At 68.0% G+C, this 49767-nt stretch carries 43 protein-coding genes; 11 read left to right on the top strand and 32 right to left on the bottom strand.

The window, feature by feature from the left end; genetic code table 11:
• A partial coding sequence (lysA, locus tag AC07XP_RS23275) for a diaminopimelate decarboxylase (protein WP_495265996.1) occupies window positions 1-1253 on the top strand: 1253 nt, incomplete at its 5' end.
• A 7-nt stretch (window positions 1254-1260) separates the two neighbouring features.
• On the opposite strand, the gene msrQ is transcribed toward lysA, so the two are convergent.
• The 5 genes from msrQ to AC07XP_RS23300 form a co-directional block, all read right to left on the bottom strand.
• Entirely contained in the window at window positions 1261-1914 is a 654-nt protein-coding gene (msrQ, locus tag AC07XP_RS23280; protein ID WP_495266019.1) for a protein-methionine-sulfoxide reductase heme-binding subunit MsrQ, read from the bottom strand.
• A 31-nt stretch (window positions 1915-1945) separates the two neighbouring features.
• The gene (msrP, locus tag AC07XP_RS23285; protein ID WP_159274009.1) at window positions 1946-2959 is read right to left on the bottom strand and encodes a protein-methionine-sulfoxide reductase catalytic subunit MsrP; all 1014 of its coding nucleotides are present in this window, start codon (window positions 2957-2959) and stop codon (window positions 1946-1948) included.
• Between the two features lie 116 nt (window positions 2960-3075).
• On the bottom strand, window positions 3076-4395 hold the full coding sequence (gene ccsB / locus AC07XP_RS23290; RefSeq protein ID WP_095743751.1) for a c-type cytochrome biogenesis protein CcsB: 1320 nt from the start codon (window positions 4393-4395) through the stop codon (window positions 3076-3078).
• Complete coding sequence (locus tag AC07XP_RS23295) at window positions 4392-6572, bottom strand: cytochrome c biogenesis protein ResB (RefSeq protein WP_495265997.1); 2181 nt, start codon at window positions 6570-6572, stop codon at window positions 4392-4394. The genes ccsB and AC07XP_RS23295 overlap by 4 nt, the downstream gene beginning before the upstream one ends.
• Window positions 6573-6693: 121 nt before the next feature.
• Complete coding sequence (locus AC07XP_RS23300) at window positions 6694-7365, bottom strand: c-type cytochrome (protein ID WP_495265998.1); 672 nt, start codon at window positions 7363-7365, stop codon at window positions 6694-6696.
• Between the two features lie 71 nt (window positions 7366-7436).
• On the opposite strand from AC07XP_RS23300, the gene yihA reads away from it, so the two are divergent.
• Window positions 7437-8174, top strand: coding sequence for a ribosome biogenesis GTP-binding protein YihA/YsxC (yihA, locus tag AC07XP_RS23305; protein WP_307584259.1), 738 nt, complete (start codon window positions 7437-7439; stop codon window positions 8172-8174).
• A 90-nt stretch (window positions 8175-8264) separates the two neighbouring features.
• Window positions 8265-9176 (top strand): alpha/beta fold hydrolase, encoded by a 912-nt coding sequence (locus AC07XP_RS23310; RefSeq protein WP_495265999.1) that lies wholly within the window; start codon window positions 8265-8267, stop codon window positions 9174-9176.
• Between the two features lie 95 nt (window positions 9177-9271).
• Here AC07XP_RS23310 and AC07XP_RS23315 read toward each other — a convergent pair whose 3' ends face one another.
• Both AC07XP_RS23315 and AC07XP_RS23320 read right to left on the bottom strand, forming a co-directional pair.
• A complete protein-coding gene (locus AC07XP_RS23315) occupies window positions 9272-10156 on the bottom strand; it encodes an LpxL/LpxP family acyltransferase (protein WP_495266000.1) in 885 nt (294 codons plus the stop codon).
• Window positions 10153-11052: a lysophospholipid acyltransferase family protein gene (locus AC07XP_RS23320; protein WP_495266001.1), complete on the bottom strand. Its 900-nt coding sequence runs from the start codon at window positions 11050-11052 to the stop codon at window positions 10153-10155. Before AC07XP_RS23320 ends, AC07XP_RS23315 begins: the two co-directional genes overlap by 4 nt.
• Window positions 11053-11284: 232 nt before the next feature.
• Between AC07XP_RS23320 and metK the strand changes: the two genes are divergently transcribed.
• Window positions 11285-12469, top strand: a complete 1185-nt coding sequence (gene metK / locus AC07XP_RS23325; protein WP_495266002.1) for a methionine adenosyltransferase — start codon at window positions 11285-11287, stop codon at window positions 12467-12469.
• Window positions 12470-12544: 75 nt separating this feature from the next.
• Here the strand turns inward: metK and AC07XP_RS23330 are convergent, their stop codons facing one another.
• The 4 genes from AC07XP_RS23330 to AC07XP_RS23345 are packed head-to-tail and all read right to left on the bottom strand — an operon-like array spanning window position 12545 to window position 18247.
• On the bottom strand, window positions 12545-14671 hold the full coding sequence (locus tag AC07XP_RS23330) for a TonB-dependent receptor domain-containing protein (RefSeq protein WP_495266003.1): 2127 nt from the start codon (window positions 14669-14671) through the stop codon (window positions 12545-12547).
• Between the two features lie 37 nt (window positions 14672-14708).
• Window positions 14709-14921, bottom strand: a complete 213-nt coding sequence (locus AC07XP_RS23335; RefSeq protein ID WP_070059960.1) for a hypothetical protein — start codon at window positions 14919-14921, stop codon at window positions 14709-14711.
• Window positions 14918-16120, bottom strand: coding sequence for a PepSY-associated TM helix domain-containing protein (locus AC07XP_RS23340; RefSeq protein WP_495266004.1), 1203 nt, complete (start codon window positions 16118-16120; stop codon window positions 14918-14920). Before AC07XP_RS23340 ends, AC07XP_RS23335 begins: the two co-directional genes overlap by 4 nt.
• A 30-nt stretch (window positions 16121-16150) precedes the next feature.
• Window positions 16151-18247: a TonB-dependent siderophore receptor gene (locus AC07XP_RS23345; protein WP_487847984.1), complete on the bottom strand. Its 2097-nt coding sequence runs from the start codon at window positions 18245-18247 to the stop codon at window positions 16151-16153.
• Between the two features lie 174 nt (window positions 18248-18421).
• Between AC07XP_RS23345 and AC07XP_RS23350 the strand changes: the two genes are divergently transcribed.
• Together AC07XP_RS23350 and AC07XP_RS23355 are read left to right on the top strand one after the other, a co-directional pair.
• Entirely contained in the window at window positions 18422-20014 is a 1593-nt protein-coding gene (locus tag AC07XP_RS23350; RefSeq protein WP_495266005.1) for a phospholipase D family protein, read from the top strand.
• 271 nt (window positions 20015-20285) lie between these two features.
• Entirely contained in the window at window positions 20286-22466 is a 2181-nt protein-coding gene (locus AC07XP_RS23355; protein WP_495266006.1) for a TonB-dependent receptor, read from the top strand.
• Window positions 22467-22473: 7 nt separating this feature from the next.
• Here the strand turns inward: AC07XP_RS23355 and AC07XP_RS23360 are convergent, their stop codons facing one another.
• Genes AC07XP_RS23360 through AC07XP_RS23380 form a run of 5 tightly spaced genes read right to left on the bottom strand, consistent with a single transcriptional unit; the run spans window position 22474 to window position 26538 of the window.
• On the bottom strand, window positions 22474-23163 hold the full coding sequence (locus AC07XP_RS23360; protein WP_095948311.1) for an amino acid ABC transporter permease: 690 nt from the start codon (window positions 23161-23163) through the stop codon (window positions 22474-22476).
• Window positions 23163-23900, bottom strand: coding sequence for an amino acid ABC transporter permease (locus AC07XP_RS23365; protein WP_495266007.1), 738 nt, complete (start codon window positions 23898-23900; stop codon window positions 23163-23165). The genes AC07XP_RS23360 and AC07XP_RS23365 overlap by 1 nt, the downstream gene beginning before the upstream one ends.
• A gap of 55 nt (window positions 23901-23955) precedes the next feature.
• The gene (locus AC07XP_RS23370) at window positions 23956-24882 is read right to left on the bottom strand and encodes a transporter substrate-binding domain-containing protein (RefSeq protein WP_495266008.1); all 927 of its coding nucleotides are present in this window, start codon (window positions 24880-24882) and stop codon (window positions 23956-23958) included.
• Window positions 24883-24904: 22 nt separating this feature from the next.
• The gene (locus tag AC07XP_RS23375; RefSeq protein WP_139700981.1) at window positions 24905-26077 is read right to left on the bottom strand and encodes a trans-sulfuration enzyme family protein; all 1173 of its coding nucleotides are present in this window, start codon (window positions 26075-26077) and stop codon (window positions 24905-24907) included.
• 8 nt (window positions 26078-26085) lie between these two features.
• The gene (locus AC07XP_RS23380; RefSeq protein ID WP_495266009.1) at window positions 26086-26538 is read right to left on the bottom strand and encodes a hypothetical protein; all 453 of its coding nucleotides are present in this window, start codon (window positions 26536-26538) and stop codon (window positions 26086-26088) included.
• Window positions 26539-26635: 97 nt separating this feature from the next.
• Here AC07XP_RS23380 and AC07XP_RS23385 point away from each other — a divergent pair, with 97 nt between their 5' ends.
• The gene (locus AC07XP_RS23385; protein WP_447741337.1) at window positions 26636-27571 is read left to right on the top strand and encodes a LysR substrate-binding domain-containing protein; all 936 of its coding nucleotides are present in this window, start codon (window positions 26636-26638) and stop codon (window positions 27569-27571) included.
• Here the strand turns inward: AC07XP_RS23385 and AC07XP_RS23390 are convergent.
• On the bottom strand, window positions 27552-29774 hold the full coding sequence (locus AC07XP_RS23390) for a copper-transporting P-type ATPase (protein ID WP_495266010.1): 2223 nt from the start codon (window positions 29772-29774) through the stop codon (window positions 27552-27554). The genes AC07XP_RS23385 and AC07XP_RS23390 overlap by 20 nt on opposite strands.
• A 155-nt stretch (window positions 29775-29929) precedes the next feature.
• Entirely contained in the window at window positions 29930-30427 is a 498-nt protein-coding gene (locus tag AC07XP_RS23395; protein WP_495266011.1) for a cupredoxin domain-containing protein, read from the bottom strand.
• Between the two features lie 377 nt (window positions 30428-30804).
• Between AC07XP_RS23395 and AC07XP_RS23400 the strand changes: the two genes are divergently transcribed.
• Together AC07XP_RS23400 and groL are read left to right on the top strand one after the other, a co-directional pair.
• Window positions 30805-31095: a co-chaperone GroES gene (locus AC07XP_RS23400; RefSeq protein WP_056572926.1), complete on the top strand. Its 291-nt coding sequence runs from the start codon at window positions 30805-30807 to the stop codon at window positions 31093-31095.
• A gap of 55 nt (window positions 31096-31150) precedes the next feature.
• Entirely contained in the window at window positions 31151-32806 is a 1656-nt protein-coding gene (groL, locus tag AC07XP_RS23405; protein WP_042579049.1) for a chaperonin GroEL, read from the top strand.
• Window positions 32807-32877: 71 nt separating this feature from the next.
• On the opposite strand, the gene xylB is transcribed toward groL, so the two are convergent.
• The 11 genes from xylB to AC07XP_RS23460 all read right to left on the bottom strand — a co-directional run bounded on the left by xylB (window position 32878) and on the right by AC07XP_RS23460 (window position 44265).
• On the bottom strand, window positions 32878-34344 hold the full coding sequence (xylB, locus tag AC07XP_RS23410) for a xylulokinase (RefSeq protein WP_495266012.1): 1467 nt from the start codon (window positions 34342-34344) through the stop codon (window positions 32878-32880).
• A 52-nt stretch (window positions 34345-34396) separates the two neighbouring features.
• On the bottom strand, window positions 34397-35338 hold the full coding sequence (locus AC07XP_RS23415; RefSeq protein WP_070059980.1) for an AraC family transcriptional regulator: 942 nt from the start codon (window positions 35336-35338) through the stop codon (window positions 34397-34399).
• Between the two features lie 15 nt (window positions 35339-35353).
• Window positions 35354-36322 (bottom strand): carbohydrate kinase family protein, encoded by a 969-nt coding sequence (locus AC07XP_RS23420; RefSeq protein WP_495266013.1) that lies wholly within the window; start codon window positions 36320-36322, stop codon window positions 35354-35356.
• Window positions 36323-36345: 23 nt separating this feature from the next.
• A complete protein-coding gene (locus tag AC07XP_RS23425; protein WP_062472677.1) occupies window positions 36346-37017 on the bottom strand; it encodes a transaldolase family protein in 672 nt (223 codons plus the stop codon).
• 26 nt (window positions 37018-37043) lie between these two features.
• Window positions 37044-37832 carry an L-iditol 2-dehydrogenase gene (locus tag AC07XP_RS23430; RefSeq protein WP_062472674.1) on the bottom strand — a complete coding sequence of 263 codons (789 nt, stop codon included), beginning with the start codon at window positions 37830-37832 and terminating at the stop codon, window positions 37044-37046.
• Window positions 37829-39208 carry a D-arabinitol 4-dehydrogenase gene (gene dalD, locus AC07XP_RS23435; RefSeq protein WP_495266020.1) on the bottom strand — a complete coding sequence of 460 codons (1380 nt, stop codon included), beginning with the start codon at window positions 39206-39208 and terminating at the stop codon, window positions 37829-37831. Before dalD ends, AC07XP_RS23430 begins: the two co-directional genes overlap by 4 nt.
• A gap of 90 nt (window positions 39209-39298) precedes the next feature.
• On the bottom strand, window positions 39299-40336 hold the full coding sequence (locus AC07XP_RS23440; RefSeq protein ID WP_062472672.1) for an ABC transporter ATP-binding protein: 1038 nt from the start codon (window positions 40334-40336) through the stop codon (window positions 39299-39301).
• Between the two features lie 18 nt (window positions 40337-40354).
• Window positions 40355-41179, bottom strand: a complete 825-nt coding sequence (locus AC07XP_RS23445; protein ID WP_013539656.1) for a carbohydrate ABC transporter permease — start codon at window positions 41177-41179, stop codon at window positions 40355-40357.
• 10 nt (window positions 41180-41189) lie between these two features.
• Window positions 41190-42047 (bottom strand): carbohydrate ABC transporter permease, encoded by an 858-nt coding sequence (locus AC07XP_RS23450; RefSeq protein ID WP_070059984.1) that lies wholly within the window; start codon window positions 42045-42047, stop codon window positions 41190-41192.
• 58 nt (window positions 42048-42105) lie between these two features.
• Window positions 42106-43416 (bottom strand): ABC transporter substrate-binding protein, encoded by a 1311-nt coding sequence (locus AC07XP_RS23455; RefSeq protein ID WP_062472668.1) that lies wholly within the window; start codon window positions 43414-43416, stop codon window positions 42106-42108.
• 183 nt (window positions 43417-43599) lie between these two features.
• Window positions 43600-44265, bottom strand: coding sequence for a LysR family transcriptional regulator (locus AC07XP_RS23460; protein WP_495266014.1), 666 nt, complete (start codon window positions 44263-44265; stop codon window positions 43600-43602).
• Window positions 44266-44358: 93 nt separating this feature from the next.
• Here AC07XP_RS23460 and AC07XP_RS23465 point away from each other — a divergent pair, with 93 nt between their 5' ends.
• Together AC07XP_RS23465 and AC07XP_RS23470 are read left to right on the top strand one after the other, a co-directional pair.
• Window positions 44359-45339, top strand: a complete 981-nt coding sequence (locus AC07XP_RS23465) for a Bug family tripartite tricarboxylate transporter substrate binding protein (RefSeq protein WP_495266015.1) — start codon at window positions 44359-44361, stop codon at window positions 45337-45339.
• Window positions 45340-45381: 42 nt separating this feature from the next.
• On the top strand, window positions 45382-46446 hold the full coding sequence (locus tag AC07XP_RS23470; protein ID WP_495266016.1) for a 4-hydroxythreonine-4-phosphate dehydrogenase PdxA: 1065 nt from the start codon (window positions 45382-45384) through the stop codon (window positions 46444-46446).
• A gap of 53 nt (window positions 46447-46499) precedes the next feature.
• Here AC07XP_RS23470 and AC07XP_RS23475 read toward each other — a convergent pair whose 3' ends face one another.
• The 3 genes from AC07XP_RS23475 to tal all read right to left on the bottom strand — a co-directional run bounded on the left by AC07XP_RS23475 (window position 46500) and on the right by tal (window position 49518).
• Window positions 46500-46832 carry a DUF805 domain-containing protein gene (locus AC07XP_RS23475; RefSeq protein ID WP_062472662.1) on the bottom strand — a complete coding sequence of 111 codons (333 nt, stop codon included), beginning with the start codon at window positions 46830-46832 and terminating at the stop codon, window positions 46500-46502.
• Window positions 46833-47005: 173 nt separating this feature from the next.
• The gene (pgi, locus tag AC07XP_RS23480; RefSeq protein ID WP_495266017.1) at window positions 47006-48559 is read right to left on the bottom strand and encodes a glucose-6-phosphate isomerase; all 1554 of its coding nucleotides are present in this window, start codon (window positions 48557-48559) and stop codon (window positions 47006-47008) included.
• A gap of 2 nt (window positions 48560-48561) precedes the next feature.
• Window positions 48562-49518, bottom strand: a complete 957-nt coding sequence (tal, locus tag AC07XP_RS23485; protein WP_495266018.1) for a transaldolase — start codon at window positions 49516-49518, stop codon at window positions 48562-48564.
• Window positions 49519-49767 lie beyond the last annotated feature (249 nt).

The following is a 49767-nucleotide window of genomic DNA, read 5'->3' on the forward strand; positions in this document are numbered from 1 at the left end:
GCCACCCCCACATCGCCCACCGCGACGGCGCCCTGCACGTCGAGGGCGTCACGCTCGACGCGCTGGCGCGCACGCACGGCACGCCGCTGTTCGTCTATTCGAAGCAGTGGATGCTCGACGCCCTGGCCGCCTACCAGCGCGGCTTCGAGGGTCGCGACGCGCTCATCTGCTACGCGATGAAGGCCAACTCCTCGCTCGGCGTACTGCGCGTGTTCGCCGAAGCCGGCTGCGGTTTCGACATCGTCTCGGGCGGCGAGCTGTCGCGCGTGCTGGCCGTGGGCGCCGACCCGAAGAAGATCATCTTCTCGGGCGTCGGCAAGACGCGCGCCGAGATGCGCCAGGCCCTGGCGGCCGGCATCGCCTGCTTCAACGTCGAGAGCGAAGCCGAGCTCGACGTGCTCAACGAGGTGGCGCTGGCCGAGAAGGTGCGCGCACCGATCAGCATCCGCATCAATCCGAACGTCGACCCGAAGACGCATCCCTACATTTCCACCGGCCTCAAGGGCAACAAGTTCGGCATCGCGCACGACCGCGCGGTGCAGGCCTACCAGCACGCCGCCCGGCTGCCGGGCCTCGAGGCGGTCGGCATCGACTGCCACATCGGCTCGCAGATCACCGAAGCCTCGCCCTACCTGGACGCCTGCGACCGCGTGCTCGACCTGGTGGAAGCCATCGAGGCCGCCGGCGTGCCGATCCATCACCTGGACTTCGGCGGCGGCCTGGGCATCGACTACAACGGCGAAGTGCCGCCCATGGCCGATGCGCTGTGGCTGCAGCTGCTCGCCAAGCTCGACGCGCGCGGCTTCGGCCAGCGCAAGCTGGTGATCGAACCCGGCCGCTCGCTGGTCGGCAACGCCGGCGTCTGCGTGACCGAGGTGCTCTACACCAAGCCCGGCGAAGACAAGAACTTCTGCATCGTCGACGCGGCCATGAACGACCTGCCGCGCCCCGCGATGTACCAGGCCTTCCAGAAGATCGTGCCGCTGCGCGAGCGCGCCGGCGACGCGCCGACCTACGACGTGGTGGGCCCGGTCTGCGAAAGCGGCGACTGGATCGGCCGCGACCGCGCACTCAACGTGGTGGCCGGCGACCTGCTGGCCGTGCTGTCGGCCGGTGCGTACTGCATGAGCATGGCCAGCAACTACAACACGCGCGGCCGTGCCGCCGAGGTGCTGGTGAGCGGCGCCGCAGCCAAGCTGATCCGCCGCCGCGAGACGATGGAAGACCAGCTGCGCGCCGAGATCGACGGCTGATCCGGTCTCAGCCGGTGCGCAGCGGCTTTTCGCTGCCGCGCACGGCCACTGCGGGCCTGGCCTGGCGCTTGCGCGCGAAATTCCAGACGCGCCACGCCAGCAGCACGCCGATGATCGCGGCATAGACGAACACCTCGGCGAAGTTGTTCTTGCCCGCCCGCATCCAGAAGAAGTGCAGCAGCCCGAGCCCCGCGATCAGGTAGACCAGTTTGTGCAGCAACTGCCAGCGTTTGGCGCCCAGGGCCTTGATCGCGCGGTTGAACGACGTGGCCGCCAGCGGCGTCAGCAGCACGAAGGCCGAGAAGCCCACCAGGATGAACGGCCGCTTGGCGATGTCCTTGGCGATTTCGCCCCACTCGAAACCCATGTCGAACCAGCTGTAGCACAGCAGGTGCAGCACCACGTAGAAGTACGCGAACAGGCCCAGCATGCGGCGCAGCCGCGCCAGCGCGTTGAGCTTGGCGATCACGCGCAGCGGTGTCACCGCCAGCACGATGCACAGGAAGCGCAAGGTCCAGTCGCCCGTCGCGCGGATCAGGAACTCGGCGGGGTTCGCGCCCAACCCGTCGGTGAAGGCGCCGAAGGCCAGCCGCGCGAACGGCAGCAGGCACAGCAGGAAGACGACCGGCTTGGTCGCCGGGTGCATGAGCAGCTTGTTCAGCATGGCGCAACGACCGGGCGGGCGCGCCCGCTCAGTAGTTCTTCTTCAGGTCCATGCCGGCGTAGAGCTGGCCGACCTGCGCCTCGTAGCCGTTGAACATCTCGGTCTTGCGCCGCTTCGCGAACAGGCCGCCGCCGTCGCCGATGCGGCGCTCGGTCGCCTGGCTCCAGCGCGGGTGGTCGACGGTCGGGTTCACGTTCGAATAGAAGCCGTACTCCTGCGCCGCCGCCTTGTTCCAGGCCGTGCTCGGCTCCTTCTCGACGAAGCGGATCTTGACGATCGACTTGGCCGACTTGAAGCCGTACTTCCATGGCACCACGAGCCGCACCGGCGCGCCGTTCTGGTTGGGCAGCACCTCGCCGTACATGCCGAAGGCCAGCAGCGTGAGCGGGTGCATCGCCTCGTCCATGCGCAGGCCCTCGGTGTAGGGCCAGTCGAGCACGCGCGAGCCGACGAAGGGCATGGTCTTCGGGTCGGCCAGCGTCACGAACTCGACGAACTTGGCGTTGCCCTGCGGCTCGACCTTCTTGATGAGCTCGGCCAGCGAGTAGCCGACCCACGGGATCACCATCGACCAGCCCTCGACGCAGCGCAGGCGGTAGATGCGTTCTTCCTGGGCGCTGAGCTTGAGCAGGTCTTCGATGCCGTACTTGCCCGGCTTCTTGACCAGCCCCTCGACCTCCACGGTCCACGGCCGCGTCTTGAGGGTGCCGGCGTTCTTCACCGGATCACCCTTGTCGACGCCGAACTCGTAGTAGTTGTTGTAGCTGCTCGCGTCCTTGTAGTCGGTGAGCTTTTCCATCGTCTGCGCGCCCGGCACGGCCGATTTGGCGCCCGGCAACAGGGCCAGCTTGTGCGGGCCGGTCGCCTGGGCGAAGGCCTCGCGCCCGGCAAAGGTGGCGAGCGCCGCACCCGCGGCACCGCCGGCCATCAGCTTGAGCAGGTCGCGCCGGCCTTCGTAGGCAGCGCGCGGCGTGATCTCGCTCGACAGCGGATGGTTGAAACCGTGGGTGTCGCGACGGTGCGAACGGGAAGGGAACGACATGGCAGGCCTTTCGCGTGAATCGTTGTGCTCAGGGTAGTTCGTGACATGCCCCGGTTTGGTTACGCGCCATGGCGGCGCGTGGTTTCAATTCTTCGCAAAAGGCGCCAGGCCTGCGCTTACAGCGTGCCGTAGCTGTGCAGCCCGCTCAGGAACATGTTCACGCCCAGGAAGGCGAAGGTGGTCACGGCAAGGCCGGCCAGCGCCCACCAGGCCGCCACGGTGCCGCGCAGGCCCTTCACGAGGCGCATGTGCAGCCAGGCCGCGTAGTTGAGCCAGACGATCAGCGCCCAGGTTTCCTTTGGGTCCCAGCTCCAGTAGCCGCCCCAGGCATCGGCCGCCCACAGGGCGCCGAGCACGGTCGCGATGGTGAAGAAGGCGAAGCCGACGGTGATCGACTTGTACATGACGTCGTCGAGCACCTCGTTGGCCGGCAGGCGCGCCGCGATGCGCTTGCGGCCCAGCAGGATGCCCGCGGCGATCAGCGCCGAGATGCCCGCGTAGATCACCCAGTAGCTGCCGCCGGCTTCCTGCACGCGCTGGCGGAAGGCCACCGGCACGAAGCACAGCGCCACGCCCAGGAGCCAGATCGGCGTGAGCTTGTACCAGCGGGTCTCGCTCGCCTGTTCCTTGATGAGGTACGCAAACGCGACCATCGCCGCGAGCGCGAAGGTGCCGTAGCCGATGAAGTTGGCGGGCACGTGCAGCTTCATCCACCAGCTCTGCAGCGCGGGCACCAGCGGCTGGATCTCGTGCGCCTCGCGCACGATCGTGTACCAGAGCAGGAAGCCCACCGCCGCGCTGACCACCAGCATCACGAAGGCACCCAGCGCGCGCGTGTTGTAGCGCTCTTCGAAGTACAGGTAGAACGCGGCCGTCAGCCAGCAGAACAGCACGAACACTTCGTACAGATTGCTCACCGGAATGTGGCCGATGTCCGGGCCGAGCTGGTGGCTTTCGTACCAGCGCACCATGGTGCCGATCAGCGCCATGGTCACGGCCGCCCACGCCAGGCGTGAGCCGATCAGGTCGAAGGTGTCGGCCTGTTGCTTGCCGGCGGCGAAGCCGATCCAGTAGAACAGCGTGCTCATGAAGAACAGCACGCTCATCCAGAGGATGGCCGACTGGCTCGACAGGAAATACTTGAGCCAGAACACCGAGTCGGCGCGCGCCAGGTCGCCCTGGTAGGAACTGATGGCCAGCAGCGAGGCCGCGGCCACCACCAGCGTCAGCACCCGCAGCGGGCGCCAGAACCAGCAGATGCCGATGACCGAAATCAGCGCGGCCACCAGGATCGGCTTTTCGTAGCTGTCCATCGAGCCGGCGTGGCGCATGAAGGCGAACGCGCCGCCGGCCAGCACCAGCGCCGCGAACACCCAGTCGAACAGGTTGCGGCGGGAGAGCCAGCTTTCGTGGAGCGTGAGGGTCGTGGTGTTCATGGTGACGCCGGTTCTTCTTTCTTCAGGGCGAGCAACCTGTGCTTCAGGTGCTCGAATTCGCGATCGCTGTCCAGGGTCTTGCGGTTGACCGAGAACGCCATCGTGGCGACCGTTTCGCGGCCGTCGTTGTCTCCAGAGGCGCCGCCGCCGGGTGTCAGCCACACCCACAGGCGGCGCTCGCGCACGTACAGCATGGCAAAAATACCGACGATCAGCAACAGACACCCCAGATAGACGATGTTCTTGCCAGGGGCGCGCGCCACCTGGAACACGCTGGCCTGCACCTGGGTGAAGTCGGTCATCATCATCGAGACCGGCGCCGGGTAGAAGTGCGCGTCGCTCAGGGCCAGCACGGCCTGCGTCAGGTAGCCCTGCGATTTCTCGTCGTTCGGCAGCGCGGCCAGGCCGGCGCCTTCGCGGCTCAGGTTGAGCACCTCGAACAGCACGTCGTTGAGAATGCGCACCAGCACCGTACCGGCGCGCTCGCGCTCGGCCTCGGGCACGTTGGCTTCCATGAATTCGGCAATCGCCTGCCAGCCGCCCTGCGACGCGGCGTCGGCCTTGGCGCGCTCGGCCCCCGAGAACAGCGCCAGCGCGCGGGCGGCCGACACGCGCAGCTGCTCGGCCATCTCCGGGCGCTTCGGGTCGGTCGCCTTGGCGATGTAGCGCTGGATGGCGCGCTCGCGCGTGGCGGGGTCGCCCAGCGCGGTGCGCATGCGCACGAAGCCGTCCATCGAGCCCTGCTCGTCGGCCGGCACGCGCAGGTAGCGGAACGGCTCCTCGGGCTTCTCGCGCATGCCCAGCAGGAACACCGGCTGGCCGTCGCCGGCGTCGACCGGCACCATGTAGTTCTGGTACTCGCGCGCCTGGCCGGCCGCATCGCGCAGCTTGTAGCCGATGCTGGGGCCGATGTTGCGCAGCACCTTGGGCTTGTTGGTCTTGTTGGCGGCGCCCAGGCGCGACTCGATGCCGTGGCGCAGGTCGACCTTGCGCACGTCGGCGCCGCTGCCCATGGCGCCGCCATCGGCGAAGTTCTCGACGTTGATCACCCGCAGCGCGGCGTACTCGAGCGTGAGCTTGTCCTTGCCGTTGGTGATCTCGGTGCTCGGGCCGCCGATGATGCCCTCGACCTCGAAGGGCTTGGCCGCGGCCGCCATCGGCACCGCCTTGAGCTTCACCGTGGAGCCGCCGTCGTCGAAGCTCGACTGGTAGATCTCCACGCCCTTGTAACTGGCCGGGTGGTTCACCTCGATGCGCGCGGGCACCTGCTCGCCGCTCTCGCGGTCGTGCAGCACCACCTCGCTGGCGAACAGCTTGGGCATGCCGGTCGAGTAGTAGTCGACGATGAACTTCTTCAGCTCGATGGTGAACGGCAGCTCCTGCAGCAGCACGCCGTCGGCCTGGTTCAGGATGGCCACGTTGCCCCGCCCACCCTCGGGCACGAGGATGTTGCCGCGGAAGGTCGGGTTGGCGGTCGACAGGCGGTGCTCGGGCGCCACGTCGGCGATCATGCCGCCGCCCGTGAACACGCTCTTGCCGTTGAACCAGGTCTGGGCGCGTACCACGAGATCGCCGTCGAGCAGGCCGCCGATGCACACCAGCACGATGGCGCTGTGCGCGGCGATGTAGCCCAGCTTGTGGGCACCGCCGGCGCGCGCCGCGACCATCCAGCCGGCCGAGGCCTTGCCGTCGGCGCTGGCGTTGCGCTGCTGCAGCTTGACCTTCCAGCCGCCGCTCACCAGCAGCTGGCCGATGCGGTTGGCCGCCATGTCGGGCGTTTCCGCCAGCCGGTTCTCGGCGCGCTGGCCGAAGGCCTTGAGGCTCTGGGCGCGGATGTCTTCCTTGAAGGTGCGCAGGTCGATCAGGATGCGCGGCGTGTTGCGCGCGACGCACAGCGACGTGCTGATCACCAGGAACAGCAGGATCAGAAGGAACCACCAGGCGCTGTAGACCGAGTCGAGCCGTGCCGTGCGGAACAGCTCGGCCCAGAAGGGCCCGAACTGGTTGATGTAGTTGTTGATCGGCTCATGCTGCTTGAGCACGGTGCCGATGATCGAGGCGATGCAGATGACCGTGAGCAGCGCGATCGCGAAGCGCATCGACGACAGCAGTTCCACCGCGGCGCGAAGCAGCTGCGGGCCGCGATGCACGCGAAGGCCATGGGTGGAGACGGTCATCGGGAGGGAACCAGGAAAGAGGAAAAAAACAAAAGGGCGGGCCATCCTCCTGGATCGGCCCGCCCTTTGTTTGGGATTTTTATCGGCGGTTAGTTCACGCTGGACAGCGCGACGGCGGAAATCAGCGCAGGCCGGCGATGTAGTCGGCGACAGCCTTGATTTCGCGGTCGTTGAGCTTGGCGGCCACGCCGTTCATGGGCGAGCTGTTCAGGCGGACGTTGTCGCGGAAGGCCACGAGCTGGGTCACGGTGTAGTCGGCGTGCTGGCCGCCCAGGCGCGGGTACTGGGCCGGGAGGCCGGCGCCGTTCGGGCTGTGGCAGCCGGCGCAGGCCGGGATCTGGCGATCGCCGATGCCGCCGCGGTAGATCTTCTCGCCGAGGGCGACCGTGTCCTTCTCCTTCGAGAAGCCCGGCTTGATCTTCTTGGAGCCGACGAACCAGGCGATGTTGCGCATGTCTTCTTCGGACAGCGCCGAGGCCAGCGGCTTCATGATGGCGCTCTTGCGCTTGCCGGACTTGAAGTCCTGCAGCTGCTTGAGGATGTATTCGGGGTGTTGTTGCGCCAGCTTGGGGTTGGCTGCGATGGCCGAGTTGCCGTCCGCGTTGTGGCACGAAGCGCAGCTTTGGCTGTTGGCCGGCGTCGCATTGAACAGCGTGTCGCCCTTGGCGGGATCGGGCTTGGCCGGCTTGGCGGCTGCCGCTGCGGGGGCAGCTGCATGCTCACCGGCTGCAAAACTCGCGCTGGCTGCGACGCCCATGAGGGCTGCAAGCAGAATATTGGCAAACAACTTCATATCGGGGGCTTCGAATTTATGGCGCAAAACCCCGCGATTCTACAATGGCGCCCCGTTCCGAAAGCCCATTGATGACCTCCCCGCGCGCCAAGTCCGCCGCTTATCCTCCCCGCGCGGCCCCTGCCGTGGACCCGCAGGTCGCTGAACGCGAGCGCGTGGCCCTCGGTTGGCTGCACACCGCCCACTTCCTGACCAGCGCTCCACAACTCGAGCACCTGCCCCCAGTCGACCTGCCTGAGATCGCTTTTGTCGGCCGATCGAACGCCGGCAAATCGACCGCCATCAACACCCTGACGCAGCAGACGCGCCTGGCCTTCGCCTCGAAGACGCCGGGCCGCACGCAGCACATCAACCTGTTCGGCATCGGCAAGCAGAAGGTCGACGACGCCGTGCTGGCCGACCTGCCCGGCTACGGCTACGCGGCCGTGCCGAAGGAAGCCAAGCTGCGCTGGCAGCGCGTGATGGGGAACTACCTCATGACGCGCGAAAGTCTGCGCGGGGTTGTCCTGATGTGCGATCCGCGCCACGGCATGACCGAGCTCGACGAGATCCTGCTCGACGTGATCCGCCCGCGCGTCGAGCAAGGCCTCAAATTCCTCGTGCTGCTGACCAAGTCCGACAAGCTCACGCGCACCGAAGCCGCCAAGGTGCTGTCGATTACGCGACTGAACGCCGGCGGCGGCGAGGTCAAACTGTTCTCGGCCCTGAAGAAGCAAGGGGTCGGCGAAGCGGCCGAGCTGCTGTGGCGCTGGGTGCACCCCGACGATGCCGCGCCAGCGCCCGCGCCGCCACCGGCCGACGACGCCTGATGCGCTAGAAGACCCGGCTGCATCGAGCGTCCCGCCTGCGAAGTTCACTATCAAAACAATAGCGACAGTCAACCCAAGGAGACACGAAGCATGATCGAGACCTTCCAACGCAGCCTGCCCAACGGCACCACCCTGAGTTGCCGCGCCGCCGGCAAGCCGGGCCAGCCGCTGATGGTGTTCCTGCACGGCTTCCCCGAAGCCGCGTTCATCTGGGACGAACTGCTCGCCTACTTCTCGGACCCGGCCCACGGCGGCTACCGCTGCGTGGCGCCCAACCTGCGTGGCTTCGAGAAGTCCAGCGCGCCCACGGAAGTGGCCGACTACAAGGCCCACCTGCTGATCCAGGACATCCAGCAGCTCGTGGCCACCGAGAGCGCCGACGGCACCATGGCCGCGCTGGTGGCCCACGACTGGGGCGGCGCCTTCGCCTGGGGCTACGCCAACGCCTTTCCGCAGCAGGTCGGCAAGCTGGTCATCATCAATTCGCCGCACCCGGGCACCTTCACGCGCGAGCTGCGCAACAACCCGGCGCAGCAGCAGGCCAGCGCCTACATGCACTTCCTGGCGCGCCCCGACGCCGAAGCCCTGCTCGCGGCCGACGACTTCAAGCGCATGTGGCCCTTCTTCCTGCTGATGAAGGCCGGCCCGGACGGCTTCGGCTGGCTCACCGAGGAAGTGAAGCAGCAGTACCGCGAGGTCTGGAGCGCGGGCCTCACGGGCGCCTGCAACCTGTACCGCGTCACGCCGATGAAGCCGCCACTGCCGGGCCAGTCGATCGACAGCATTCCGGTGCTGCCGCGCGAACGCCTCACGGTGACCATGCCGACCTTCGTGTTCTGGGCACTCGACGACGCCGCGCTGCTGCCGGGCCTGCTCGAAGGGCTGGAAGACTACGTGCCCCAGCTCGAGGTCAAGAAGGTGCCGAACGCCACCCACTGGATCGTGCACGAGCAGCCGCAGCTGGTCGCGCGCGAGATCGAGGGCTTCCTGGCCCGCAATTGAGGCGGCCGCCGCCGGGCCGCCCCAAGGCGGGCCGCGCCTCCCCCTCGGGGGGTGGAGTTACACGCAGCGAAGCGAAGTGAAAAGCCGGGGGGCTTTCAATAGATCGGCGGCTCGCCCTCGGGGCGGGTCTTGAACCGGCGGTGCACCCAGTAGTACTGGGACGGCATCGTGTCGATGTAGCCCTGCAGGCGCTCGTTCATGAGCGCCGTGTCGGCCTCGACGTCGTCGGTCGGGAAGTTCTGCCACGCCGACAGCACCTGGATCTCGTAGCCGCCCGGCGTGAGCTTCGCCACCACCGGCACCACCTTGGCCTTGCCCAGCCGCGCAAAGCGCGACAGCGAGGGCACGGTGGCCGCCTGCACGCCGTAGAAGGGCACGAAGATGGTCTGGTCGCGCCCGAAATCCATGTCGGGCAGCAGGTACAGCAAACCGCCCTTGCGCAGCCCCGAGAGGATGGGCTTGATGCCGTCCACCCGGTTGAGCGCCGCCACGTCGCCGAAGCGCGTGCGGCCTTCGCGGATCCAGGCGTCGACCATCGGGTCGCGCTGGGTCGTGTAGATCGTGGCCGACGGGCGCGCCGTGTGCATGGTGAGCGCGGTGGCCGCGGCGTCGAGGCCGTAGAAGTGCGGCGCGAACAGGATCATCGGCGCCTCGCCCTCGGCGATTTCGCGGATTTCCGGCGCCGCGCCCACGATCGTGAGCCGGCTCTTCACCACCTTCTCGGGCGCATGCCACAGCCAGCTGCGGTCCAGCCATGACTGCGCGACGAAGACGAAGGTCTCGCGCGCGATGGCGCGGCGCTCGGCCTCCGATTTTTCGGGGAAGCACAGGGCCAGGTTCCGGTCGACCACGCGCCGCCGCGGCACGGCGATGGTGTGCAGCAGGCGGCCGAGGACCCTGCTGAAGCCGCGCACCAGCGGCAGGGGCAGCGGGGCCAGCACCCGCATGAAGCCGATACCGAGTCGGGAACTGAGACTCATGACGCAGCCCCTCCGGCGGCGTTGGCCACCACGGCGGGTTCGCCGCGCGGCTCCTTGTAGCGCGCGTAGTCCCAGACGTACTGGCCGGGCAGGCTGTGGATCAGGCGGCCGATGCCGTCGTTCATGGCGGCGGCGGCGTCCTCGATGGAGGCCTCGGGGTCGGTGAGCGCGGTGCCGACGATCGGCTCGAAGCGGATCACGTAGCCCGCGCCGCGCGGCAGGCGCTCGCACACGCTGAGGAAGCAGGCGGCGCCGGTCTGTTGGGCCAAACGGGGAAGCAGGGTCATGGTGTAGGCGGGGCGGCCGAGGAAAGGCGCCCACACGCCCTGCCCCAGCGGCGGCACCTGGTCGGGCAGGATGCCGGTGTAGCCGCCGCTGCGCAGCGTGCGGATCAGGCCGCGCACGCCGGTGTTGTTGGTCGGCAGGGTCTGCAGGCCGGGCCGGTCGCGCGAACCCGCGGCGATCAGGTCGGCCATCCATTTCTTGCGCGCCGGACGGAACAGCGCGGTGATCGGCCCGAAGTCCGCGAGAAAGCGCTCGCCGATGGCCTGGCCGCACATCTCCCAGCTGCCCAGGTGCGGTGCCACGAGGATCACGCCCTTCTTGGCGCGCATCGCGGCCTCGAAGGCCTCGACGCCTTCCCAGCGCACCACGCGCGTCAGCACGCTCTCGCCCTGCGGGCGCAGCCACAGCCAGGGCAGCTCGGACGCCATGTGGCCGGCGGCGGCGATGGCGGGACGGTACTGCGCGGGCGAGAAGCCGGCGCTCTCGGCGTTGGCCTTGAAGCGGCGGCGGTAGTCCGGCGCGCACCACCAGACCAGCCATCCCAGCAAGGCGCCGAGCCGATGCATCAGCGGCATCGGCACGCGGGCAAGCAGGCGGAACAGGGTGATCATTGAACGGGGAGGGGGAGAGAGTCAGGGAGGGTCAAAAGGCGGACGCGCGCGCATGGTATTGCGCGGCTCGAATAGAATGCAAATTGTCGCCGAGTTACGGAACAACTTGCAGGGCGACACCCACAAGCGCGAATGCGATTGTGTCCCGTCGATACGTCGACATCTGCTAAAGCGTTCGCCAGGGCTCCGCAGAGTTGGCAACGCGCCAATTGAACTTCAAGGAGTGACCACAGTGGCGAACGACTTTCTCTTTACCTCCGAATCGGTCTCCGAAGGCCATCCCGACAAGGTCGCGGACCAGATCTCGGACGCGATCCTCGACGCGATCTTCGAACAGGACCCCCGCAGCCGCGTCGCCGCCGAAACGCTGACCAACACCGGCCTCGTGGTGCTTGCCGGCGAGATCACGACCAACGCGCACGTCGACTACATCCAGGTCGCGCGCGACACCATCAAGCGCATCGGCTACGACAACACCGAGTACGGCATCGACTACAAGGGTTGCGCGGTGATGGTCTGCTACGACAAGCAGTCCAACGACATCGCCCAGGGCGTGGACCACGCCTCCGACGACCACCTGAACACCGGCGCCGGCGACCAGGGCCTGATGTTCGGCTACGCCTGCGACGAGACGCCCGAGCTGATGCCCGCGCCGATCTACTACGCGCACCGCCTCGTGGAGCGCCAGGCCCAGCTGCGCAAGGACGGCCGCCTGCCCTTCCTGCGCCCCGACGCCAAGAGCCAGGTCACGATGCGCTACGTGGACGGCAAGCCCCACAGCATCGACACCGTGGTGCTCTCGACGCAGCACAGCCCCGACCAGAGCGAAACCTCGACCAAGATGAAGGCCTCGTTCAACGAGGCCATCATCGAGGAGATCATCAAGCCCGTGCTGCCCAAGGAATGGCTGCAGAACACGCGCTACCTGATCAACCCGACCGGCCGCTTCGTCATCGGCGGCCCGCAGGGCGACTGCGGCCTCACCGGCCGCAAGATCATCGTCGACACCTACGGCGGCGCCTGCCCGCACGGCGGCGGCGCGTTCTCGGGCAAGGACCCGTCCAAGGTCGACCGCTCGGCCGCCTACGCCGCGCGCTACGTGGCCAAGAACATCGTGGCCGCTGGCCTGGCGCGCCAGTGCCAGATCCAGGTGGCGTACGCCATCGGCGTGGCCCAGCCGATGAACATCACGGTCTACACCGAAGGCACCGGCGTGATCCCCGACGAGAAGATCGCCGAGCTCGTGCGCGAGCACTTCGACCTGCGTCCGAAGGGCATCATCCAGATGCTCGACCTGCTGCGCCCGATCTACCAGAAGACCGCCGCCTACGGCCACTTCGGCCGCGAAGAGCCCGAGTTCACCTGGGAAGCCACGACGCAAGCGGCCGCACTGCGCGCCGCAGCCGGCCTCAAGTAAGCACTGCGACTACCGGGCCTCAAGGCCCGCCGTCCCCTCGGGGCGGCGGGCCTTTTCCTTTCATGGCGCGTTCGCTCAGAAGCGGTACGCGCCGCTCAGGCCCACCGTCCAGTTGCGGTCCGGCGCGGGCTCGTAGAAGCGCGCATTGCCTTCGTTGACGATGACCGAGCCCATGTAGCGCCGGTCGAACAGGTTGTCGACGCGCGCGAAGGCGTTGAAGTCCCAGCGCTCCCACTTCTTCAGGTAGCCGGCGTACAGCGCCGCCACGGCGTAGCCGTGCGCGCTCGCGGTGTTCAGGTCGTTGGCCTGGATGCGGCTCAGGGCGCGCATCTCGACGCCGGCGCGCCAGCCTTCGGGCGGCACCCAGCCGAGCGAGGCGAACAGCGACTGCCGCGCAATGCCCGGGATGCGGTTGCCCGCGTTCACGGCGTTGCCGCCCGCACAGGGCGACGGCGAGCAGAACGCATCGCGGTAGGTCGCGTCCAGCCAGGTGTAGGCGACCTGCGTGCGCCAGTGGTCGGCCGTTTCGTGCTGCCAGCCCAGCTCGAAGCCGTTGCGCCGCGTGCGCCCCGCGTTCTGGAAGGTGGCGCGACCGCCGCTGTTGGTGGCGGTGACGATCTCGTCGCGCGTGCGGGTGTGGAACAGCGCCGCCGTCAGCAGGCCGCCGGCCAGCCGCGCCTTCGCGCCCACCTCGAGGCTGTCGTTCACCGACGGCCGCAGCCCGAAGTTGAGCCCGCTGGCACCGCCCGGGCGGTACGACAGCTCGTTGAGCGTCGGCGTCTCGAAGCCCCGGCCGACCGAGCCGTACACCGCGAGATCGGGCGTGGCCTGGTAGCGCAGCGAGGCCACGGGCAGGGTCTTGCTGTAGCTCGCGCTGCCGCTGTCGTCGCGGTTGGCACCACCGATGTAGAGGTCGTGCGAATCGAAGTGCACACGGCTGCGACGCACGCCGGCCTCGAGCGTCCAGCGCTCCGCGAAGCGCCAGGCGGCCTGCGCATAGGGGTCGAGGTTCCAGACCTCGTTGCGCTCGTTGCGGCGCAGGCGCCCCTGCACGCCCAGCAGGGGCGCGGCCACCGGGCCCAGGTAGTTCTCGTAGCCGCGGCGGCGCTCGCGCAGGCTGTCGTAGCCCAGGCCCGCCACGAGGTCGAAGGGCCGGTCGGCCAGCTGCAGTGCGGCGGTCCAGCGCAGGTCGACGCCGCCGTACTGGCGCGTGAGGTCGATCACCCCGCCCGCATGCAGCGGGCTCTGCTGCGCCGACGGCGGGATCGACTGGAACTGCACGGTCTTGCGCTCGCCGCCGTAGACCATGAACTGCAGCGCCTGTTCGGCACTGAGGCGCCGTTCGTAGCGCAGGCCGACCTGCGTCTGCTCGACCGTCTTGCGCGTGTCGTACTGCAGCGCCAGCGGCGCCTTGCGCGGTGCCTGCGCAACCTGCTCGGCCGTCAGGCCCAGCGGGTCTTGCGCCTCGATGCGCACGCTGTTGAACACCAGCGTGAGCTTGTCGCCGTTATCGAGCGCGATACCCAGCTTGCCGTTCGCGATGTTGCGCCGCGCGGCACTCTGCTCGCGCCAGCCGTCGGTGCGAAAGTGGCTCGCGCCGAGCAGGTAGTCGACCGCGCCCTGCGAACCGCTCAGCTGCAGCGACTGGCGCCAGCTGCCGAAGCTGCCGCCGGCCAGCGAGTACGACAGGCGCGGCGCGCCCTCCCCCGAGGCCGTGAACGCCTGCACCACGCCGCCCGACGAATTGCCGTACAGCGCCGAGAACGGCCCGCGCAGCACTTCGACGCGGTCGACCGAGCCGATGTCGATGTTCGAGGTCTGCCCCTGCCCGTCGGGCAAGGTGGCCGGAATGCCGTCGACGTACAGGCGCACGCCGCGCACGCCGAAGGTCGAGCGCGCGCCGAAGCCGCGCACCGACAGCTGCAGGTCCTGCGCGTAGTTCATGCGGTTCTGCACCTGCAGGCCGGGCACGGCGCCCAGGCTCTCGGACAGGTTGACCTGCATCCGGCTGTCGCGCATCTCGTCGCCATCGACGCGGTCGACCGAGCCGGGCACGAGAAACGGAGACAGCGTGCCGCGCGGCGTCGAAACGGTGACATCGCGCAGCGTGCCGGCCGGCGACGTGGCGGGTTGCTGGCCGTGCACGGCCAGCGGAGCGCCCAGGATCAGCAGGCGAAGCGGGTAGGAGAGTGCGGCATTCATCGGCACCGATTCTGCGTCGGTGCCCTGCCCCTTTCGCCTAGCGCGAACCCGTGCGCGGCGACCGGCGCCAGCCGTACCAGGCGCACACGAGCACCGGAATGCCCAGGCCCACCCAGGCCACCATGTCGCCGAGGCCGCCATCGCTGAACAGCGCGGTGATGAGGCCGACCGTGGTCATCACGCCGAGCGCGATCGGCCAGCCCCACATGCGCCAGAAGGACTGGTGCGGTGCCTTGTGGTGCGTCGTCATGCCTGCACCTTCATGGCCGGTGCCGGCTCGGGCTGCGGGTCCGACGCCGAGGGCGGCGCGCGCTCCGTGGCGGGCGCCGCGGTCGGGGTCGCCCGGGCCGGCACGGTGTTGCCGCGCTTGAGCCACAGGTACAGCCCGCTGCCCAGCACGATGATGGTCGCGATGTCCAGCAGCGCCCACAGGATCTGCATCGGCATGCCGCCGTAGTCGCCGAAGTGCAGCGGCTGCGACACCAGCAGGCCCGTGAGGTACCACGGCATCTTCGGCGCCGCCGTCACCTCTGCGGTCTTGGCATCGACCAGCACCGGCTGCAGCAGCTTCGAGGTGAAGGGCTCGTTGCCGCGCAGGAAGAAGGTCGTGTGGTGCGGGCTCGAGAACGAGGTGCCCGGGAAGGCGATGAACGACAGCTTCATGCCGGGCGCCTTCTGCATCGCACCTTCCATCGAGCGCTGCAGCGAGCCGCGCTCGGCCACCGGCACCACCGGCTCGTTCTTGTAGGGCGCGAGCAGCGTGCTGAGCTGGTCGTACTGCCAGTACTTGATGATCAGGTCGGCCCACGTGTTGATCATGCCGGTGGAGCCCACCACGAACAGCCACACCAGCGTGACGATGCCCAGCAGGTTGTGCAGGTCGAGCCACTTCAGGCGCGGGCGCTTCTCGCGCCGCACGGTGCCGAAGTCGAGCTTGCGCATGAACGGCGAATACAGCACCACGCCCGAGACGATGGCCACCAGCAGCAGCAGCCCCATGAAGCCCAGGAACAGCTTGCCCGGCAGCCCGGCGAACAGGTCGACGTGCAGCTTGAACATGACGTACATGAAGCCCTGGCTGAACTCCGGCTGCGCCAGCACGACGCCGGTGCGCGCATCGACCGCCACCGACTTGAAGTCTTCGGTGGGCTCGGGCGTGGGCGTGAGCGTGACGAACCACAGGCCGTCGTCGTCCTCGGGCTGCGAGACGAACTGCACCACGCGGTCGGGGTGCTTGGCGCGGCCGATCTCGACCACCTTGTCCAGGCTGATGCGCGGCGTGTTCGCCGGCATCTTCGGCGCCTCGACCTCGGTGCCCAGCAGGTGGCCGATCTCGTGGTGGAAGATCAGCGGCAGGCCGGTGATGCACAGCAGCAGCATGAACACCGTGCAGACAAGGCTGCTCCACTTGTGCACCCAGGCCCAGGTCTTGATCTTTCGGCTGTCCATGTCGTCGTGCGTCGTTGGGTGGTGAAAAGGCTAGAAGCGGTAGGTGGCGCTCGCCACGATGTTGCGGCGTGCACCGTACCAGCAGTCGCCACGCGACAGGCAGGTGCTGAAGTACACCTTGTCCGTCACGTTGTTGATGTTGAGCGCATAGCGCCACTGGGCCGTATCGTAGGCAAACACCAAGTCGGCCAGCGCCACGCCCGGGATGCGCGGGCCGGTGCCGAACTGGGTGTCGCGGAACGAACTCATCACGCGCACGCCGGCGCCGGCCGAGAAGCCGCTCATGCCGGCCACCGAGAACCTGTACTTGGCCCAGAAGCTGGCCTGGTGCTTGGGCAGGCCTTCGATCTGCGCGTCGGCGTCGGTGTAGTTGTAGTGGGCGATCAGGTCGAGGTTGGCGCCCACCGAGCCCTTGGCTTCCAGTTCCACGCCCCGGGTCTTGGTCAGGCCGCGCTGCGAGAACACCTTCGGCTGCTCCTCGACGATCTGGTTCTTCTCGCGCAGGTCGTACACCGCGGCGCTGAAGGCCATGGCGCGGTTCTTCGGCTCGTACTTGACGCCCGCTTCCCACTGCTCGCCGCGCAGCGGCGAGAAGATGCGGCCTTCGCGCGGCGACTGCGGCGTGAACGACTCGCTGTAGCTCAGGTACGGCGACCAGCCCGACGGATGGGCGTACATCACGCCCAGGCGCTTGGTGGTGGCGCTGCTCTTTTGCTCGTCGCTGCCGGCGGCGCTGGACACGGCCCGGTCATGGCGCAGGCCGGCCACGAAGATCCAGTTGTCGAGCTTGATCTGGTCCTGCAGGTACAGGCCGGTCTGGCGCTGGCGGGTGCGCGGACGCGCCACGCGCTCGGGTTCGTCCACGTGGCCGTACACCGGCGCATAGAGGTCGATGGTGTCGGCGGTGGTGCCGCCCCAGACGTTCTCGCGCTGGCGCGCGAAGTCCGCGCCCACGAGCAGCGTGTGCTGGAGCGCGCCGGTCTGGAAGTGGCCCTCGACGTGGTTGTCCAGCGTCTGCGTGCGGTTGCGGGTCAGCTGGCTGTCGAAGTAGCGGGGGAACACGCGCTTGAAGATCGGGTCGGTCGACCAGCTGTCGAAGCCGCTGAACGCACCGCCGTAGTGGTAGCGGTTGTCGTTTTCGTTCTTCGCATAGCGGAAGTTCTGGCGCACGGTCCAGCTGTCGTTGAACTTGTGCTCGAACTGCCAGCCGAAGGTCTGGCGCTCGCTGTTGTAGTAGTCGCCGGCCTCGCCGATGAAGCGGCTGGCGGGCACGCGGCCGTTCGGGTTCGGCAGCAAGGTGCCTTCCCACGGCAGGAACTGCGAGCTGCTGCCGCTCTTGTCTTTTTGCCACAGCCCCTGCAACGTGAGCGAGGTCGCCGCGTTGGGGCGCCAGGTGAGCGAGGGCGCGATCACGCTGCGGTCGTCGGGCACGTTGTCCACCTGCGAGTCGGACTTGCGCTGCAGCGCGATCAACCGGTACGACAGCGAGCCATCGGCATTCAGCGGACCGGTCAGGTCGGCCTGCACCTGCTTGCGGCCGAAGCTGCCGAACTGCACGCCCACCTCGCGCTGGGCCTCCTGCAGCGGCCGCTTGCTGACCATGTTGACCACGCCCGCCGCGGTGCCCGCGCCGAACAGCATGCCCGAGGGGCCGCGCAGCACCTCGAGGCGCTCCAGCGTGTAGGGCTCGGTGCGCGTGGTGCTGGTGTAGTAGCCGTAGGCCTGGCGCAGGCCGTCGAGGTAGATGTCGGGGTAGGCGCCGCGCACGCGGATCGAGTCGGTGCGCGAATCGACACCGTAGGCGTCGGAGCGCACGCCCGCCGCATAGTTGAGGGCGTCCTGCAGGTTGTTGGCGCCCTGGTCGACCATCTGGTCGCGCGTGATCACGGTGACGGACTGCGGCGTTTCCGACAGCGGCGTGTCGGTCTTGGTGGCGGTGACGGCGTTCTTCGCGCGGTAGCCGATCACGGGCGAGGTGGCGGTCTCGGCTTCGGCGTTCGCATCGACGCGCACTTCAGGCAGCGAGCCCGTGCCGCCCGTTTGCGCCAGAACGTGCTGCTGCGCGTAGATCGCCAGACAGCCCACCAGCACCGAAGCGGCCCTGCGCCGCGCCCTCATTCTTGCCATGTTTTTATTGCTCATTGAACACTATTGATAACAATTCGCATTCTATTGTCAAGAAAGTCGCGGTCCACGGGTTTTCCAGCACCCGGGGGCGAAGCGTTGCAAAACCGCCGCGGTCGCCGCCGCGCGCCGGGCTACGATGCCGCCCGCACGCCCTTGCGTGCGCTGACAGGCCCCATGCTCAAGCTCCTCGCCTTGTTGTTTCCTGCGCTGCGCGGCCCGGCGCTGGTGCTGGTCGTGCTGGTGCTCACCGGCTGCGCCGGCCTGCCGCCGCGCCTGCCCGATGGGCCGCCCTCGATCGCCATTCCCGCTTCGGCCGCCACCCCGCTCGGCCACGCCGCCGCCAGCCTCGATTCACCGCCCGACGGGCTGTCGAGCATGCGGCCGCTGATCGAGGCCTCGTTCGCGCTCGATGCGCGGCTGGAACTCATCCGCCGCGCCCGGGCCTCGCTCGACGTGCAGACCTACCAGCTCGGCAACGACAAGACCGGCCGCCTGCTCCTGCGCGAACTGCGCGACGCCGCCCGGCGCGGCGTGCGCGTGCGCCTGCTGCTCGACGACTTCTACACCGCCGGCATGGACCGCCTGCTGCTCGGGCTGGCCGCAGAGCCGAACGCGCAGGTGCGGCTGTTCAACCCCTTCGTGAACGCGCGCGATCACTCGTCGCTGCGCTGGCTCGAGTTCTTCGGCGATTTCCGGCGGCTCAACCACCGCATGCACAACAAGCTGTTCATCGCCGACGGTGCCATGGCCATCGCCGGCGGACGCAACCTCGCGGACGAGTATTTTTTGCGCAGCGAGAGCGCCAACTTCATCGACTTCGAGCTGCTGCTGGCCGGCCCGGTGGTGCCGCAGTCGGCCGGAATCTTCGACACCTACTGGAACAGCGACGTGGTCTACCCGCTGCAGCGCATGGCCGGCACGACGCTCACGCCCGACGAGCTCAAGGCCGCCTTCGACGCCGCGACCTCGCCCGCCTTCGCGCCTCTGCCCGATCCGCTGGCCGCCACCGACCTGCTGGGCGACCTGCCGCTGGGCGCGCAGCTGGACAACATCGGCGAGACGCGCTGGATCCGCGCCGAGGCCGCCGCCACCGCCGACAGCCCGAACAAGGCCCTGGGCACGATGGCGCGCCCGCAGGAGTCGCTGGCGCAGCGCTTCCACGAGATGCTGGGCGCCGCGAAGTCGAACGTGGTGGTGATCTCGCCCTACTTCATTCCCGGCGACGAGGGCATGGAGCGCATCCGCATGGGCCGCGACCACGGCCTGAGCATCACCGTGGTCACCAACTCGCTGGCCGACAGCGACGAGCCGCTGGTGAACATCAACTACAACCGCTACCGCGTCGACATGCTCAAGCTCGGCGTGAACCTGTACGAGGTCAGCACGCAGCAGCTCAAGCGCAGCGGCCAGTTCCGCAGCCTGCTCAAGAAGGCGCGCGGTCGCCTGCACGCCAAGCTGGCGCTGGTCGACCGCCAGTGGGTGCTGCTGGGCTCGATGAACCTCGACCCGCGCTCGGCCCTGCTGAACACCGAGTTCGGCGTGCGCGTGCGCAGCTTCGAGCTCACGCAGGCGCTGCTCTTCGCCTACCAGCTGGACGACATGGAAGGCGTGTACCGCGTCGTGCTCAAGCCCGACGGCCAGAACGTGCAATGGATCGGCACCGGCGACGTGCACAACGAGGTGCTCGACAGCGAGCCCGACTCCAGCATGCTCACGCGCCTGCAGCTGCTGCTGTTCTCGTGGTTCGTGCCGACCGACCAGCTGTGAACGGCGAGCGGGCAGCCCCCCGTCGCATCCTCACCACAAATGCAAACGCCTCGCATTTAGCTCTTTAGAATTCAGCCCGCCGCGTCCAGCGGCCGTCATGGCGTCCCGCCACGGAGATTCTTCCGTCCGCGCTGCGCCATTGCCTCACCCAGACATTTCCAGTTCAAGGCAGGGCACGACAACGCCCTTCGTCTCTCGCGACGAAGGGCGTTGTCGCGTACGGCTGCGCCTGCGCGGCGCCGCCCTCCAAGAACAAGCACAACCGGACAACATGAAGCCCTCCTCCCGCACAGCCACCCGCACCGCCACCCCCTCGCGCCCGCTGTGGCCCCTTTCGCTGCTGGCCGGCGCCGCCCTCGCGTCGCTGTCGGGCGTCGCGCTGGCACAGGCCAGCGCCTCGACCCTGAAGGAAGTCACCGTCAGCGCCGAGGACGACAAGGGCTACGCCCCCGCCGCCGCCAGCACCGCCACCAAGGGCAGCGCGCCGCTGCGCGACGTGCCGCAGGCCGTGAACGTGCTGCCCGAGCAGCTGCTGCGCGACCAAGGCGCCGTGTCGATGCAGGACGCCCTGCGCAATGTGCCGGGCGTGAGCTTCAACCACGGCGACGGCCAGCGCGACCAGGTCGTGATCCGCGGCTTCAGCGGCATCTCCGACTGGTTCGTCGACGGCGTGCGCGATGACGCCCTGTACTTCCGCGACCTCTCGGACACCGAGCGCATCGAGGTGCTCAAGGGCCCGGCCGCCGTGCTCTACGGCCGCGGCTCCTCGGGCGGCCTGATCAACCGCGTGACCAAGAAGCCCGTGTTCGAGCGCCGCTTCGGCGAGGTCTCGCTGGGCCTGGGCAGCCACCACTACACGCGCAGCACGCTCGACCTGAACACGCCCATCGGCGAGAACATGGCCTTCCGCCTGAACGTGGCGGGCGAGCAGTCGGACAGCTACCGCGACCAGCAGTTCACCGACCGCCACAACATCGCGCCCTCGCTGGCGATCAAGTTCAGCCCGCAGACCGACCTGCTGCTGCAGTACACCAACCTGCGCGACCAGCGCCTCACCGACTTCGGCATCCCGGCGCTCAACGGCCGCCCGGTCGACGTGCCCATCGGCGCCTACTACGGCTCGGCGCACGGCAAGCGCGACGACACCGTGACCAGCAAGGTGCAGACCTTCACCGCCACGCTGAACCACCGCTTCAGCGACGCGCTGAGCCTGCGCAACACCACGCGCTATTCGAGCTACCACCTGGACCGCAACAACACGCTGCCCAGCGGCACCACCGACCCGGTGCGCCTGACGGTGGGCCGCACGCGCGGCATCGTCGACCGCGACGAGAGCGGCTGGTTCAACCAGACCGACCTGACCTGGCGCAACGACCTGGGCGGTTTCAAGCAGGAGTGGCTGGTCGGCGCCGAGTTCGGCGTGCAGCGCAAGCGCCTTTTCAGCGTGTCTTCCGCCACAGGAGCGCAGCGCGTGAACCTGTTCAGCCCGGTGGCGGACCCGCTGCCGATCCCGCTGGCCACCTACCTCGCCGACGGCGCGATCCCGAGCAACAGCGAGTTCAAGACCGCGGCCGTGTACTTCCAGGACCAGATCACGCTGGCGCCGCACTGGAAGGCGCTGATCGGCGGGCGCTACGACGTGTTCAAGCAGGACACCAGCTTCGAGCGCAAGCTCGCGCCGCTGGAACGCACCGACCGCAAGTTCAGCCCGCGCGCCGGCGTGGTGTGGCAGCCCGACACGGTGCAGTCGTACTACGTGTCGTACAGCCGCTCGTTCCAGCCCTCGGGCGAGAACTTCGCGCTGTCCACCGGCAACATCGACAACGCACCCGAAATCACCGTCAACAAGGAAATCGGCGCCAAGTTCGACCTGCTCGACGGCGGCCTGAACCTCACGACCGCGCTGTTCAACCTGGAGCGCTCGGGCATCAAGAACACCGACCCGAACAACCCGCGCCGCCAGATCAACGTCGGCACGCAGCGCACCAACGGCCTGGAGCTCGCGCTCAACGGCCGCCTGCCGGGCCGCTGGGACGTGAGTGCGGGCTATGCCTACCTCGACGCGAAGATGACCAAGTCGCTCGCCACCGTGAGCTCGCTGCAGCTGCCCGTGGGCGCCGCGATCCCGGTGCAGGGCAAGACCGCCGCGCTCACGCCGCGCCACTCGGCCTTCGTGTGGGCCATGAAGGACCTCGGCCACGGCTTCAGCGCCGGCGGCGGCCTGAACTACGTCAGCGCGCGCTATGCCTCGCTGAGCAACCTCGTCACGCTGCCCTCGTACCTGACCGCCGACCTCGCGGCCAACTACAAGACCGAGCGCTACGAGATCGCGCTGAACCTGAAGAACATCGCGAACCGCAAGTACTACGTCTCGGCCCACGGCAGCGTGGACAACCTGATCCTGCCGGGACCGGGGCGCGAAGTGCAGCTGACGCTGCGCGCGAAGTTCTGAGAAGGCCTCAGGTCGCCGCCGCCGTGCGGCGCCGCTGCAGCCACGTGACCCACCAGGCGCCCGCCGTGCACAGCACCAGGTAGACGACGGCGACCAGGATGTAGACCTCGACCACGCGCCCGTCGCGTTGTCCCACCTTGCTAGCGGCGCCGAGAAAGTCGTTCAGGCTGATCACGTAGACCAGCGAGGTGTCCTTGAGCAGCGCGATGGTCTGGTTGATGAGCGAGGGCGTCATGTTGCGAAACGCCTGCGGCAGGATCACGTGCCGCATCGCCTGCCCCGGCGACATCCCCAGCGACTGCGCCGCCTGCATCTGGCCGGCGCGCACGCTGCCGATGCCGGCGCGGATGATCTCGCAGTAGTACGCGGACTCCGCGAGCACGAACGCCACGAGCGCGGCGTAGATCGGCCCGACGCCGAGGTTCGGGTCGCCGGTCACGGCGCGCAGCACCACCGGCATCAGGAAGTAGATCCACAGGATCGTGAGGATCAGCGGGATCGAGCGGAACAGGTTCACGTACCCCGCCACGAGCGCCGCCACCGGCCGCGGCGCGAAGATCCGCGTGATCGCCAGCAGGGTTCCCAGGCCGATGCCCGCGGCCATGGAGGCCGCCACCAGCAAGGCGGTCATCTGCAGGCCCTGCAGCAGGTAGGGCCAGGCGCGCTGCAGGGCAACCCAATCGAAGTCGTAGCCCATCACGCGGCGCCCAGCAGCCCGGGCACCCGCACCCGGTGTTCGATGCGGCGCATCAGCACGATCACGCCGTAGGTGATCGCCATGTAGATGAGCGTCGCCACGATGAAGGCCTCGAAGGGATGGGCGCTGAACTCGCTGAGCTGGCGCGTCTGCCCGGTGAGTTCCATGAGCCCGATCGTCAGCGCGACGGCCGAGTTCTTGAACACGTTCAGGAAGTCCGAGGTCAGCGGCGGGATGACGATGCGCAGGGCCTGCGGCAGGATCACGTACCGGTAAGCCGCCACGGTTCCCAGGCCCATCGCCATGGCCGCCTGCTTCTGGCTGCGCGGCACCGACTCGATGCCCGCGCGCACCTGCTCGGCCGCCTTCGCCGCCGTGTAGAGCGTGAGGCCCACCAGCACGGTGAGGAACTGGTTCGCGGTCGGGTTCATCTGCTTGATCGCATGGCCCCAGGCGGTCGGCAACAGCTCGGGCACCACGAAGTACCAGAGAAACAGCTGCACCAGCAGCGGCGTGTTGCGAAAGCAGTGGATGTACACCGCCGACAGCGTGCGCGCCGTCCGGTGGGGCAGCGTCCGGGCCGCGCCGGCGATCAGGCCCAGGCCCAGTGCCAGCGTCCAGGCCAGCAGCGACAGCGCGACCGTCCACAGCAACCCGCGCACGAGCATCAGGCCGTACAGGCCCTCCCCCGTGACCGAGGGTTTGAAGAAGATCAACCAATCCCAGGTGTAGTGCATCGCGAAAGGTGCCGGGGGGCGGTTCGGTTCGTGAAGGGGTGGCCGCGCCCGCGCCTTACAGCGGCTGGTCGCTCGGATGGCGCACGAGCTCCTGCATGTCGGGCGACATCGGGAAGTTGACCGTCACGCTGCCCTTCACCGCGATGGGCTTGAGGAAGTACTTCTCGTACAGCGCGGTGAACTCGCCCGATCGCATCATCCCGGTGATCACGCCGTCCACGAGCTTCTTGAACGCCGCGTCGCCCTTGCGCAGCATGCAGCCATAGGCTTCCTTCTGCTGCGGCACGCCGACCACCTCCCAGTCCGCCGGGTTCCTGGCGCGGGCGATGTTGCTGAAGAGAATGATGTCGTCCTGCGTCGCGGCCACCGCGCGCCCGGTCTCCACGGTCAGGAAGTTCTCGTTGATGTCCTTGGCCAGGATGATCTGGATGCCCCACTTGTTCTTCTCGTTGAGCTGCCGCAGCATGCGCTCCGCCGTGGTGCCCGCGCTGACCACGACGTTCTTGCCGACGAGGTCGGCCCAGTGCTTGATGCCCGAGTTCTTGCGCACCAGCAGCCGTGCGCCCACGACGAAGAAGGTCGTCGAGAACGACACCTGGTTCTGCCGCTCGGCGTTGTTGGTGGTCGAGCTGCACTCCAGGTCGACCGTCTGGTTGGCCACCAGCGGAATGCGCGTCTGCGGCGTGACTTCCAGGGTCTTGACCTCCAGCCAGGCGAGCTGCAGGTCCTTCTTCACCTGGGCGACCACGCGCTGCGAGATTTCCCAGGCGAAGCCGGCCTGCTTGTTGTGGTCGTCCAGGTAGTTGAACGGGATGGAGGCGCCGCGCGTGGCCACGGTGATCGCCCCGGTGTCCTTGATCTTCTTGAGCGTGCCGTCCAGCGGCGATGCGGTCTGCGCGGCAACGCTTGCGCACAGCGCGAGGCCGGCCATGGCGAGGAAGGAACGGGTCGACGCGGCGTGAAGGGTCGGCTTGAAAGTCATCGCGGGCTCCAGGTGTCGGGGGTCAGAGGTCGAAACGCGTGGCGCAGGCGTCCAGCGCGCCCAGCAGCTCGTCGCGCAGGGCCTGGGGGTCGTCCAGGCCGATCGACAGGCGGATGACCGGCCCTTCGACGTCGCAGAAATTGCGCCTGGCGAGTTCCTCCGCCGGATAGAAGGCCGCGATGCTGCGCACGCCGCCCCAGCTGGCGCCGATGGCAAAGCGCTTCAGGCCGGCGAACAGCGCCCGGTAGGCGTCGTAGGGGCAGTCCACGAGCTGCAGCGACATCACGCAACCGGGCTGCGCGAAATCGCGCGCCCACAGCGCATGGTCCGGCGCGCCGGGCAACGCCGGAAAGAGCATCCGGCGCACGAGGCGGTGCGCCGCAAGTTGCCCCGCGATCAGGCGCGCGCTGGTGGCCTGGCGCTCCATGCGCACCTGCATCGTGTCCAGGCCCCGGGCCACCAGGAAGCAGTCCTCCGGGCTCACGGCCAGCCCCATCAGCGACTGCAGGCCGCGCAAGGATCGGTACAGGCCTTCGTCCTGGGTGGTGACGCTGCCCATCAGCACGTCCGAATGCCCACCCATGTACTTGGTGCATGCGTGAACGCACAGGTCGACGCCGTGCGCCAGCGCGGCAAAGCCCAGCGGGCTGGCCCAGGTGTTGTCGATGGCGGTCAGCACGCCACGGGCGCGCGCCACGGCGGTGATCGCCGGCACGTCCTCCACCTCCATCGTCACCGTGCCGGGCGACTCCAGCCAGATGAGCCGCGTGTTCGGGCGCACAAGGCGCTCGATGCCCGCGCCGATGCGCGGCGCATAGAACTCGACCTCGATGCCCAGCGCCTGCAGCCGTTCGACGGCGAAGGACTTGGCCAGGCCGTAGGCGGCATCGGTCATCAAGAGGTGGTCGCCCTTCTGGAGCAGTGCGAGCAGCACGCCGCAGATGGCCGCCTGTCCGGAAGGAAAGACGATGCCGTGCGCGGCGCCGTCCAGCTCGGCGATGCGCGCCTCGAGGGCGCGCTGCGTCGGCGTGCCCGTCGTGCCGTAGCTGAAGCCGTCCGGCAGGCGGGTGCGGCGGTGCACGAAATCGTCGAGCGAATCGAACACGACCGTGGAGGCGCGCCACACCGGCGGCGCCAGGCTGGCGAAGGCGGCGTCCGCAGGGGACGTGCCGGGATGGGAAATGGATGGGTTCACGATGGAAGTCAGTTCGCGGGGGCCGATTCGATGAGCTGCAGCGCATGCTTCATCTGCTCGACGGCCATGGTTTCGAGATCGGTGTAGACCTTCATCTCCACGCCCAGGCGGGAGAAGGTTTCGCGGGCGGTGGCGATCCGGGCCGGGTCCTGGGTCTTGGGGTTGGCCAGTGCCGCCTCGAGGCGCTTGTACTCGCTGGTGAGCAGGGCCGGCTGTTCGCCGAGGGCACGCAGGCCGGCGTTGGTCATCGAACGGATGCGCAGCAGCATCTTCACGTCCGACTGTTCCATCTCGCCCTGCGCCCGCTCCAGCGCCAGCTTGGCGGCCACCGCCTGCGGGCTGTCGGGCTTGCGGGTGGCCGCAAGGGTCTGGAACCTGGCGACGTCGCTGGAAAAGTCGTGCGCCCATGCGGGCGCCGCACACGCCAGGACCGTCACTGCAAGCGCTGTTCGAAGGTTCATCTCGCGTCTTTCGGGAAGTGGCTGAAGACACCAACTCTAGGACGCTGGAGATAATCCGGATCGCGCCCGAAATTCTTTCTCCATAAGCGGTTGTTATATGTTGCTCCGAGAGATCGAGGTGTTCCGTTCCGTGATGTCCGTGGGCTCCGCGAGCAAGGCGGCTGCGCTGCTGGGCGTGACGCAGCCGGCCATCAGCCAGTCGCTGCGCAGGCTCGAGGAAGCCGCGGGCTTTCCCCTGTTCCGCCGGCTGCGCGGCCGCCTGCACCCCACGCCCGAAGCGCAGGCGCTGCTGACCGAGGTCGAGCGCGTCTTCGTGGGCCTGAGCAGCATCGAGCACCGCATGCGCAGCCTCAAGCGCTTCGGCGTCAACACGCTGCGCATGGCGGTGTACCCGGCCTTCGGCCTGAGCTTCGTGCCGCGGGTGCTGTCGCGGCTGGTGGCCGAGCGCGGCGACGCCGACGCCCGTCCGCAGATTTCGCTGCAGGTGCTCAGTTCGCGAGAGGTGCACGAGGCCGTGCTGGGGCGCCAGGTCGACTTCGGGCTGATGGCCGACGAGATGCCGACGACCGGCCTGGAGCACTCCGAATTCGCGCGCTTTCCGGGCGTGGTGGTGATGCATGCCAAACACCGGCTGGCCCGCGCCAGGACCATCCAGCCGCATCAACTCGCCGAAGAGCCCTTCCTCGCGCTCAACCCGGAAGATGCGTCCCGGCGCCGCCTGGAGCGGGCCCTGGCGGACTGCAACGTCGCATTGAGCGTGCTGGTCGAGACCCCGTACGCGGCCAGCGTGTGCGAGATGGCCCTGAGCGGCATGGGCATCGGCGTCGTCAACCCGGTCACCGCGCTGGAGTACGCGCAGCGCGGCCTGGCCGTGCGCCCGCTGTCGCTGGAGGTGTCCTTCGCGGGCATGCTGGTGCTGCCGCCGGGACAGCCGCTGTCCGGCCTGGCGGTGCGCGTGCTCCAGCTCATGCGCATCCAGCTGGCCGAAGACCAGAAGGCCCTGGCGGGCCTTCTCAAGCCTCGCGCCAGGTAGCGCCACGCAGGCGCAAGGCATTGGTGATCACCGAGGCCGAGCTCAGGCTCATCGCCAGCGCCGCGATCATCGGCGACAGCAACCAGCCCGTGAACGGGAACAGCACGCCCGCGGCCAGCGGCACGCCCAGGGCGTTGTAGAGGAAGGCGAAGCCGAGGTTCTGCTTCATGTTGGCGATGGTCTGCTCGGAGATCACGCGCGCCTGCGCAATGCCGCGCAGGTCGCCCTTGACCAGCGTCACCTGGGCGCTGTTCATCGCGACATCGGTGCCGGTGCCCATCGCCACGCCGACGTCGGCCTTGGCGAGCGCAGGCGCGTCGTTGATGCCGTCGCCGGCCATCGCGACGATGCGGCCTTCGCGCTGCAGCCTGTCGACCAGCGCGAGCTTGTCGGCCGGCTTCACTTCGCCGTGCACCTCGTCGATGCCCAGCTTCGCGGCGACGGCGCGGGCCGTGGTCAGCCCGTCGCCGGTGGCCATGATGACGCGCAGCCCCGAGGCCTTGAGCGCGGCCAGCGCCTCCAGCGTGGTGGACTTGATCGGGTCCGACACCGCGAGCAGGCCGGCGGCCTGGCCGTCCACCGCCAGGAACATGACACTCGCGCCCTCGGCCCGCAGGGCCTCGGCCTGCGGCTTGAGGTCGTCGACCCGCACGCGCAGCTGTGCCATGAGCGCCGTGTTGCCCAGCGCCAGCTTCCGGCCGGCCACGGCGCCGCTCACGCCGATGCCGCTGCTGGATTCGAAACCCTCGGGCGTGTCCAGCGCCAGCTGGCGCTCGCGCGCCGCCCGCACGATGGCGTCGGCCAGCGGGTGCTCGCTGCCCTGGTCCAGGCTGGCCGCAAGGCGCAGCACCTCGTCGGCGGTGAAGCCGGGCGCAGGCACCGCGCGCTCGAACTGCGGCCGGCCTTCCGTCAGGGTGCCGGTCTTGTCGACGATGAGCGCATCGACCTTGCGGAAGTTCTCGATCGCCGCGGCATCGCGGAACAGCACGCCCTGCGTGGCCGCCTTGCCGGTGGCCACCATGATCGACATCGGCGTCGCAAGGCCGAGCGCACAGGGGCAGGCAATGATGAGCACCGCCACGGCATTGATGAGGCCGTAGACCCAGCTGGGCTGCGGCCCGAAGAAGCCCCAGGCGAAGAAGGTCAGCACCGCGATGGCGATGACCGCCATGACGAAGTAGCCGGCGACCTGGTCGGCCATCCGCTGCATCGGCGCGCGCGAGCGCTGGGCTTGCGCCACCATCTGCACGATGCTCGCGAGCACGGTCTGCGAGCCGACCTTTTCCGACTGCATGACCAGCGCGCCATTGGTGTTCAGCGTCGCGCCGATGAGCTTGTCGCCCACGCGCTTGGTCACGGGCAGCGGCTCGCCGGTGAGCATCGACTCGTCGACCGCGCTGCCGCCTTCGATCACCACGCCGTCCACCGGCACCTTCTCTCCGGGGCGCACGCGCAGCTTGTCGCCCACGTGCACGTGGCCGATGGGCACGTCTTCCTCGGTGCCGTCGGCGCCGATCCGGCGTGCCGTCTTGGGCGCGAGCCCCAGCAGCGACTTGATGGCCGCGGAGGTTTGCGAGCGCGCCTTGAGCTCGAGGATCTGGCCCAGCAAGGTGAGCGAGATGATCACCGCCGCCGCTTCGAAGTAGACCGACACGCGTCCCATCGACACGAACGACGCGGGGAACACGCCGGGTGCCACCGTGGCCACGACGCTGTAGACAAAGGCAGCGGCCGTGCCCAGGCCGATCAGGGTCCACATGTTCGGACTGCGGTTCGCCACCGACTGCACCGCGCGCACAAAGAATGGCCAGCCGGCCCACAGCACGATCGGCACGCTGAGCACGAGCTCGATCCAGCTTTGCGTGCCCATCTCGAACCACTGCAGGCGGTGGCCGGCCATGGCGAGCACGGTGACGACAACGCTGAGCGGCAGGGTCCAGAAGAAGCGCCGCTTGAAGTCTTTCAGCTCGGGGTCTTCGCCCTCGTCGAGGGTCGGCATCTCGGGCTCCAGCGTCATGCCGCACTTGGGGCAGTTGCCCGGGTGGTCCTGCCGGATCTCCGGGTGCATGGGGCAGGTGTAGACCGTGCCCTCCGCAGCGGGCTGCGCAGGGCCCGCGGGCGCATGCCCGTGCGATGCGTGGTGATCGTGGTGGCCGTGATGACCGTGGGGGTGTCCTGCGCGCCTGGTGGACGTGTCGTTCATTCGCGTTCTCCGACAGGAAAGGGGGAAGCCCTTGAGGGGGAAGCGATCAGTGTCCAGGTTGACACGATGTGAAGGTCAAGCCCTGTCGCGCGATACCCTGGAAGAAAAAGCGCCGGCATGGCGACCGGCGCGTGAAAGACGCGTGCGCAGGACGCTCACTTGCCGGCCTTGCCCACCAGCACCGCGCCCTTCATTCCGGCGTCGTAGTGGCCCGGTTGCAGGCAGCCGAAGTCGACCTTGCCGGCCTGGGTGAACTGCCAGACGATCTCGCCGGTCTTGCCCGCGGCCAGCGTGACCATGTTCGGATCGGCGTGCTCCATCTCGGGGTTCTTCTTCATGGCCTCGTAGTGCGCCAGCAGCGCCTTCTCGGTCCCGAGCACGAGCTCGTGCTTCAGGACACCGGAGTTCTTGACGACGAAGCGCACCGTCTCCCCCTGCTTGACCTTGATGTCCGCCGGCGTGAAGCGCATCGAGTCCGTCATGTCGACCTGGACCGTGCGCGTCACCTTGGCGGCCACGCCAGGCTTGCCGACGGCGGCCTCGGCATCATGGCCGTGGCCGTGGCCACCTGCATGGGTGCCCGAGGCAAAGGCGCCGGCAGCGGCCAGTGCGGCCCCTGCGGCGAAAACGGTGTTGCGGAAGGTGTGTGTCATGGTGTCCTTGGAGGTTGCCGGGATGCCGCGACTCTAGGAAGCCAAGCCCGTCCACCACCGATCACCCGGATTACAAAAAAGCAATCTGCGCGCGCGACCTCCGTGCATCGGCGACATGGGCATGGCCTTATTTTGCCCGGGCAAAATATCTCAAAGCTTCCAGGCCGAAGGCACCTGGCCACCCGGTGTTTCCCCGGAAAAGCACGGCGGTGCCAAACGGCGGCAAGGGCGCCGCCCTTGAAAGGTCATCGAATGCCCTTATGATTAGCACTCGCTGCTGACGAGTGCTAACAGCCCTCCCATCCAGTCGACAGGTCGCCGGTTTCTCCGGCGCCCGACCACAAACAAACCCGTTTCTTACCCTTCCAGGAGATGCAATGAAACTTCGTCCTTTGGCCGATCGCGTGATCGTCAAGCGTGTTGACAGCGAAACCAAGACCGCCTCCGGCATCGTCATCCCCGACGCAGCCGCCGAAAAGCCCGATCAGGGTGAAGTCCTGGCCGTGGGCCCGGGCAAGCGCAACGACAAGGGCGAACTGGCCGCACTGACCGTCAAGGTCGGCGACCGCGTCCTGTTCGGCAAGTACAGCGGCCAGACCGTCAAGGTCGATGGCGACGAACTGCTCGTGATGAAGGAAGACGACCTGTTCGCAGTCGTCGAGAAGTAATTCTTCTCCTCCCTTTCGATCCCATCCAATCCAATCCATTCGGAGTTAATTCATCATGGCAGCAAAAGACGTAGTCTTCGGCGGCGAAGCCCGCGCACGCATGGTCGAGGGTGTCAACATCCTGGCCAACGCAGTCAAAGTGACCCTGGGCCCCAAGGGCCGCAACGTGGTGCTCGAGCGTTCGTTCGGCGCCCCCACCGTGACCAAGGACGGTGTGTCCGTGGCCAAGGAAATCGAACTCAAGGACAAGCTGCAGAACATGGGCGCCCAGCTCGTGAAGGAAGTGGCCTCCAAGACCAGCGACAACGCTGGTGACGGCACCACGACCGCCACGGTCCTGGCCCAAGCCATCGTTCGCGAAGGTTTCAAGCTGGTGGCTGCCGGCATGAACCCGATGGACCTGAAGCGCGGCATCGACAAGGCTGTCACGGCCCTGGTCGCCGAGCTGAAGAAGGCTTCGAAGCCCACCACCACGTCGAAGGAAATCGCGCAAGTCGGCTCCATCTCGGCCAACAGCGACGAAACCATCGGCAAGCTCATCGCTGACGCGATGGACAAGGTCGGCAAGGAAGGCGTGATCACCGTGGAAGACGGCAAGTCGCTGGACAGCGAACTCGACGTCGTCGAAGGCATGCAGTTCGACCGCGGCTACCTGTCGCCCTACTTCATCAACAACCCCGAGAAGCAATCGGCGCTGCTCGACAACCCCTTCGTGCTGCTGTTCGACAAGAAGATCAGCAACATCCGTGACCTGCTGCCCGTGCTGGAGCAAGTCGCCAAGGCTGGCCGTCCGCTGCTGATCATTGCCGAAGAAGTCGAAGGCGAAGCCCTGGCTACCTTGGTCGTGAACACGATCCGCGGCATCCTGAAGGTCGTGGCTGTGAAGGCTCCTGGCTTCGGCGACCGCCGCAAGGCCATGCTGGAAGACATCGCCATCCTGACGGGCGGCAAGGTCATCGCTGAAGAAGTGGGCCTGACGCTCGAAAAGGTGACGCTGGCCGACCTGGGTCAAGCCAAGCGCATCGAAGTGGGCAAGGAAAACACGATCATCATCGACGGCGCTGGCGCTGCTGGTGACATCGAAGCCCGCGTGAAGCAAGTTCGCGTTCAGATCGAAGAAGCGACCAGCGACTACGACCGTGAAAAGCTGCAAGAGCGCGTGGCCAAGCTGGCCGGCGGCGTGGCAGTGATCAAGGTTGGCGCTGCCACCGAAGTCGAAATGAAGGAAAAGAAGGCTCGCGTCGAAGACGCCCTGCACGCCACCCGCGCTGCAGTGGAAGAAGGCGTTGTGGCTGGCGGCGGCGTGGCACTGCTGCGTGCCAAGCAAGCCGTGGGCGAGTCGGTCAAGGGCGACAACGCTGACCAGGAAGCTGGCATCAAGCTGGTGCTGAAGGCCATCGAAGCGCCCCTGCGCGAAATCGTGAACAACGCCGGCGGCGAAGCCTCGGTGGTGGTGAACGCTGTGCTGGCTGGCAAGGGCAACTACGGCTTCAACGCTGCGAACGACACGTACGGCGACATGCTCGAGCTGGGCATCCTGGACCCGACGAAGGTCACCCGCACCGCACTGCAGAACGCCGCTTCGGTGTCCTCGCTGCTGCTGACGACCGAAGCCATGGTTGCTGACGCACCCAAGGACGAGTCCGGCGCTGGCGGCGGTGGCATGCCCGACATGGGTGGCATGGGCGGCATGGGCGGCATGGGCATGTAATGCTCGGCTGAGCTCTGCTCACCAAAGTAAAAAGGGCCGCGAAAGCGGCCCTTTTTCTTTGTGCGGAAGGTTCAGCGGAACTGGTCGCGCAGCGCCATATAGAGCACTTGGAAGCGCGCATGCCGCGTCTTGTGTGCGCCAGCGCCTTCGGATGAAGGCGTCAGCGTCAGCTTCACCGGCGGCAGCGTGCACACCTCGGCCACAGCACCTCCATCGGCCAGCCACGCCAGCCGCGCCGCACCGAGCGCACCGCCCGTTTCGCTGCCCGCGTACAGCGTGAGCGACACCTGGAAGATGTCGGCCAGCAACTGCCCCCACCACACACTGCGCGCACCGCCGCCCACGAGTGCGACTTCGCGCAGCGGCATGTCGGCCGGCAGGCGCAGCGTGTCGAAGCCATCGCGCAGCCCGAAGCTCACGCCCTCGACCACGGCATAGGCGATCTCCGCGGGGCCGTGCGCATGCGTCAGGCCGAACAGCACCCCTTGCGCATTCGGGTTGTTGTGCGGCGAGCGCTCGCCCGACAGGTACGGCAGGAACAGCGGGCATCGCGCCCGGTCCGCCAGTGCGACCGAGGCCGCGGCTTCGAGCAGCGCCGCCTCGTCCGCGAACTTGAAGGTCTTCGCAGCCCAGCTCACCGCGCTGGCGGCCGAGAGCATCACCGACATCTGGTGCCAGCGCCTGGGCAGCGCATGGCAGAAGGCGTGCATCGCCTGCGCGGGGTTCGGCAGGAAGCGGTCGGTCGAGACGAACACCACGCCCGAGGTGCCGAGCGAGACGAAGCCCTGCCCCGGCTCGACGAGCCCCATGCCGACCGCGCTGGCGGCGTTGTCGCCCGCGCCGCCGGCGATCTTCACGCCGTCGCGCAATCCCCAGCGCGCCGCCAGTTCAGGCTTGAGCAGCGCGGAGACTTCACTGCCTTCGACCAGCCGCGGCATGTGAGCGCGCGTGAGCCCCGTGGCAGCGAGCAGTTCGTCGGACCAGTCGCGCGCACCCACGTCGAGCCACAGCGTGCCGGCCGCGTCGGACATCTCGCTGACCGCCTCGCCGCTGAGCATGAAGCGCAGCCAGTCCTTGGGCAGCAGCACGCGCGCCACGCGGGCGAAGACCTCGGGCTCATGCTCGCGCACCCACAGCAGCTTGGGTGCGGTGAAGCCGGGCATCGCGAGGTTGCCCGCGATCTCGCCCAGGCGCGGCACGGCGCGCGTGAGCGCCTCGCACTGCGCACCGCTGCGGCCGTCGTTCCAGAGGATGGCCGGGCGCAGCACCTCGCCTTCCGCGTCGAGCAGCGTGGCGCCGTGCATCTGGCCCGACAGGCCGATGGCGCGTACCTGCGCCAGCGCCTTCGCATGCGTGGTGCGCAGCTCGGCCATGACGGCCTCGAGCGCCTGCCACCACTGGGCGGGCGCCTGCTCGGACCACAGCGGGTGCGGCCGGTCAACCGTGAGCGGCGCGCGTGCCACGCCGACGATGCGGTGATCGTCCGCGAGCAGCAACGCCTTGAGCTCGGACGTGCCGAGGTCGAGTCCCAGATACAAGATGGTCTCCCTGATGGCGCCTTCGGAGCGGGCGCGTTCGCCTTGAAAGAAATCAGCCGAAGCGCGTGTCGGCCTGGCGCCTGAACTCGCTCGGCGTCATGCCCTTGATTTCGAGAAAGCGCCGGTTGAAGTTCGCCACGTTGTTGAAGCCCACCTGGTAGCAGATGTCGGTCACGTAGTGGTCGGTCTGCATCAGCAGGTGGCAGGCGCTGTTGATGCGCACGCGGTTCACGAAGTCGGTGAAGCTGTTCCCCGTCGAGCGGCGGAAGAAGCGGCTGAAGCGGCTCTCGCTCATGCCCAGCTCGGCGGCCACGTCCGACATCGAGATCGAGTCGGTCATGTTGTTGGTGATGCGGTTCACGATGTCGTTGATCTGGTCGACCTGCGCATCGCCGTCGCTGCCCTGCACGCCCTGCATCTGCACGCTCGACAGCAGCCGGTAGTCGGTGCACTGGGCCAGGTCGGCCATGAACTCGCAGAACAGGCCCAGGCGGCGCACGCCGCGCGCGGCCTTGATGGCGTCCCAGTGCGCCAGCGCCTGTTCCGACATGCCGAAGAACTCGATGCCGTGGCGCGCGCGATCGAGCAGCGGCATCACGTCGCGCAGCTCGGGAATCTCGGCCGCCGCGCGCTCGATGGGCTCGTGACGGAACTGGATCACGCGGTCGCGCCCGGCGGCGCCTTCTTCGGGTACGTCGAGCGAGATCCAGTTGTGCGGCAGGCGCGGCCCGCACAGCACGAGGTGGCCGGGCTGGAACGGCCCGATCCAGTCGCCGATGAAGGCCTTGCCCGAGGTCTCGGTGATCAGGTGCAGCTCGTAGTCTTCATGGAAGTGCCATCGCACCAGCGGGCTCGGAAAGCCGTGCGCGAGGCAGCGCACCAGGCCGGTTTCTTCCGGGGCCTCGTAGCCCAGCGACGGGGAGCGTGCGAAGTCGCGCTCCAGCTCGGGTTGGCGTTGACGCGGGATCGCGCGTTTGCGGGTGGTCGTGGTCATGGCGGCACGGATCGATCAGGGCCGGGAAGCGACGGCCTCGTTGTCTTCCTGCGAAAGCGCCGTGCGAACGGCTTCCAGCGTCGGTGGATCGGCGCCCTCGCGGGTGCAGTTCAGGGCCGCGGCGGTGGCGGCAAAGCGCATCACGGCGCGCCAGGCGTCGTCGCCGAGCTCGGCCAGTTGCGCCGGGTGCTCGACGCCATGCGCCAGCAGCGCCACCGACAGCCCGGCGGTGAAGGTGTCGCCCGCGCCGATGGTGTCGACCACCTCGACGCGCGGCGCGGCCACGGTGAGCGGCGCGCTGCCGGTGCGCCACAGCGTGGCGCCTGCACCGCCGCGCGTGACGACCACGGCGCGCGCACCGGCCGTGAGGCATTCGGCCGCGAGCACATCGACCGGCCGCCCGGGAGCGAGCAGCGCGGCGTCTTCGTCGCTGAGCTTGACCAGGTCGGCCATGGCGAACCACTCGGTGACGCGGGCGCGGTAGGCGGCCATGTCCGGGATCAGGCTGGGCCGCACGTTGGGATCGAACACGATCACGCAGCGCCCCGTGTGGGCGGCCACGAGGTCGGCGATGCGCGACGACGCCGGCTCCTGCAGCAGCGAGATCGAGCCGAAGTGCAGGAAGCGGCATTCCGCCGGCAACTGGGGCAGCGGCTCGGGCGCCCAGGTGGCGTCGGCGCTGCCGCGTGTGTAGAAGGCGTAGCGGTTGGTCTGCGGCGTGCGCTCCACGAACGCCAGCGTCGACGGCGCGCCGCTGCGCAGGATGAGCCGGGTGTCGACGCCGTTGCGTTCGAGAAAGGCCATCAGCCGCTCGCCGAACAGGTCGGTCGACAGCTGCGTGAGAAAGCCGGTCGGCTGCCCGAGCCGCGCGCAGGCCACGGCCGTATTGAGCGGCGAGCCGCCCTCATGGCCCAGGAACGCCAGCGAACCTCCTTCGCTGGCGGTGAAATCGATCAGGGCCTCGCCCGTGAGTGCAATGCGCATGGTGCTTGGATTTTCTTCTTCTGTCAGGGCAAGGCGCGGGCGTCGGCCAGGAAACCCGCTTCGGCAGCCAGGGTGGCGGGATGGTCGAGCAGCTCGGCAAAGAGGCGCGGCGGAATGGTGATGGCGCCCACGCCCAGCCCGAGCAGCGCCAGGTACGCCGCGCGCGAACGGATGCTCGCCACCAGCAGCCGCGTGCCCGAAGAAGGCCGTTGCGCCACCAGCGACTGCATCTGCGCGATGAGTGCCAGCCCATCGATGCCGGCGTCTTCGAGCCGGCCGAGGTACGGCGCCGCATAGGCCGCGCCCAGTTGCGCGGCGAAGTGCGCCTGCTCGGGCGCGTACACGGCGGTCCACGTCACAGGCACGCCCTGGGCGATGAGCCGCGCGCCGGCATCCAGGCCCTGGCGCGTGGCGGGAATCTTGATGACGAGCTGGCCGGGGTCGAACTGCGGCAGCAGGACGGCGGCGTCTTCCAGCATGGCGTCGACCTCGCTCGAATACACCTGGGCCTGCACCTGGCGCGCGCCCAGGTCGATGCAACGTTTCAGCAGGCCTGGCACATCGGCACGCCCGACGCCGGCGCGTTGCAGCAGCGTCGGGTTGGTCGTCACGCCATGCACCACCGGGTGCGGCAGGCAGGCCTGCAGCTCGGCCAGGTCGGCGCTGTCGAGGTACAGGTGGAAGTCGTCGTTCATGCAGAAATGCGGAAGGAAGGTAGGGTTCAGCTCATGACATTGCCGCCGTCGACATTGAGGGTCTGCGCCGTGATGTAGCGCGCCTCGTCGCTGGCGAGAAACACCGCCGCCCCGGCAATGTCGCCCGGCACGCCCATGCGCCCGAGCGGCACGGCGAGGCCGACACGCCGCTTCTTCTCGCCCGGCGCCAGCCCCTCGGCCTTGGCGAACAGGCTGTCGACATGGTCCCACATCGGCGTGTCGACCACACCGGGGGCGATGCCGTTGACGCGGATGCCGTGCGGCGCCATGGCCAGCGCGGCGCTCTGCGTGTAGCTGATGACGGCCGCCTTGGTCGCGCAGTAGTGCGACACCAGCGCCTCGCCGCGGCGCCCGGCCTGCGAGGCCATGTTGATGACCGACGCGCCCGGCGTGCCGGCCTCGACCATGTGGCGCAGCACGGCCTGCATCACGAAGAACATGCCCTTCACGTTGACCGCGAAGAGTTTGTCGAACGAGGCCTCGTCGCTGTCGAGCAGCGGCGCGAGGTCGAACACGGCGGCGTTGTTGAACAGCGTGTGGACGGGACCGAAGGCGACCTGCGCCTCGGCCAGCATGTGCGCGATGGCCTGCGTGTCGGTCACGTCGGCCGCGATGTAGGCGAGCGCGTCGGGATGGGCTTGCTGCAGCGCGCGCACGGCCTCGGGCGCGGCGGTCGCGCGGTCGATCACGCTGCAGCGCGCGCCCTCGGCGATGCAGGCCTCCGCGACCGCCAGGCCGATGCCGCCACCAGCACCGGTCAGCAGCACATGGCGGTCCTGCAGGCGGCCGCTCATGGCGCGGCCTTCTCTTCGATGAAGCGGGCCACACGTTCACCGGCACGGCGCACCGCATCGATCAGCCGCGCATCGCCCGCGAGGCTGCCCCACAGCCCGGCATCGGCGCACAGTGCCGCCACGGGGTCGGCCGCGTCGCAGATGGCGTGCGCGGCGGCGTCGTCCATGCTCTGGTCCTGGTAGGCATAGGGCAGCGTGCCCCGGTGCCAGCGCTGCAGGAAGGCCAGGAACAGCGCAGGCAGCATCGCCACGCTGTCGATGCCCTGCCCGGCCGCCAGGCGCTCGCGCACGGTCGGCGCGATGAAGCCCGGGATCTTCGAGAAACCGTCGGCCGCCACGCGCTGGTTGGTGTCGCGGATCGCCGGGTTGCCGAAGCGGTCGAGCACCACGTCGCGATAGGCCGCGAGGTCGATCGGGCTCGGGCTCAGGCACGGAATGACGTCGTCGGTCACGTAGTCGAAGGCCATCCGGCGAATGGCCGCGTCGTGCGTGCCTTCGTGGATGAAGCCCAGCCCCGCCAGCGTGCCGGCCCAGGCGATGCAGCTGTGCGTGGCGTTGAGGATGCGGATCTTGGCCTCTTCATACGGCTGCACCGATTCGACGAGTTCGACGCCCACGCGCCCCCAGTCGGGCCGCCCGGCGATGAAGTCGTCTTCGATCACCCACTGAATGAAGCTCTCGCCCGTGACCGCCGCGCCGTCGTCGCGGCCCGTGGCGGCGCGCACGCGCGCGCGCAGCTCCGGCGGCGGGCGCGGCGTGATGCGGTCGACCATCGCGTTCGGGCAGCGGGTGTTGGCATCGACCCAGGCCTGCAGCGGCGCGTCGCCGACGAGCGCGATGAACTCGAGCAGGCCCGCGCGAAAGCGGTCGCCGTTGTGGCGCAGGTTGTCGCAGTTCAGCAGCGTCACGGGGCCCGCCTGCGCGGCATGCCGTGCCCGCAGGATCGCGCAGACCGCGCCGTAGACCGTCTCGCCGGCCTCGCCGCGCCGCGCGCGTTCGATGTCGGCCGCGAGGTCGGTGAACGACAGGTCGAGCTTGCCCTTGGTGTCGAGGTAGTAGCCGGCCTCGGTCACCGTGAAGGAAACGATGCGCGTGGACGGCGCGGCGCCGCGTGCGATCACCGGGGCCAGCGAGGGCTCGTACGACAGCACCTCGCGGATCGCCTCGATCAGCTCGTAGCGGTACTCGCCGGCCGGCGACACCGTCTCGAGCGTGTAGCGCCCGCCCTGGGCCTGCAACGCTGCGACGACCTCGGCCATGTCGGGCCGGATGTTGGCACCCGACAGCGACCAACGGGTGTCGCCCGCATCGATCAGCCGCTGCAGGTAGACGGCCTGGTGGGCGCGATGGAACGAGCCGAGGCCGAGGTGAAGCACCGTGAATTCCGAAGGCGCCGGTGGGGTGGGCACGAGGCCCGCTGCTGCAAGGGTCACGGGGAAGGTCCGTTGAAAGTAAGGGGCGTCGGATCAGGCGGCGACGGCGCGGCCTTCGCGGCTGAACAGGTGCAACACGGACGGGTCGAGCTCGACCGCCACGTCGTCACCGGCCTGGAGCGGCGTGCGCTCGTTCTGGCGTGCGATGAGCGGCACGCCGCCCACGTCCACGTGGATCAGCGTGTCGGCGCCCAGTGCTTCGATGAGCTCGACGCGGCCCGGCACGCCGGCGGCCGCGCCCTGCTTCGGATGCACGCGCAGGCCTTCGGGACGCACGCCCAGGAAGCCGTCGCTCGGCAGGCGCCCGCCGGTCGCGGCGGAAAAACTCGGAATGGCGCTCGCCGCCACCATGTTCATCGACGGCATGCCGATGAACTGCGCGACGAACTGGTTGGCCGGGCGGTCGTAGAGTTCGAGCGGCGTGCCGACCTGCTCGATGAGCCCGTCCTTGAGCACCACCACGCGGTCAGCCAGCGTCATGGCCTCGACCTGGTCGTGCGTGACGTAGATGGTGGTCGCGCCGAGCGCGCGGTGCAGCTTGTGGATCTCGACGCGCGTGTTGCCGCGCAGCGCTGCATCGAGGTTCGACAGCGGCTCGTCGAAGAGGAACACCTTGGGCGCACGCACGATCGCGCGCCCGATGGCCACGCGCTGGCGCTGGCCGCCCGACAAATCTTTCGGCGTGCGGTCCAGGTACTGCGTGAGGTTCAGCGTCTTGGCCGCGTACTCGACCTTGGTCCTGATCTCGTCCTTGGCCACGCCCGCGAGCTTCAGCGCGAAGGACATGTTGTCGTACACGCTCATGTGCGGGTACAGCGCGTAGCTCTGGAACACCATCGCCAGGTCGCGCTTGCCCGACGGCGTCCAGGTGATGTCCTTGCTGTCGAGCAGCAGGTTGCCGCTGGTGATGGGTTCGAGCCCCGCGATCAGGCGCAGCAGCGTCGACTTGCCGCAGCCCGAAGGCCCGACGAAGACGATGAACTCGCCCTTCTGGATCTGCAGGTCGACGCCCTTGATGATGTGGACGTCGCCAAAGCTCTTCTTGATGTTCTTGAGTTCGAGGTAGGCCATGAGATGTCTCCCTTTTCTTTACTTGACGGCGCCGAAGGTCAGGCCTTGCACCAGTTGCTTCTGGCTGAACCAGCCGAACACGACGATGGGCGCGATGGCCATCAGCGAGGCGGCCGACAACTTGGCCCAGAACAGGCCCTCGGGGCTGGAGTACGAGGCGATGAGCGTGGCCAGCGTGCCGGCCTTGGCGGAGGTGAGGTTCAGCGCCCAGAAGGCCTCGTTCCAGCTCAGCACCAGGCACAGGAGGCCGGTCGATGCGAGCCCGCCGACCGACAGCGGCATCACGACATGGCGGAACTCGGTCCACAGGCTCGCGCCGTCCATGCGCGCGGCTTCGAGGATCTCGTTCGGAATGTCCTTGTAGGCGCTGTAGAGCATCCACACCATGATCGGCAGGTTCGACAGCGTGAACACGATGGTGAGCGCGGTGAGCGAATCCAGCATGCCCGCGGTCTGCGCGAGCACGTAGATCGGCACCAGCGCACCGACGGCCGGCATCATCTTGGTGGAGAGCATCCACATGAGGATGTCGCGCGTCTTCTTCGTGCGAAAGAACGCCATCGAGTAAGCGGCGGGCGCGGCGATCAGCAAGCCCAGGATGGTCGAGCCCAGGCTGGTGATCAGCGAGTTGCGCGCGTACAGCAGGTAGTCGCTGCGGCGCTGCACTTCGCCGAAGTTGTCGAGCGTGGGCTCGAAGATGAACAGCGGCGGCACGTGAATGGCCTGCAGCTCCGTCTTGAAGGCCGTGAGGAACAGCCAGCCGAGCGGGAAGAACAGGAGCAGTGCCACGGCCCACGCACCGACGGTGCGCAGCAGCTGGGGAAGGAAGTTGCTGGGTTGCATGGTCGTTCCTTCAGTCCAGGTTCTTGCCAATGATGCGGATCAGGAACACGGCCACGATGTTGGCCAGCACCACAGCGAACAGCGCACCGGCCGAAGCCACGCCCACGTCGAAGTTCATGAGCGACTGCTTGAAGATCATGTAGGTCATGTTCGTGCTCTCGTTGCCCGGGCCGCCATTGGTGGTGATGGCGATCTCGGCGAACACGCTGAGCAGGAAGATCATCTCGATCATGATCACCACGGCCATCGGGCGGCCCAGGTGCGGAATGGTGAGATAGAAGAAGCGCTGAAACGAACTCGCGCCGTCCATGCGCGCGGCTTCCATCTGTTCGCGGTCGAGCGACTGCAGCGAGGTGATGAAGATCAGGCAGGCGAAGGGCAGCCACTGCCAGGCCACCATGATGATCACGGAGAACAGCGGCACGTCGGTGAGCCAGTCGACCGGCTGCGCGCCGAAGAAGCGCCACACATCGGCCAGGATGCCGTAGATGGGGTTCATCATCATGTGCTTCCACAGCAGCGCATTCACTGCGGGCATGACGAAGAAGGGCGAGATCAGCAGCACGCGCACGATGCCGCGGCCCGGGAAGGGTTCGTTCACCAGGAGCGCGAGCAGCACGCCGAACACCACCGTGATGACGATCACGCTGCCGATGAGCAGCAGCGTGTTCCACGTGGCCGGCCAGAAGTCGGGGTCGGTGACGAAGTAGTGAAAGTTCTCGATGCCCGCGAACGTGCGTTCGCCGGGCTGCATGAGGTTGTAGTTCACGAACGAGAAGTACAACGTCATCAGCAGCGGCACGATCATCCACAGGAAGAGCGTGAGCACGGCGGGCGCCATGAGGGCGCGGGGCAGGAGTCTTTTCATGGTCTGTTCCTCTCAGGCTGCGGCCCTCTCCCTGCGGGGAGAGGGGAAGAAGCGTGGCTTACTTGTAGTAGCCGGCCTTCTTCATTTCGCGCTCGGCCGCGAGCTGCGAGGTCTTCAGCGCCTGGTCGACCGTGACCTTGCCCGACAGTGCCGCGCTCATCTGCTGGCCCACCGCCACGCCGATGGCCTGGAACTCGGGAATGGCCGCGTACTGCACGCCGACGTACGGCGACTTGGGCAAGGTGCTGTCGCTGAGGTTGGCGCTGTCGATGGCCTTCTTCTCGGCGGCGGCGAACTTGGCGACCTTCTGGAACTCGGGGTTCGCGTAGGTCGACTTGCGCGTGCCGGTGGGCACCGTGCCCCAGCCGTGTTCCTTGGCCACGAGGTTGACGTACTCCTTGGAGGTCGCCCACTTCACGAAGGTCTGCGCGGCGGCGCCCTTGGTCGAGCTGGCGGGAATGGCCAGGTTCCAGGTCCACAGCCAGTTGGCGCCCTTGGGCGTCACGGCGACGGGTGCTTGCGCGAAGGCCACCTTGTCGGCCACCTTCGACTGCTTGGGGTCACTGATGAACGAGGCCGCGATGGTCGCGTCCACCCACATGCCGCACTTGCCTTCGTTGAAGAGCGCCAGGTTCTCGTTGAAGCTGTTGGCCGAAGCGCCCGGCGGGCCGTAGGCCTTCATGAGATCGACGTAGAAGCCGATCGCGTCCTTCCAGGGCTTGGTGTCGATCTGCGGCTTCCACTGCATGTCGAACCACTGGCCGCCGTTGGTGTTGACCAGCGTGGTCAGGAAGGCCATGTTGTCGCCCCAGCCCGGCTTGCCGCGCAGGCACATGCCGTACAGGCCGCCCTTGGGGTCATGGATCTTGCCGGCCAGCTCCTTCACCTGCGCCCAGGTGGGCTGCTCGGGCATCTTGAAGCCGACCTTGTCGGCCAGGTCCTTGCGGTACATGAGCATCGAGCTCTCGCCGTAGAAGGGCGCGGCGTACAGCTTGCCTTCGTGCGACAGGCCGGCGCGGATGGCGGGCAGCAGGTCGTCGGCGTCGTAGGCGGCATCGGTGGCGATGGGCTGCAGCCAGCCCTTCTTCGACCAGATCGGCGCTTCGTACAGGCCGATGGTCATCACGTCGAACTGGCCGCCCTTGGTGGCGATGTCGGTGGTCACGCGCTGGCGCAGCGTGCCTTCTTCGAGCGTGACCCACTTGAGCTTGATGTCGGGGTTCGCCTTTTCGAAGAAGGGCGTGAGCTTCTGCATCTCGATCATGTGGCCGTTGTTGACGGTCGCGATCACGAGTTCGGTGGCGGCGTGGGACACAAGGCCCGTGCCGATGAGTGCGAGGGCGAGGCCCGCTTTCAGAAAGCGCTTCATGGTGTCTCCTTGGGTGAGCGACGCCTCGGTATCGTGGTCGCCGTGCCCGGATTCTGGAGAAACGCGCTTGCGATTTTGGTATTTCGAGCGACCCAACCAGTACTCTCTTGCACCAGTTGGCTAGTGAAATCCCTAGTTAACGCAATTCAGGATGGAAAACTGTCCGACCGAAGTTCTCGCCCGTCACGTATGCCGCCCGCGCTGCGGCGAGCCCGGCGGCTGCAGCACCCATGACCAGGTCGCCATCTCGGCCAGCGTAACCGTGGCCGCGCGCTCGAACACCGGGTGCGCCGCGCGCGCCACGACCACCTGCGACTCGCCCAGGAGCGGCACGCTCGCGTACTTGGCCTCGTCGTGGCCGTCGGTGAGGCGGCCCAGCACGAGGTCGACGTCGCCCTGCTCCAGCTGCGCCTGCATCAGGTCGCTGGTCTCGACCACCACCGACACGGCCACCTGCGGATGGCGCAGGTGGTAGGCGACCAGCGCCGGCGCCAGCAGCCCGGACACCGCGCCCGGCACGCTGCCCACGCGCAGCGCACCGCTCAGGCCGGAACGCAGCGCGAGCATTTCCTCGCGCGCGGTGCCGGAGTCGCTGAGCACGCGGTGGGCGTAGCGGATCAGGATCTCGCCGTAGGGCGTCGGCGCCATGCCGCGCGCCAGGCGCTCGAAGAGCTGTTCGCCCAGCGACTCCTCCAACTGCTGCAGCAGCTTGGTCGCGGCCGGCTGGCTGATGTTCATGGCCTCGGCCGCGCGGCCGAGGTGGCGGTGCGCGTCGAGCCGGGCCAGCAGGAGCAGCTGACGCGGCCTCACATGCAGCATCAGCGAGGCGTCGGTGAGGCCGGGTTTCATGCACAAAAGTATATGGAGCTTCGGCCTTTTTCGATTGGATCGCGCGACCGAAGCTCCGTAGGCTCGGGCCCACAACAAGCAGGAGACGACGCGATGACCCTCTTTCCCCTGGCCCGCGGTGCCGGCCTGGCGGCGCTGCTGGCGCTGGCCGCCTGCCTGAACGCGGGCGCGCAGCCGGCCTACCCCGACAAGCCGCTGCGCATCCTGGTCGGCGCCTCGCCCGGCGGCGGCACCGACATCCTCGCGCGCGTGCTGGCCGACAAGTTCGCGCCCGTGCTCAAGCAGCCCGTGACGGTGGAGAACCGCCCCGGCGCATCGAACACCATCGCCGGCGAACTCACGGCCCGCGCGCCGGCCGACGGCGCCACGCTGCTGCTGGCCACCAACACGGCGCAGGCCGTGGCGCCGCACATCCTCAAGCTCAAGTACGACCCGCTGAAAGACCTGCAACCGATCGGCCTCGTGGCCGTGATGCCCAACGTGCTCGTGGTGTCGGCCAGCTCGCCCTACAAGTCGGTGAAGGACCTGCTCGCGGCCATGGCCGCGAAGCCCGGCGGCTTCAAGTACGCGTCGTCGGGCATCGGCAGCACGCAGCACGTGGGCGGCGAAGCCTTCAACCTGGCCACGGGCATGACCTCGATCCACGTGCCCTACAAGGGCAGCTCGCAGGCGCACATCGACATCATCTCGGGCGAGGTCGAGATGATGTTCGACAGCACCTCGTCGGCCATGGGCCAGATCCGCGCCGGCAAGTTCCGCGCGCTGGCCGTGAGCGCGCCGCAGCGCTCGCCCGAGTTGCCCGACGTGCCGACGCTCGCCGAGCAAGGCGTCAAGGGCGCCGACGTGTCGACCTGGTACGGCCTGTACGTGACGGCCGGCACGCCGCGCCCGGCGGTCGAGCGGCTGAGCGCCGAACTCACGCGCACGATGGGCCTGACGGAAGTGCAGTCGCGCATCAAGGCCCTGGGCGGCGAGCCCGGCACGCTGACCGGCGAACCCTTCGCGGCGATGAACCGGCAGGAGTTCGACCACTACGGCCGGCTCGTGCGCGATGCGCGCATCAAGGCCGAGTGAGGCCCTCCCTTCTTTCTCTTTTCTCCACCTCCATTGCCGACCATGTCTACCCCATCGACAACCCCGCGCGTGACCTCCGCCAAACCCCGCATCGCCGTGCTGCTGGGCGACCCCAGCGGCGTCGGCCCCGAGATGGCCGTGAAGCTGCTCGCGCGCCAACGCAACCTCGACGCCGCGCGCGTGCTGCTGATCGCCGACCCCGTCGTGCTGGCCGCGGGCGAGCGCGTGGCGGGCGTGAAGCTGGCGCCGCTGCAGGTGAACACCCTCGACAGCCTGCGCTTCGAGGACGGCCGTCCGAGCCTCCTCGTGCGCGACTGGATGGCGGGCGAGGAACCGGTGCTCGGCGAGTCGAACGAGCGCTCCGGCCGGGCCTCGTTCGAAGCGCTGGAGCTGGCCACGCAGGCCGTGCGAAACGGCCAGGCCGACGCGATCCTCTTCGCGCCGCTCAACAAGCATTCGCTGCGCCTGGGCGGCCTCGTGCACGAGGACGAACTGCGCTACATGCAGGAGCGCTTCGCGGTCACGGGCTTCGTCTGCGAGTTCAACCTCACCGGCTCGCTGTGGACCTCGCGCGTGACCTCGCACATTCCGCTGAAGGACGTGGCGCGGCACATCACGGTGGAGGGCGTGCGCGACGCCGTGAAGATCATCGCGTCGGCACTGCGCCGCGCCGGCGTGACACACCCGCGCATCGCCGTGACCGGCCTCAACCCGCACGCGGGCGACGGCGGCTCGATCGGCATGGAAGAGATCGAGATCATCGCGCCCGCCATCGAACAGCTGCGCGCCGAAGGCCACGACGCGCGCGGTCCGTTCTCGCCCGACACCGTGTTCATCGGCGCACGGCGCGGCGACGTGGACGCGGTGGTGTCGATGTACCACGACCAGGGCCAGATCGCGATGAAGCTCATGGGCTTCGAGCAGGGCGTGACCTTGCATGGCGGCCTGCCCGTGCCCGTGGCCACCTCGGCCAGCGGCAGCGCCTTCGACATCGCCGGCCAGGGCGTGGCGCAGATCGAAGGGCTGCAGCAGGCTTTCGACCTGTGCGTGCGGATGGCAAGCGGTGCGCCTGCTGCACCTGCGTCCGTCGAAACGGCGATGGCATGAGCTGCTAGCACCTCAAAAGAAAAGGGCCGCGTGTGCGGCCCTTGGCAGAAAGATCAGGCGCTCGGCGGTTCGCCGTAAGCATTGCTCTCCGGCTGCGACGGCTGAACGAAGAAGTAGATCAGCACCAGATTGATCAGCGGGATGATCGACAGCAGCAAGAACCAGCCGCTCTTGCCGATGTCGTGCAGGCGGCGCACGCCCACCGCGAGGGCGGGCAGAAGCAGGGCCAGCGCTGCAATGAAGTACACGTACTCATGGATCAGGCCCGTCACGACGAGCACGCCGAACTGGGCCAGAAAAAACCACCAGAACTCGGAACGCGACGCACGACCCGTGAAATCGGTGTACTTGGCGATGCACGTCTTGACCGCTGTTTGAAAGTCCATTGACTCGCTCCTCTTGATGAATCCCAGGGAAATTTCCCCGGGGCCATCATATCGGCGCACTGTGCAACGACAAACTCGGCCAAACCGGCCACCACCCTGCAAACCAATGGCCTAAAGGCCTAGTGGATAGAGCCTTTGGCCAAGGCTTGCGAGGCTTGCAGTGACGTGCGCCGTCAGGTGCTCAGCCGCTGCAGCAGGCCGGCCGTGGAGGCATCAAGCCCCGACACATCGCCCGAGGCCAGGCGCGGTTCGATGTCGCGCGCCAGCACCTTGCCGAGCTCCACGCCCCACTGGTCGAAGCTGTTGATGCCCCACAGCGCGCCGCTGGTGAACACGCGGTGCTCGTACATCGCGAGGAAGGCGCCCAGCGCTTCGGGCGTGAGCTTCTCGAACACGAAGAAGGTGCTCGGCCGGTTGCCCGGAAAGTTCTTGTGGCCGCCTTCGTCGAGCTTGCCGACCATCAGCGCCTGCGCCTGCGCGAGCGCGTTGGCCAGCAGCTTGGGGTGGTGGCCGTCGAGGTCGTGCGAGGCGTCGCGCACCGCCATGAACTCGAGCGGGATCACGTCGGTGCCCTGGTGCAGCATCTGGAAGTAGGCGTGCTGCCCGTTGGTGCCGGGCTCGCCCCAGAGCACGGGCGAGGTGCCGAAGGCCAGCGACGCGCCGCTCGCGTCGACCTGCTTGCCGTTGCTCTCCATCTCGAGCTGCTGCAGGTAGGCCGGCACGCGCTTCAGCGCGCTGTGGTACGGCGCGATGCTGCGGCTCGTGAAGTGGTGGAAGTTGCGGTACCAGACATCGAGCAGGCCCAGCCGCACGGGCAGGTTCTGCTCGAGCGGCGCGGTGCGGAAGTGCTCGTCCATCGCGTGCGCACCCGCCAGCAGCCGGCGAAAGCCGTCGGCGCCGATGGCCAGCGCGATCGGCAGGCCGATGGCCGACCACAGCGAATAGCGGCCGCCCACCCAGTCCCAGAAGCCGAAGGTGGTGTCGATGCCGAACTGCTTCGCGGCCTCGACGTTGGTGGTGAGCGCGGCGAAATGGCCGGCGATGTCGGTGCCGCCCGACTGTTCGTACCAGCGCTTGGCCGAGAGCGCATTCGTCATCGTCTCGGCCGTGGTGAAGGTCTTGGACGCGACCAGGAACAGCGTGTGCTCGGGCGCCAGGCCCTTGAGCACGCCCGCCAGCTCGTGGCCGTCGACGTTCGAGACAAAGTGGAAGCGCTTGCCCGGCGCCACGAACTCCGCGAGCGCCAGCACCGCCATTTGCGGGCCGAGGTCGGAGCCGCCGATGCCGATGTTGACCACGTCGGTGATCGTGTGGTCGCTGCGCACCTTCTCGGCGTAGGCCAGCATGGCGTCGAGCGTGGCGTGCACTTCGCGCAGTTCGTGGGCCGTCTGGCGGCCGGTGGCCGCGTCGGCCGGCGCGCGCAGCAGCGTGTGCAGCACGGCGCGGTCTTCGGTGTTGTTGATGTGCGCACCCGCGAACATGGCGTCGCGGTGGGCTTCGAGGCCGCATTCGCGCGCCAGCGAGAACAGCAGCGCCTCGGTGCGCGCGTCGATGAGGTTCTTCGACAGGTCGGCGAAGACGTGCGGCGCCTCCTGGCTGAAGCGCGCGAAGCGCCCGGCGTCCTCCACGAAGGCATGGCGAAGATCGAACTGGCGACCGGCCGTGTCGAAGCTGGACTGCAGTTGCGCCCAGGCCGGCGCGCGGTCACAGCGCAGGGTCATGGTCATGTTTACTTGCCGCTTTCCTGCATGAGCTTTTCGAGCTTCACGGCGTCGGCCGCGAAGGCGCGGATGCCTTCGGCGAGCTTCTCGGTGGCCATCGCGTCTTCGTTGAGCGCGAAGCGGAAGCCGGCCTCGTCGTAGCTCACCTTCTCGGCCGTGCCGCTCGCGGCAGCCTTGGCGTCGAGCGCGTGCGTGAGCGGCTCGTTGCTCGCGGCCAGCTCGGCCAGCAGCTCGGGGCTGATGGTCAGCAGGTCGCAGCCGGCGAGCGCCTGGATCTGCCCCACGTTGCGGAAGCTCGCGCCCATGACCTCGGTCTTGATGCCCTGCTGCTTGTAGTAGTTGAAGATTTCGCGCACCGACTTCACGCCCGGGTCGTTGGCGCCCGCGCTGGCGGCTTCGTCCCACTTCGCACCGGCCGACTTCTTGTACCAGTCGTAGATGCGGCCCACGAAGGGCGAGATGAGCTGCACGCCGGCCGTGCCGCAGGCCACGGCCTGCGCGAACGAGAACAGCAGCGTGAGGTTGGTGCGGATGCCCTTCTGCTCGAGCAGGCGCGCGGCCTCGATGCCTTCCCAGGTGGAGGCGACCTTGATCAGCAGGCGCTTCTCGGTGTCGATGCCTTCGGCCTTGTACAGCGCCACGATGCGCTCGCCGCGGGCCACGGTGGCGGCGGTGTCGAACGACAGGCGTGCGTCGACTTCGGTGGATACGCGGCCCGGGATGATGGAGAGGATTTCGGTGCCGAAGCGCACCAGCAGGCGGTCGATGACCTCGTCGAGCGGCTTGCCGGCGTGGGCCTTCACGGTTTCATCGAGCAGCGGCCGGTACTCGGCCTTCTGCACGGCCTTGAGGATCAGCGACGGGTTGGTGGTCGCGTCCTGCGGCTTGGAAATGCTGAGCTGCTTGAAGTCACCGGTGTCGGCAACCACGGTGGTCCACTGGCGGAGTGCATCGAGTTGGTTCATGAAATCAATTATCCGGGGAGGGGTGTGACAAGTCCTGCACGCAGTTGCGCGGCGGTCGATGTTTTCATGCGAACCGTAGCACGGGTTTTCGCGAAGCTCCATCGGCCTGCAGCGCGAAGGGTTGTCGGCCGCCCTGCCCTACAGGGGCTGTGGTCCCCGGCTGACGGCAGCCGGCCGCGGCCGGGGGCACCCTGAACGGGACGCGGCATCCACGCCGAGAACGACTTTCCCCAGGAGCCCTCATGACCC

Source organism: Variovorax sp. GW531-E2 (assembly GCF_059423125.1).

Coding starts and splice junctions, on each gene's coding strand:
- msrP (WP_159274009.1), bottom strand. CDS start 2,959: ATGTCGTTCCCTTCCCGTTCGCACCGTCGCGACACCCACGGTTTCAAC.
- ccsB (WP_095743751.1), bottom strand. CDS start 4,395: ATGAACACCACGACCCTCACGCTCCACGAAAGCTGGCTCTCCCGCCGC.
- AC07XP_RS23295 (WP_495265997.1), bottom strand. CDS start 6,572: ATGACCGTCTCCACCCATGGCCTTCGCGTGCATCGCGGCCCGCAGCTG.
- AC07XP_RS23300 (WP_495265998.1), bottom strand. CDS start 7,365: ATGAAGTTGTTTGCCAATATTCTGCTTGCAGCCCTCATGGGCGTCGCA.
- yihA (WP_307584259.1), top strand. CDS start 7,437: ATGACCTCCCCGCGCGCCAAGTCCGCCGCTTATCCTCCCCGCGCGGCC.
- AC07XP_RS23310 (WP_495265999.1), top strand. CDS start 8,265: ATGATCGAGACCTTCCAACGCAGCCTGCCCAACGGCACCACCCTGAGT.
- AC07XP_RS23315 (WP_495266000.1), bottom strand. CDS start 10,156: ATGAGTCTCAGTTCCCGACTCGGTATCGGCTTCATGCGGGTGCTGGCC.
- AC07XP_RS23320 (WP_495266001.1), bottom strand. CDS start 11,052: ATGATCACCCTGTTCCGCCTGCTTGCCCGCGTGCCGATGCCGCTGATG.
- AC07XP_RS23330 (WP_495266003.1), bottom strand. CDS start 14,671: ATGAATGCCGCACTCTCCTACCCGCTTCGCCTGCTGATCCTGGGCGCT.
- AC07XP_RS23335 (WP_070059960.1), bottom strand. CDS start 14,921: ATGACGACGCACCACAAGGCACCGCACCAGTCCTTCTGGCGCATGTGG.
- AC07XP_RS23340 (WP_495266004.1), bottom strand. CDS start 16,120: ATGGACAGCCGAAAGATCAAGACCTGGGCCTGGGTGCACAAGTGGAGC.
- AC07XP_RS23345 (WP_487847984.1), bottom strand. CDS start 18,247: ATGGCAAGAATGAGGGCGCGGCGCAGGGCCGCTTCGGTGCTGGTGGGC.
- AC07XP_RS23350 (WP_495266005.1), top strand. CDS start 18,422: ATGCTCAAGCTCCTCGCCTTGTTGTTTCCTGCGCTGCGCGGCCCGGCG.
- AC07XP_RS23355 (WP_495266006.1), top strand. CDS start 20,286: ATGAAGCCCTCCTCCCGCACAGCCACCCGCACCGCCACCCCCTCGCGC.
- AC07XP_RS23360 (WP_095948311.1), bottom strand. CDS start 23,163: ATGGGCTACGACTTCGATTGGGTTGCCCTGCAGCGCGCCTGGCCCTAC.
- AC07XP_RS23365 (WP_495266007.1), bottom strand. CDS start 23,900: ATGCACTACACCTGGGATTGGTTGATCTTCTTCAAACCCTCGGTCACG.
- AC07XP_RS23370 (WP_495266008.1), bottom strand. CDS start 24,882: ATGACTTTCAAGCCGACCCTTCACGCCGCGTCGACCCGTTCCTTCCTC.
- AC07XP_RS23380 (WP_495266009.1), bottom strand. CDS start 26,538: ATGAACCTTCGAACAGCGCTTGCAGTGACGGTCCTGGCGTGTGCGGCG.
- AC07XP_RS23385 (WP_447741337.1), top strand. CDS start 26,636: ATGTTGCTCCGAGAGATCGAGGTGTTCCGTTCCGTGATGTCCGTGGGC.
- AC07XP_RS23390 (WP_495266010.1), bottom strand. CDS start 29,774: ATGAACGACACGTCCACCAGGCGCGCAGGACACCCCCACGGTCATCAC.
- AC07XP_RS23395 (WP_495266011.1), bottom strand. CDS start 30,427: ATGACACACACCTTCCGCAACACCGTTTTCGCCGCAGGGGCCGCACTG.
- AC07XP_RS23400 (WP_056572926.1), top strand. CDS start 30,805: ATGAAACTTCGTCCTTTGGCCGATCGCGTGATCGTCAAGCGTGTTGAC.
- groL (WP_042579049.1), top strand. CDS start 31,151: ATGGCAGCAAAAGACGTAGTCTTCGGCGGCGAAGCCCGCGCACGCATG.
- AC07XP_RS23415 (WP_070059980.1), bottom strand. CDS start 35,338: ATGACCACGACCACCCGCAAACGCGCGATCCCGCGTCAACGCCAACCC.
- AC07XP_RS23420 (WP_495266013.1), bottom strand. CDS start 36,322: ATGCGCATTGCACTCACGGGCGAGGCCCTGATCGATTTCACCGCCAGC.
- AC07XP_RS23425 (WP_062472677.1), bottom strand. CDS start 37,017: ATGAACGACGACTTCCACCTGTACCTCGACAGCGCCGACCTGGCCGAG.
- AC07XP_RS23430 (WP_062472674.1), bottom strand. CDS start 37,832: ATGAGCGGCCGCCTGCAGGACCGCCATGTGCTGCTGACCGGTGCTGGT.
- AC07XP_RS23440 (WP_062472672.1), bottom strand. CDS start 40,336: ATGGCCTACCTCGAACTCAAGAACATCAAGAAGAGCTTTGGCGACGTC.
- AC07XP_RS23445 (WP_013539656.1), bottom strand. CDS start 41,179: ATGCAACCCAGCAACTTCCTTCCCCAGCTGCTGCGCACCGTCGGTGCG.
- AC07XP_RS23450 (WP_070059984.1), bottom strand. CDS start 42,047: ATGAAAAGACTCCTGCCCCGCGCCCTCATGGCGCCCGCCGTGCTCACG.
- AC07XP_RS23455 (WP_062472668.1), bottom strand. CDS start 43,416: ATGAAGCGCTTTCTGAAAGCGGGCCTCGCCCTCGCACTCATCGGCACG.
- AC07XP_RS23460 (WP_495266014.1), bottom strand. CDS start 44,265: ATGAAACCCGGCCTCACCGACGCCTCGCTGATGCTGCATGTGAGGCCG.
- AC07XP_RS23465 (WP_495266015.1), top strand. CDS start 44,359: ATGACCCTCTTTCCCCTGGCCCGCGGTGCCGGCCTGGCGGCGCTGCTG.
- AC07XP_RS23470 (WP_495266016.1), top strand. CDS start 45,382: ATGTCTACCCCATCGACAACCCCGCGCGTGACCTCCGCCAAACCCCGC.
- AC07XP_RS23475 (WP_062472662.1), bottom strand. CDS start 46,832: ATGGACTTTCAAACAGCGGTCAAGACGTGCATCGCCAAGTACACCGAT.
- pgi (WP_495266017.1), bottom strand. CDS start 48,559: ATGACCATGACCCTGCGCTGTGACCGCGCGCCGGCCTGGGCGCAACTG.
- tal (WP_495266018.1), bottom strand. CDS start 49,518: ATGAACCAACTCGATGCACTCCGCCAGTGGACCACCGTGGTTGCCGAC.